Annotated in this window: 53 protein-coding genes (2 of these 53 only partly in view); 35 read left to right on the top strand and 18 right to left on the bottom strand. The window is 73.3% G+C overall.

The annotated features are described in order from the left end of the window. From ACZ466_RS54850 to ACZ466_RS54805, 10 genes are all read left to right on the top strand, one after another. A protein-coding gene (locus ACZ466_RS54850; protein ID WP_378281922.1) for a VOC family protein crosses the window boundary here: on the top strand, nt 1-86 show its final stretch. The gene continues 730 nt to the left of window position 1, outside the view; only the last 86 of its 816 coding nucleotides appear in the window; the start codon falls outside the window, past its left edge; its stop codon occupies nt 84-86. A gap of 162 nt (nt 87-248) precedes the next feature. Continuing rightward, a complete protein-coding gene (locus ACZ466_RS54845) occupies nt 249-1,250 on the top strand; it encodes an acyl-CoA dehydrogenase family protein (RefSeq protein WP_378281923.1) in 1,002 nt (333 codons plus the stop codon). Continuing rightward, nucleotides 1,247-2,062: an enoyl-CoA hydratase/isomerase family protein gene (locus ACZ466_RS54840; protein WP_378281924.1), complete on the top strand. Its 816-nt coding sequence runs from the start codon at nt 1,247-1,249 to the stop codon at nt 2,060-2,062. Before ACZ466_RS54845 ends, ACZ466_RS54840 begins: the two co-directional genes overlap by 4 nt. Next, complete coding sequence (locus tag ACZ466_RS54835; protein ID WP_378281925.1) at nt 2,059-2,919, top strand: enoyl-CoA hydratase/isomerase family protein; 861 nt, start codon at nt 2,059-2,061, stop codon at nt 2,917-2,919. The genes ACZ466_RS54840 and ACZ466_RS54835 overlap by 4 nt, the downstream gene beginning before the upstream one ends. Next, a complete protein-coding gene (locus ACZ466_RS54830) occupies nt 2,916-3,707 on the top strand; it encodes an enoyl-CoA hydratase/isomerase family protein (protein WP_378281926.1) in 792 nt (263 codons plus the stop codon). Before ACZ466_RS54835 ends, ACZ466_RS54830 begins: the two co-directional genes overlap by 4 nt. Continuing rightward, nucleotides 3,704-5,200, top strand: a complete 1,497-nt coding sequence (locus ACZ466_RS54825) for a class I adenylate-forming enzyme family protein (protein WP_378281927.1) — start codon at nt 3,704-3,706, stop codon at nt 5,198-5,200. Before ACZ466_RS54830 ends, ACZ466_RS54825 begins: the two co-directional genes overlap by 4 nt. Next, entirely contained in the window at nt 5,197-6,384 is a 1,188-nt protein-coding gene (locus ACZ466_RS54820; protein WP_378281928.1) for an acyl-CoA dehydrogenase family protein, read from the top strand. The genes ACZ466_RS54825 and ACZ466_RS54820 overlap by 4 nt, the downstream gene beginning before the upstream one ends. Beyond that, nucleotides 6,384-7,016 (top strand): hypothetical protein, encoded by a 633-nt coding sequence (locus ACZ466_RS54815; RefSeq protein ID WP_378281929.1) that lies wholly within the window; start codon nt 6,384-6,386, stop codon nt 7,014-7,016. The genes ACZ466_RS54820 and ACZ466_RS54815 overlap by 1 nt, the downstream gene beginning before the upstream one ends. A 4-nt stretch (nt 7,017-7,020) precedes the next feature. Next, complete coding sequence (locus ACZ466_RS54810) at nt 7,021-8,652, top strand: class I adenylate-forming enzyme family protein (protein ID WP_378281930.1); 1,632 nt, start codon at nt 7,021-7,023, stop codon at nt 8,650-8,652. Continuing rightward, nucleotides 8,642-10,207: a class I adenylate-forming enzyme family protein gene (locus ACZ466_RS54805; protein ID WP_378281931.1), complete on the top strand. Its 1,566-nt coding sequence runs from the start codon at nt 8,642-8,644 to the stop codon at nt 10,205-10,207. Before ACZ466_RS54810 ends, ACZ466_RS54805 begins: the two co-directional genes overlap by 11 nt. 117 nt (nt 10,208-10,324) lie before the next feature. Here ACZ466_RS54805 and ACZ466_RS54800 read toward each other — a convergent pair whose 3' ends face one another. From ACZ466_RS54800 to ACZ466_RS54760, 9 genes are all read right to left on the bottom strand, one after another. Continuing rightward, nucleotides 10,325-11,137 carry a FadR/GntR family transcriptional regulator gene (locus ACZ466_RS54800; RefSeq protein WP_464042505.1) on the bottom strand — a complete coding sequence of 271 codons (813 nt, stop codon included), beginning with the start codon at nt 11,135-11,137 and terminating at the stop codon, nt 10,325-10,327. Nucleotides 11,138-11,237: 100 nt separating this feature from the next. Continuing rightward, nucleotides 11,238-12,065 (bottom strand): amidohydrolase family protein, encoded by an 828-nt coding sequence (locus ACZ466_RS54795; protein WP_378281933.1) that lies wholly within the window; start codon nt 12,063-12,065, stop codon nt 11,238-11,240. Beyond that, complete coding sequence (locus ACZ466_RS54790) at nt 12,062-13,753, bottom strand: class I adenylate-forming enzyme family protein (protein ID WP_378281934.1); 1,692 nt, start codon at nt 13,751-13,753, stop codon at nt 12,062-12,064. Before ACZ466_RS54790 ends, ACZ466_RS54795 begins: the two co-directional genes overlap by 4 nt. Continuing rightward, entirely contained in the window at nt 13,750-14,511 is a 762-nt protein-coding gene (locus ACZ466_RS54785) for an enoyl-CoA hydratase/isomerase family protein (RefSeq protein WP_378281935.1), read from the bottom strand. Before ACZ466_RS54785 ends, ACZ466_RS54790 begins: the two co-directional genes overlap by 4 nt. 5 nt (nt 14,512-14,516) lie before the next feature. After that, on the bottom strand, nt 14,517-15,716 hold the full coding sequence (locus tag ACZ466_RS54780; RefSeq protein ID WP_378281936.1) for an amidohydrolase family protein: 1,200 nt from the start codon (nt 15,714-15,716) through the stop codon (nt 14,517-14,519). 41 nt (nt 15,717-15,757) lie between these two features. After that, on the bottom strand, nt 15,758-16,939 hold the full coding sequence (locus ACZ466_RS54775; protein WP_378281937.1) for an acyl-CoA dehydrogenase family protein: 1,182 nt from the start codon (nt 16,937-16,939) through the stop codon (nt 15,758-15,760). Beyond that, the gene (locus ACZ466_RS54770; protein WP_378281938.1) at nt 16,936-17,976 is read right to left on the bottom strand and encodes an acyl-CoA dehydrogenase family protein; all 1,041 of its coding nucleotides are present in this window, start codon (nt 17,974-17,976) and stop codon (nt 16,936-16,938) included. Before ACZ466_RS54770 ends, ACZ466_RS54775 begins: the two co-directional genes overlap by 4 nt. Beyond that, entirely contained in the window at nt 17,976-19,532 is a 1,557-nt protein-coding gene (locus tag ACZ466_RS54765; RefSeq protein WP_378281939.1) for an acyl-CoA synthetase, read from the bottom strand. The genes ACZ466_RS54770 and ACZ466_RS54765 overlap by 1 nt, the downstream gene beginning before the upstream one ends. A gap of 133 nt (nt 19,533-19,665) precedes the next feature. Beyond that, entirely contained in the window at nt 19,666-20,961 is a 1,296-nt protein-coding gene (locus ACZ466_RS54760; protein ID WP_378281940.1) for a cytochrome P450, read from the bottom strand. 325 nt (nt 20,962-21,286) lie between these two features. On the opposite strand from ACZ466_RS54760, the gene ACZ466_RS54755 reads away from it, so the two are divergent. Together ACZ466_RS54755 and ACZ466_RS54750 are read left to right on the top strand one after the other, a co-directional pair. Further along, complete coding sequence (locus ACZ466_RS54755; protein ID WP_378281941.1) at nt 21,287-22,048, top strand: FadR/GntR family transcriptional regulator; 762 nt, start codon at nt 21,287-21,289, stop codon at nt 22,046-22,048. A 48-nt stretch (nt 22,049-22,096) separates the two neighbouring features. Further along, nucleotides 22,097-22,858, top strand: coding sequence for a FadR/GntR family transcriptional regulator (locus ACZ466_RS54750; RefSeq protein WP_378281942.1), 762 nt, complete (start codon nt 22,097-22,099; stop codon nt 22,856-22,858). Between the two features lie 13 nt (nt 22,859-22,871). Here the strand turns inward: ACZ466_RS54750 and ACZ466_RS54745 are convergent, their stop codons facing one another. Further along, on the bottom strand, nt 22,872-23,768 hold the full coding sequence (locus ACZ466_RS54745) for an enoyl-CoA hydratase/isomerase family protein (protein ID WP_378281943.1): 897 nt from the start codon (nt 23,766-23,768) through the stop codon (nt 22,872-22,874). Between the two features lie 118 nt (nt 23,769-23,886). Between ACZ466_RS54745 and ACZ466_RS54740 the strand changes: the two genes are divergently transcribed. Then, complete coding sequence (locus ACZ466_RS54740; protein WP_378281944.1) at nt 23,887-24,807, top strand: SDR family oxidoreductase; 921 nt, start codon at nt 23,887-23,889, stop codon at nt 24,805-24,807. Nucleotides 24,808-24,894: 87 nt separating this feature from the next. Here ACZ466_RS54740 and ACZ466_RS54735 read toward each other — a convergent pair whose 3' ends face one another. From ACZ466_RS54735 to ACZ466_RS54725, 3 genes are all read right to left on the bottom strand, one after another. Further along, nucleotides 24,895-26,100, bottom strand: a complete 1,206-nt coding sequence (locus tag ACZ466_RS54735; RefSeq protein WP_378281945.1) for a thiolase family protein — start codon at nt 26,098-26,100, stop codon at nt 24,895-24,897. Then, nucleotides 26,090-26,503: a Zn-ribbon domain-containing OB-fold protein gene (locus ACZ466_RS54730; RefSeq protein WP_378281946.1), complete on the bottom strand. Its 414-nt coding sequence runs from the start codon at nt 26,501-26,503 to the stop codon at nt 26,090-26,092. The genes ACZ466_RS54735 and ACZ466_RS54730 overlap by 11 nt, the downstream gene beginning before the upstream one ends. Nucleotides 26,504-26,794: 291 nt before the next feature. Then, a complete protein-coding gene (locus ACZ466_RS54725; RefSeq protein ID WP_378281947.1) occupies nt 26,795-28,003 on the bottom strand; it encodes a CaiB/BaiF CoA transferase family protein in 1,209 nt (402 codons plus the stop codon). Nucleotides 28,004-28,224: 221 nt separating this feature from the next. Between ACZ466_RS54725 and ACZ466_RS54720 the strand changes: the two genes are divergently transcribed. The 4 genes from ACZ466_RS54720 to ACZ466_RS54705 all read left to right on the top strand — a co-directional run bounded on the left by ACZ466_RS54720 (nt 28,225) and on the right by ACZ466_RS54705 (nt 32,924). Then, nucleotides 28,225-29,238, top strand: a complete 1,014-nt coding sequence (locus ACZ466_RS54720) for a DUF2889 domain-containing protein (protein WP_378281948.1) — start codon at nt 28,225-28,227, stop codon at nt 29,236-29,238. A gap of 4 nt (nt 29,239-29,242) precedes the next feature. After that, complete coding sequence (locus ACZ466_RS54715; protein WP_378281949.1) at nt 29,243-30,031, top strand: hotdog domain-containing protein; 789 nt, start codon at nt 29,243-29,245, stop codon at nt 30,029-30,031. A 46-nt stretch (nt 30,032-30,077) separates the two neighbouring features. After that, nucleotides 30,078-31,622 (top strand): class I adenylate-forming enzyme family protein, encoded by a 1,545-nt coding sequence (locus tag ACZ466_RS54710; RefSeq protein ID WP_378281950.1) that lies wholly within the window; start codon nt 30,078-30,080, stop codon nt 31,620-31,622. Nucleotides 31,623-31,712: 90 nt separating this feature from the next. Continuing rightward, nucleotides 31,713-32,924: a cytochrome P450 gene (locus ACZ466_RS54705; RefSeq protein WP_378281951.1), complete on the top strand. Its 1,212-nt coding sequence runs from the start codon at nt 31,713-31,715 to the stop codon at nt 32,922-32,924. Between the two features lie 27 nt (nt 32,925-32,951). Here the strand turns inward: ACZ466_RS54705 and ACZ466_RS54700 are convergent, their stop codons facing one another. Both ACZ466_RS54700 and ACZ466_RS54695 read right to left on the bottom strand, forming a co-directional pair. Then, nucleotides 32,952-33,719: an alpha/beta hydrolase gene (locus ACZ466_RS54700; RefSeq protein WP_378281952.1), complete on the bottom strand. Its 768-nt coding sequence runs from the start codon at nt 33,717-33,719 to the stop codon at nt 32,952-32,954. A gap of 52 nt (nt 33,720-33,771) precedes the next feature. Next, nucleotides 33,772-34,797 carry a dihydrodipicolinate synthase family protein gene (locus tag ACZ466_RS54695; RefSeq protein WP_378281953.1) on the bottom strand — a complete coding sequence of 342 codons (1,026 nt, stop codon included), beginning with the start codon at nt 34,795-34,797 and terminating at the stop codon, nt 33,772-33,774. 359 nt (nt 34,798-35,156) lie between these two features. Here ACZ466_RS54695 and ACZ466_RS54690 point away from each other — a divergent pair, with 359 nt between their 5' ends. Next, entirely contained in the window at nt 35,157-35,912 is a 756-nt protein-coding gene (locus ACZ466_RS54690) for a TetR/AcrR family transcriptional regulator (protein WP_378281954.1), read from the top strand. Between the two features lie 159 nt (nt 35,913-36,071). On the opposite strand, the gene ACZ466_RS54685 is transcribed toward ACZ466_RS54690, so the two are convergent. Beyond that, nucleotides 36,072-36,944: a hypothetical protein gene (locus ACZ466_RS54685; RefSeq protein WP_378281955.1), complete on the bottom strand. Its 873-nt coding sequence runs from the start codon at nt 36,942-36,944 to the stop codon at nt 36,072-36,074. A gap of 493 nt (nt 36,945-37,437) precedes the next feature. Here ACZ466_RS54685 and ACZ466_RS54680 point away from each other — a divergent pair, with 493 nt between their 5' ends. The 4 genes from ACZ466_RS54680 (at nt 37,438) to ACZ466_RS54665 (ending at nt 41,256) form a co-directional block, all read left to right on the top strand. Beyond that, nucleotides 37,438-38,634: an amidohydrolase family protein gene (locus ACZ466_RS54680; RefSeq protein WP_378281956.1), complete on the top strand. Its 1,197-nt coding sequence runs from the start codon at nt 37,438-37,440 to the stop codon at nt 38,632-38,634. A 214-nt stretch (nt 38,635-38,848) separates the two neighbouring features. Continuing rightward, entirely contained in the window at nt 38,849-39,760 is a 912-nt protein-coding gene (locus ACZ466_RS54675) for an enoyl-CoA hydratase (protein WP_378281957.1), read from the top strand. A 9-nt stretch (nt 39,761-39,769) separates the two neighbouring features. Further along, nucleotides 39,770-40,561: an SDR family NAD(P)-dependent oxidoreductase gene (locus tag ACZ466_RS54670; protein ID WP_378281958.1), complete on the top strand. Its 792-nt coding sequence runs from the start codon at nt 39,770-39,772 to the stop codon at nt 40,559-40,561. A gap of 119 nt (nt 40,562-40,680) precedes the next feature. Further along, nucleotides 40,681-41,256 carry a TetR/AcrR family transcriptional regulator gene (locus ACZ466_RS54665; RefSeq protein WP_378281959.1) on the top strand — a complete coding sequence of 192 codons (576 nt, stop codon included), beginning with the start codon at nt 40,681-40,683 and terminating at the stop codon, nt 41,254-41,256. A 54-nt stretch (nt 41,257-41,310) separates the two neighbouring features. Here the strand turns inward: ACZ466_RS54665 and ACZ466_RS54660 are convergent, their stop codons facing one another. Further along, nucleotides 41,311-42,078, bottom strand: coding sequence for an SDR family NAD(P)-dependent oxidoreductase (locus ACZ466_RS54660; RefSeq protein WP_378281960.1), 768 nt, complete (start codon nt 42,076-42,078; stop codon nt 41,311-41,313). Between the two features lie 41 nt (nt 42,079-42,119). Between ACZ466_RS54660 and ACZ466_RS54655 the strand changes: the two genes are divergently transcribed. After that, a complete protein-coding gene (locus tag ACZ466_RS54655; RefSeq protein WP_378281961.1) occupies nt 42,120-43,181 on the top strand; it encodes a LacI family DNA-binding transcriptional regulator in 1,062 nt (353 codons plus the stop codon). 140 nt (nt 43,182-43,321) lie between these two features. Then, entirely contained in the window at nt 43,322-44,038 is a 717-nt protein-coding gene (locus tag ACZ466_RS54650) for an FAD-binding protein (protein ID WP_378281962.1), read from the top strand. 86 nt (nt 44,039-44,124) lie between these two features. On the opposite strand, the gene ACZ466_RS54645 is transcribed toward ACZ466_RS54650, so the two are convergent. Further along, nucleotides 44,125-44,505, bottom strand: coding sequence for an ArsR/SmtB family transcription factor (locus tag ACZ466_RS54645; RefSeq protein WP_378281963.1), 381 nt, complete (start codon nt 44,503-44,505; stop codon nt 44,125-44,127). A 202-nt stretch (nt 44,506-44,707) separates the two neighbouring features. Here ACZ466_RS54645 and ACZ466_RS54640 point away from each other — a divergent pair, with 202 nt between their 5' ends. From ACZ466_RS54640 to ACZ466_RS54590, 11 genes are all read left to right on the top strand, one after another. Then, nucleotides 44,708-45,862, top strand: coding sequence for an acyl-CoA dehydrogenase family protein (locus tag ACZ466_RS54640; protein ID WP_464042495.1), 1,155 nt, complete (start codon nt 44,708-44,710; stop codon nt 45,860-45,862). Next, the gene (locus ACZ466_RS54635) at nt 45,859-47,097 is read left to right on the top strand and encodes an acyl-CoA dehydrogenase family protein (protein WP_378281965.1); all 1,239 of its coding nucleotides are present in this window, start codon (nt 45,859-45,861) and stop codon (nt 47,095-47,097) included. The genes ACZ466_RS54640 and ACZ466_RS54635 overlap by 4 nt, the downstream gene beginning before the upstream one ends. A 37-nt stretch (nt 47,098-47,134) precedes the next feature. Then, nucleotides 47,135-48,634, top strand: a complete 1,500-nt coding sequence (locus tag ACZ466_RS54630; RefSeq protein ID WP_378281966.1) for a class I adenylate-forming enzyme family protein — start codon at nt 47,135-47,137, stop codon at nt 48,632-48,634. Nucleotides 48,635-48,688: 54 nt separating this feature from the next. Beyond that, nucleotides 48,689-49,906 carry a CaiB/BaiF CoA transferase family protein gene (locus ACZ466_RS54625; RefSeq protein ID WP_378281967.1) on the top strand — a complete coding sequence of 406 codons (1,218 nt, stop codon included), beginning with the start codon at nt 48,689-48,691 and terminating at the stop codon, nt 49,904-49,906. Then, nucleotides 49,903-50,742 carry an NAD(P)-dependent oxidoreductase gene (locus tag ACZ466_RS54620; protein WP_378281968.1) on the top strand — a complete coding sequence of 280 codons (840 nt, stop codon included), beginning with the start codon at nt 49,903-49,905 and terminating at the stop codon, nt 50,740-50,742. Before ACZ466_RS54625 ends, ACZ466_RS54620 begins: the two co-directional genes overlap by 4 nt. 69 nt (nt 50,743-50,811) lie before the next feature. Next, entirely contained in the window at nt 50,812-52,278 is a 1,467-nt protein-coding gene (locus ACZ466_RS54615; protein ID WP_464042492.1) for an aldehyde dehydrogenase family protein, read from the top strand. A 74-nt stretch (nt 52,279-52,352) separates the two neighbouring features. Further along, nucleotides 52,353-52,544 carry a ferredoxin gene (locus tag ACZ466_RS54610; RefSeq protein ID WP_378281970.1) on the top strand — a complete coding sequence of 64 codons (192 nt, stop codon included), beginning with the start codon at nt 52,353-52,355 and terminating at the stop codon, nt 52,542-52,544. Between the two features lie 35 nt (nt 52,545-52,579). Next, nucleotides 52,580-53,956: a cytochrome P450 gene (locus tag ACZ466_RS54605; RefSeq protein WP_378281971.1), complete on the top strand. Its 1,377-nt coding sequence runs from the start codon at nt 52,580-52,582 to the stop codon at nt 53,954-53,956. A 64-nt stretch (nt 53,957-54,020) separates the two neighbouring features. Then, nucleotides 54,021-55,691, top strand: a complete 1,671-nt coding sequence (locus ACZ466_RS54600) for a thiolase C-terminal domain-containing protein (RefSeq protein ID WP_378281972.1) — start codon at nt 54,021-54,023, stop codon at nt 55,689-55,691. Between the two features lie 35 nt (nt 55,692-55,726). Next, nucleotides 55,727-56,029 carry a hypothetical protein gene (locus ACZ466_RS54595; RefSeq protein ID WP_378281973.1) on the top strand — a complete coding sequence of 101 codons (303 nt, stop codon included), beginning with the start codon at nt 55,727-55,729 and terminating at the stop codon, nt 56,027-56,029. Nucleotides 56,030-56,042: 13 nt separating this feature from the next. After that, nucleotides 56,043-56,366 carry the beginning of an NAD(P)/FAD-dependent oxidoreductase gene (locus ACZ466_RS54590; RefSeq protein ID WP_378281974.1) on the top strand. The gene runs 897 nt beyond the window's last position, so the window shows 324 of its 1,221 coding nt (coding positions 1-324); its start codon is at nt 56,043-56,045; its stop codon lies beyond the right edge, outside the window.

Below are 56,366 nucleotides of genomic sequence, written 5' to 3'. Positions count from 1 at the left end.
TCCAGGACCCCACCGCCGCGCCCCTGGTCATCATCCAGCGCCACCCCGATCAGCACTCGGTCATCGGCTGGACGGCGGAGTCCTAGCCGGGACCGGGCGCGTCGACCACGCCCCAGTGCCCTCCGGGGAGATCACGGCCAGGCTGGGGCCCGTCCTCGCGCTCGCCGACGCGGTGCGGGCGCATCCCCTTTACCCCTTCGCGCACCGCTGGTTATATTACTAATCTTAGCTAAGAAAGGCGGTCGCCCATGTCCCTGTCGGTCAGTGGGCCGCGCAGCGCCGACGGGCGGCGCGACCAGCTGCGGGTCTCGCTGCGCGAGCTCCTCTCGCCGGACGGCGGCCCGTCGGCCGGGGCGGTCGCGCCTCCCGAGGAGCCGTCCCGGTGGTGGAAGGGACTCGCCGAGTTCGGCGTGTTCGCCCTCGCCGTCCCTGAGGAGCGCGGCGGCCTCGGCCTCGGTCTCGCCGAGTCCGCGCTGGCCTCGGAGGAACTGGGGCGCGCGCTCGGATGGGGTCCCCTGGTGTGGGCGCAGCTCGCGGCGCTGGCCGTGCCCGAACTGGCGTCGGGGGAGCTGGTCGTGACCGGCGTGGACCGGGACGCGGGGCCGGAGGGCGACCCGCTGCTGGTCGAGCACCTCGCGGCCGCCGACCGGCTGCTGGTCCTGTCCGGCGACGGCGTCCACCTGCACGCGAGGGACGGCGTCGACTTCGCCGAGGTCGCCCGGCCGCTGGATCCCCTGACCCCGATCGCCCGGATCGACCGGCTGCCGGAGGGGGAGCGCGTGGCCGGCGCCGAGACGGCGGCCCGCCTGCGCCGCGCCGGCACCCTGCTGTCCGCCGCGTTCCTGCTGGGCATCAGCGACGCGGCCCTGCACGTGGCGATCGGGTACGCCAAGGAGCGGCGGCAGTTCGGCCGCCCGATCGGCTCCTTCCAGGCGATCAAGCACCTGCTCGCCGACTGCTACGTGCGGACGAGCCTGGCGCGCGCGGCGCTCTACGCCGCCTCCGAACTCGAAGCCGTGGACGGGACGGGCGCCGACCTCCCGGCCGCCAAGCTGCTGTGCGGCCGGGCGGCGAACGACAACGCGCGCGCGGCCGTCCAGGTGTTCGGCGGCATGGGCTTCAGCTGGGAGAGCTCCCCGCACCTGCTGCTGAAACGGGCATGGGTGCTCGACAGCGCCTTCGGCTCGGGGGAACGGCACGCGCTGCTCGTCGCCGACGACCTGGCGCGGGACCCGGAGGCCGCCGCGTGAGCGAGGACACGACCGGCGCCGAGCCGAGCATCCGCCACGACGTCCGGGACGGCGTCCTGACGCTGCGGATCGAGCGCGAGCACAAGCGCAACGCCCTCGACCAGGCGTCCACGTCCCGGCTCGTCGAGCTCCTCGAAGCGGCGGCGGTCGACGGGAACCTGCGGGCCGTCCACCTCACCGCGGCGGGACGCGACTTCTGCTCGGGGTCGGACTGGGTGTCCTCGAACACCGGCGCCAAGGAACGGCCCCGGCCCGCGAACCTGGTCAGGCGCCTGCCGCTGCAGAGCCACCGCCTGATCGAGCTGCTGCTCACCGTCCAGCTCCCAGTGGTCGCGACCGTCCGCGGCAACGCGGCGGGCCTGGGCTGCCAGCTCGCGCTCGCCGCCGACTTCACCGTCGCCGACGAGGAGGCGACGTTCTGGGAGCCGTTCGTCAAGCGCGGCTTCACCCCCGACAGCGGGGCGTCGTGGCTGCTGCCGCGGCTGGTGGGCCTCGCCCGGGCGCGGCGCATGCTGCTGCTGGGCGAGAAGGTGAGCGGCGCCAGGGCCGCCGAGTGGGGCCTGATCCACGAGGCGGTCCCCGCGGCCGACCTGGACGCCCGCGCCCTGGAGCTGGTCGCCGCGCTGGCGAAGGGACCGACCGTCGCCCTGGGCCTGACGAAGCAGTCGCTGCAGCGCTCGTCGGAGGTCCCGCTCGCCCGCGCCCTGGTCGACGAGTCGTTCGGGCTCGAACTGGCCTCCCGGACGGCCGACTTCCGCGAAGGGCTGGCCGCCTTCACCGCACGCCGCGACCCGGACTACACCGGACGATGACCGACGCACACGAGGGGATCCCGCACATGGGCCGAACCGACCCGCCGCCGCCCGAGGCGTACGAGACGATCCTGTACGAGGTCTCGGACCGCGTCGCGACCGTCACCCTGAACCGGCCGAAGGTGCTGAACGCGATCAGCCCCCTCATGGCCCGCGAGCTGAAGCACGCCTACACCGCCGCCGAGGCCGACCCCGACGTGTGGGTCGTCGTCGTGACCGGCACCGGGCGCGCGTTCACCTCGGGCGCCGACGTCGGCGAGATCCCCGGGACCGGGAAGGTGGTCTACGAGGAGCCGTACCTGTCGACGCACGAGCAGTGGGACGCCCCGCAGGAGGCGACCCCGCCGTTCCGGACGATGACCAAGCCGGTCATCGCGGCGATCAACGGGCTGTGCTGCGGCGCCGGGATGGACCTGGTCACCACGGCCGACATCGTCATCGCCGCCGACACGGCCGAGTTCATGGACCCGCACGTGTCGATCGGCGTCGTGTCGGCGCGGGAGTCCGTGCGGCTGGCGCGGGTCGTCCCGCTCAACATCGCGCTGCGGATGGCGCTGCTGGGCAAGCACGAGCGGCTGGGCGCGCAGCGCGCCTACGATCTGGGCCTGGTCAGCGAGCTCGTCCCGGCCGACGGGCTGCGGGAGCGGGCCCGCGAGATCGCCGAACTGGTGAACCGCAACGCCCCGCTGGCGGTCCGGGGCACCCGGATGGCGGTCCGCAAGGGGCTGGGCCTGCCCCTGTACGAGGCGGAGCTGCTGGCCGAGGCGTACCGCGAGCGGGTGACCCGCACCGAGGACGCGCTCGAAGGCCCCGCGGCCTTCCTGGAACGACGCTCTCCCGAGTGGCGGTGCCAATGACCGAGGACCCCGGCTACGAGACGATCCGGTACGAGGCCGACCACGGCACGCGGGTCGCCACCGTCACCCTCGACCGGCCCAAGCGCCTCAACGCCTTCAACAAGCGGATGTGCCACGAGGTCGCCGACGCGTGGCACCGGATCAAGCACGACGCGGAGATCAACGCCGTGGTGCTCCGGGCGGCGGGCGACCGCGCGTTCAGCGCCGGCCTGGACGTCCAGGAGCGCTACGAGCAGCCGGACGACGTCTGGAACCACGAGGACCCCGGCGAGCTGCTCAGCCCCAAGTGGCAGAAGCTGTGGAAGCCCGTGGTCTGCGCGGTCCAGGGCATCTGCACGGGCGGGGCGTTCTACTTCGTCAACGAGGCCGACATCGTCATCTGCTCGCAGGACGCGACGTTCTTCGACTCCCATGTCACCTACGGCATGGTGTCGGCGATCGAGCCGATCGGGCTGATGCGGCGGATCGGGCTGGGCGACACCCTGCGGATGGCGCTGCGGGGGAACGACGAGCGCGTCGGCGCGGAGACCGCGCTGCGGATCGGGCTCGTCACCGAGATCGTGCCGGCCGGGGACCTGTGGGCGCGCGCCGACGAGATCGCGCGGAGCATCGCGGAGAAGCCGGCGGCCGCCACGCAGGGCACCGTCCGGGCGATCTGGGAGTCGCTGGACAAGCCGTACCGGGCCGCCGTGGAGCAGGGGCTCACCTACACCAGGCTCGGCAACCCGATCGGCATGAGCCAGGTCGACCGCGACCAGGTCGCCAAGCCGGACGTGGTGATCCGATGACCGCGGGCACGCGGAGCGGGAGCCCGCTGGCGCGCGGGCTGGACCGGATGCTGACGCTCGACCGGGACGCGCGCGCCATCGAGTTCGAGGACGCCTGGTGGAGCTGGGGCCGGCTGGCCGGCATCGCGGACGCCGTCGCCGAGGCCGTGCCGGAGCCCGGCGCGCCCGTCGGGGTGATCCTGCGGAACACGCCCTGGCATGTCGGGGTCCTGCTCGGCGTCCTGCTCGCCGACGGATGCGTGGTGACGATCAACCCGGGCCTCGGGGTCGAACGGGTCCGCTCCGAGATCGCCGGGCTGGAGCTGGCGGGGCTCGCCGGCACCGCCGACGACATGGCGACGTTCGGCCCGGACACCGGCCCCGGACTGCGCGTCGTGCCGGACGGCACGGGCGAGGGCGCGCAGGTCACCCGCGCCGAGTCCGCCCCCCGGGTCCCGGCGGCGCCGGGCGTGGCGGTGCGGATGCTGACCAGCGGCACGACCGGGCCGCCCAAGCGCGTGGACCTCGGCGCGGACATGCTCGCGCGGACCATGGAGGGCGCCAAGCACTACGAGTCGAACCGGAGCCGGGAACCCGTCCTGCGGCGCGGCGTGGCCATCGTGAACGCCCCGCTCGTGCATCTCGGCGGCCTGTTCCGCGTCGTGCAGTGCGTGCTTGACGGGCGCTCCTTCGTCCTCCTGCCCAGGTTCGAGGTCGAGCGGTGGGCGGCGGCGGTGCGCCGGCACCACCCCAAGACGGCCAGCCTGGTCCCGGCGGCGCTGCGCATGGTCCTGGACTCCGACCTGACCCGCGACGACCTCTCCAGCCTGCTGTCGGTGGTGTCCGGGACGGCGCCGCTGGACCCCGCGGACGCGGAGGCGTTCACCGAGCGCTTCGGCGTGCCGGTGCTGACGTCGTACGCGGCCACCGAGTTCGGCGGCGGCGTCGCGGGCTGGAACCTCGCCGACCACCGCGAGTTCGCGGAGAGCAAGCGCGGCAGCGTGGGCCGCGCCCACGCCGGCTGCGGGCTGCGCGTGGTCGCCCCGGAGGGCCGGGAACTGCCCGCGGGCGAGGCCGGTCTGCTGGAGGTGCGCCCGGCGCAGTTCGGCGAGGACGCGCCGTGGATCCGCACCACCGACCTGGCCCGCATCGACGCCGACGGGTTCCTCTGGATCGTGGGACGCGCGGACCAGACGATCATCCGGGGCGGCTTCAAGGTGCAGCCCGACCAGGTCAGGTCGGCCCTGGAACGGCATCCGGCGGTGCGCGCCGCCGTGGTCGTCGGCGTTCCCGACGCGCGGCTGGGCGCCGTGCCGGTCGCGGTGGTCGAGACGCGTCCGGGGCGCACCCTGGGGCGCGAGGAACTGCTCGCCCACGCCCGAGAGCACCTGGCCCGCTACGAGGTGCCGGTCGATGTGCGGTTCGCCGGCGAGCTTCCGCGGACGGCCTCGGGCAAGGTCGACCTCACCGCCGCGCGGGAACTGCTCGGCCCGCTGGGAGAGGAGTCCGGATGACCTTCCTGACGTCCCCGGAGGACGAGGCGTTCCGGGCGGAGGTGCGCGCCTGGCTGGCGGACGCGGTCGCCGACCAGGGGCCGCCGCCCCCGGCCGGAGACTGGGCCGCGCGCCGCGCCTACGACGTGCGGTGGCAGCGGCGCCTGTCCGACGCCGGCTACGCGGGCATGGGCTGGTCCCGGGAGTTCGGCGGGCGCGGCGCGTCGCTCGGCGAGCAGCTGGTCTTCCTGGAGGAGAACGCCCGCGCGGGCGCACCCCCACCGGGCACGATGTTCGTCGGGACCAGGCACGCCGGGCCGACGCTGATCGCCGAGGGCACGGACGCGCAGCGCGCCCACCACCTGCCGCGGATCCTGCGCGGCGAGGACGTCTGGTGCCAGGGCTTCTCCGAGCCCGAGGCCGGCTCCGACCTCGCCTCGCTGCGCACCCGCGCGGTGCGCGACGGCGACCACTACGTCGTCACCGGCCACAAGATCTGGAGCACCCGCGCGCAGGTCGCCGACTACTGCGAGCTGCTGGTGCGCACCGATCCGGACGCCCCCAGGCACCAGGGGATCAGCTGGCTGATCCTGGACATGCGGACGCCCGGGATCGAGGTGCGGCCGCTGCGGACGATCGACGACGACGACCACTTCTGCGAGATCTTCCTCGACGGGGCGCGGGTGCCCGTCGCCAACCTCGTCGGGGCGGAGAACGACGGCTGGCGGGTCGCGAACGTCACCCTGCGGTTCGAGCGCGGCACGGCGTTCGCGTCCCACATCGTCGAGCTGGGCCGGACGCTGCGCGCGCTGGTCCGGCTGGCCCGGACCCGGCGCGACGGGTCCGGCGTGGCCTGGGACGACGCGGGGCTGCGCCGCGACGTCGGGATCATGGCGGCGGAGGTGACCGCGCTGTGGCGGATGACGCAGATGTCGATCGCCGAGAGCGCGCGCACCGGCCTCCCCGCGGCCTACGGCTCGGCGGTGAAGCTGCGCTACAGCGAGCTGGCGCAGTCGATCAGCGAGCTGTTCGTGCGCGTCGCGGGCCGCCCCGCGATCGCCGGCGAGACCGTGGACGGGTTCGACACCGGGACGATCACGCACGACTACCTGTGGTCGCTGCACACCACGATCGCGGCCGGCACGTCCCAGATCCAGCGCAACGTCATCGCCGAGCGCGTCCTCGGCCTGCCGAAGGGGGCCTGATGGAGCCGTGGGTCTTCGGTGAGCGGGCGCTCCCCGAGCAGGAGCGCTTCGCCGAGGAGGTCCGGGCCCTGTGCTCGGTGGTGCTGAGCCTGGAAGAGGCGGACCCGCTCCTGGACGAGGCCACCCGCGCGCTGGGCGAGGCCCGGCGGCGGCTGGAACGGCGCGTCCCGCCCGGACCGGGGCCGCGGGTCGGCGCCCTGGCCGGCGGCGACGGCCGCGTCTACCTCGACCACGGAACCGACGTCGGTGAGTTCAACCCGATGTTCCCGACGTACCGGATCACCGTCGAGGGCCCGGAGCGCGCCACCGGTACCGTGCGGTTCCCGATCTGCTACGAGGGCCCGCCGGGCTGCGTCCACGGCGGGTTCCTCGCGGTCTTCGCCGACTGCGTCGTCCAGCACCACAACTGCGCCGTGGGCGAGACGGGCAAGACCCGCGGGATCGAGCTGCGCTACCGGCGTCCCGTCCCGGTGTCGGCGGAGCTGGAGTTCACGATCGACAGGACGGTCGCGGACGGCTCGGTGGACTCGGAGATGCGCCTGATGTCGGCCGGTGAGACGCTCTGCTCCGCCCGCACCAGCGCGGTCCGCGGCGACCGCGCGAAGCTGCCCGCCGTCTCCGCACGGAGGTGACGCCATGACCGCGCATGTGAACGAGGACGCCCGCACCGTGGGGGAGGTGCTGCGGCTGAGGGCGTCCGACGTCCCCGGCCGCACCTTCCTGGTCTGCGATGACGAGCGGCTGACCTACCGCGAGACCTTCGAGGCGTCGGGCCGGCTCGCCAAGGAGCTGATCGCTGCGGGCGCCGGCCGCGGCACCCACGTCGGCCTGCTGATGCCCAACGGGGCCGGTTTCGTGCTCGGCGCCCTGGCGGCGGCCCGGATCGGAGCCGTGGCCGTCCCGATGAGCACGATGTCCACCGCCGCGGAACTGCACACCCTGGTCGACGGCTCGGACACCGCCCTCCTCCTGGCCGCGCCCTCCTACCGTTCCAAGGACTTCCGCGCCCTGCTCGCGGAGGCCATCGGCCTCGACACGGACCGGCCGCCGCCGCTGCCGTCGACCGCCGCGCCCAACCTGCGCCGGGTCTTCTTCCTCGGCGAGACCGCCGGGGCCGGCGAGGACGGTGCCGGCCTGCCGCGCGCGGGCGAGGCGGTCGGCGACGACCTCCTCGCCGCCGTCGAGGCCGACGTGGCGCCGTCGGACGACCTGGTGATCGTGCACACCTCGGGCTCGACGAGCGCCCCGAAGGGCGTCGTGCACACCCACGGCGCGCTGCTCGACCACCTGCGCGTGCTGAACGCGATGCGCGACTACGGCCCGGACGAGGTGCTGTTCTCCAACTCGCCGTTCTTCTGGATCGGCGGCTTCTCCTACACCCTCCTCGGGACGCTGCTCGCCGGGGCGACGCTCGTCTGCTCGCGCGCCGCCGAGCCGTCCAAGGTGCTGGACGTCATCGAGCGCGAGCGGCCCACGATGGTGAACGGCTACGCCTCGTCGGTCGCGGCCCTGGCCGCCGACCCGAGCTACCCGCGCCGCGACCTGTCGTCCATCCGCCGCGGCAACCTCTACCCGATCATGCCCGAGAGCGCCCGGCCCGCCGATCCCGGGCTGCGGCCGAACATGCTCGGGATCACCGAGGGCGGCAGCGTCGTGCTCGCCGACGACCACGACGAGGACCTGCCGGAGGGCCGGCGCGGCTCGTTCGGGCGGCCGGTCCCCGGATACCAGGCCCGGATCGTCGACCCGGAGAGCGGCGCCGACCTCCCGCCGGGGGAGAAGGGCGAGCTGTGGCTGCGCGGTCCCGCGCTCATGCGGGGCTACCTCGGCGTCGAGCGCTTCGACGCCTTCGACGAGGACGGCTGGTTCCACACCGGCGACGCGGCCCGCACCGACGAGGACGGGCACTGGTACTTCCTCGGCCGCGGCGACGACCTGATCAAGACGTCGGGCGCGAGCGTGTCGCCGGCCGAGGTGCAGGACGCGATCCTCACCGCCACCGGCCTCTCGTCGTACGTGCTCGGCCTGCCCGACGCCGACCGCGGCCAGATCGTCGCGGCCGTCCTGGTCGTCGGCGGCGCGGACGGCGAGGAGAGCGCGGAGGGGCCGCCGCCGGACGCGGCGGGGTTGCGCGCCGCCCTGGCCCCGGTCCTCTCGCCGTACAAGATCCCCCGCGCGGTCCGTGCCGTGCCGGTCGACGAGGTGCCGCTGCGCTCCAGCGGCAAGGTCGACATGAGCGCCCTCGAGGAGTTGTTCGGTGACCGCTGACACCCCGCAGACGATGCCCGCCGCGCTCGCCCGGCTCGCCGCGGACGCCCCCGGCCTGGACGCCCTGGTGACCGTCACCGACCGGATCACCTGGGCCGGGCTGGACCGGGCGTCCCGGGACCTGGCGGCCGTGCTCGCCGCACACGGCGTCGGCCGCCGCACCCGGGTCGGGCTGCTGATGGAGAACGGCATCGACTGGGCCGTCTGCGCCTTCGCGGCCATGCGCATCGGCGCCGTCCTCGTCCCGCTCAGCACGCTGTCGCGCCCGCCCGAGCTCGAACAGCAGCTGCGCGTCGCCGCGGTGGAGCGGCTGGTGCTGGTCGACGGGTTCCGCGGCCGCGACTACCTGGAGGAGTTCGCGGAGCTGCTGCCCCTCGGCGCGGAGGACGGGCGCACGCCCAGGCTCCCCGCGCTGAGGTCGGCCTGGCGCTGGGACGAGCTGCGGGCCCGGCCCGCGCCGGCCGCCCCGTACCGGGACCTCGCGGCCGCCCTGGAGAGCCGGGCCAGGCCCGCCGACGATCTCGCGATCATGTTCACCTCCGGGAGCCGCGGACTGCCGAAGGGCGTCATCCACACCCACGGCAACGCCCTGCGCGCGGTGGCCTCCGGGTTGGCGGCCCGGAGCGTGCGGCCGGAGGAGCGGCTGTACATCCCGATGCCGTTCTTCTGGATGGGCGGATTCGGCGGCGGCCTGCTCACCGCGCTCGTCGCGGGCGCGACGCTGCTCACCGAGGCCGTCCCCGAACCCGAGCAGACGCTCGAACTGCTGACCCGCGAGCGCGCGACGCTGTTCCGCGGCTGGCCCGACCAGGCCGCCCGGCTCGCGGCCCATCCGCGCGCCGCCGAAGCCGATCTATCGTCCCTGCGGCCGGGCAGCCTCGCCGGCGTCCTGCCGCCGGAGCTGCGGGGCCGGCCGGGGTCGCGGGCGAACCTGTTCGGGATGACGGAGACCTTCGGGCCCTATTGCGGCGACCCCGTCGACCGCGACATGCCGCCCGACGCGTGGGGCAGCTGCGGGACGCCGTTCGAGGGGGTGCGGGTACGGATCGCCGACCCCGGCACCGGGGAACCGGCGAAGCCGGGCGACCACGGCGAGATCTGGGTGCGCGGCCCCAACCTCATGCGCGGCATGTGCGGCCGGTCCCGCGAGGAGGTCTTCACCCGGGACGGCTGGTACCGGACGGGAGACCTCGGGCACCTCGGCGACGATGGGCGCCTGTGGTACCACGGCCGCCTCGACGACATGCTCAAGATCCGCGGTGTCACCGTGTACCCGTCGGAGGTGGAGGCCGCACTGCTGGGCGTCCCCGGCGTCCGGCACGCGTTCGTCACCGACCTCGCGGGCCCGGACGGCGCGGCGCTGCTCGCGGCGGCCGTCGTCCCGGACCGCGACGCGCCGCTGGACGAGGCCGGCGTGCGCGCGGCGCTGCGGGAGCGGCTGAGCGCGGTCAAGGTGCCCGGCGTCCTGCGGGTGCTGGCGGCCGGCGCCGACGTGCCCCGCGTCGCCAGCGGCAAGGTCGACAAGGCCGCCCTCCAGCGCCTGCTCGCCCGCTGAGCGGGAGCGCTCCGGGTGCCGGTGGTGACATTCTGAGGGGGCGACCCCTCAGACTCCCCGGCAAGAGCAGACTGACCGCCACCCTCCACTCCGCCGGCGCTCCGCTCCGGGTGCCGGTCAGTCGAGCGCCGGGGTGATCGTCGCGGCGCGTATGGTCGTGCTCTCCGCCCACGCCAGCGTGTTGTCACGGGCGAGCGACAGGTGCGCCGCCGCCAGCGTCTGCGCGCGGTCCCCGTCCCCGGCCTCGATCGCCGCCAGCAGGTTCTCGTGCGCGCGGATCGCGTCGCGGCGGACCGCGCGCGACATCGGCGCGTCCGGGGACTCGGCGTCGGCGGCCTCGGCCGCCGCCGACCGGGCCGGGCCGTGCCCCGTGGCCACCGTGCTCCAGACCGCGGACTCGTGCGCCGACCAGATCGCCTCGAGCGCGCCGACCACCACGATCATGGTGTCGCTGCCGCACAGCTCCACCATCGCCTCGTGGAACCGCCGGGCGTTGGGCACGTAGGCGTCCAGGTCGTCGATCTCCGCCAGCTGGCGGTCCAGGATCGCGCGCAGCGCCGGGACGACGGTCTCCGCGCGGTCGGGACGGGCCGCGCACATGCCCGCGCAGATCGGCTCGATCCGGGTGAGCGTGGTGCTGACGTCGGCGGCCGTGGTGAGCCGCGCCTGCAGCAGCATGCCGATCATCTGGGCGGCGCGCCCGACCTTGGGGGCGCGGACGACGGAGCCGCCCACGTTCCCGCGGCGGACCAGGAGCAGCCCGTCGTTCTCCAGGATCCGCAGCGCCTCGCGGAGGACGCCGAAGCTCACCTGGAGCTCGGCCATGAGCTGCTCCTGCGGCGGCAGGACGTCGCCCTCGCGCAGCTCGCCGTTGAGGATCCTCTCCCTCAGCCGCGCGGCCACGAGTTCCGCAAGCAAAGGTGGCCGCACGAACCGCTCCCCGTCGAAAACCCGGCGCCATGAACCAGCCCCATGGCGTGCTGCCGAGCATAGTCGGCCGGGCCGTGCGGCGCCGGTCGGCGCCCGCCGGTCACGCTCCGGGACCGAAGAACCCGGCGGCGTTGCCGCCGAGGAAGGCGGCGAGCACGTCCTCCGGAAGGTCCAGGGCGCGCGCCTCGGTGACGCAGCGCGTGATCGGCAGCACCGGGGAGTCGGACGCGAAGATCACGCGGTCGCGGCCCCGGCCGCGCATGTAGCGCAGCAGCGGCTCGGGCAGGCGGCGCGGGGACCAGGCGGAGGTCATCAGCCGGAGGTTGCGGTACTTCATCATCAGCCGGATGGCCACGTCCCACCACGGGTCCGCGCCGTGGTGCATGCACAGCCTCAGCTCGGGAAAGCGCTGGCAGACGCGGTCCAGATGCATGGGGTGCTGCGCCTCACCGGCGATCGGCGGACCCGGCAGCCCGGTGGCCAGGCAGAGCGGGAGGTCCCACTCGCAGCACTTGGTGTACAGCGGGTAGTACACCGCGTCGCTCGGCGGATACCGGCCGTCGCCCCAGAAGCTCGGCCCCACCTGCGCGTAGGCGACGGGATGGGAGCGGCGGAACGCGTCGAGCGCCCGCAGCGTCGGCATGGGCTTGAGCAGGTCGAGCCGTCCGATGCCCAGCGCGAACCGGTCCGGGCGCGCCTCCACGTAGGACAGCGCGCGCTTCGAGGGCTCGGCGAGACCGGTCAGGAGGATCGCCCGGGTGACGCCGTTGGCGTCCATCTCCTCGATGAGGGCCTCCCGGGACGTGCTCTCCAGCATCTCGTCCCCGGCCCTGAAGTAGTCCTCCTTGACGCGGACCATCCAGTCCGGCTGCGCGCGGTCGCCGAAGTCCACGTTGACCAGGCAGTCGATCACTCCGGGCCCGGTCACGGCGCCGTCCTCCCGGGGCCGGGCTCGGCGGCGAGCAGCGCGGTGCGCAGCACCTTCCCCGCCGCGTTCCGGGGCAGCGGTTCGGTCCGCAGCCGCCAGGCCGTCGGCACCTTGTACGGCGGCAGCGCCGACCGGCACCAGTCGGCCAGCTCCCGCTCGCCGGCGGCGGCCTTCTCCCGCAGGACCACGAACGCCATCACCGCCTGCCCGGTCACGGGGTCGTCGATCCCGGCGACGGCGCTCTCCTCGACGTCGGGATGGGCCTCCAGCCGGTACTCCACCTCCGACGGGTGGACGTTCTCCGCCGAGACGAAGATCAGATCGCCCGCCCGGGAGTTGACGTAGAGCAGCCCGTCCTCGATCCGCCCGATGTCCCCCATCGCCAGCCACCGGCCGGGGCCGAACACCTCCGCCGTGGCCTCCGGATCGTCCCAGTAGCCCAGCATCGTGTACGGGCTCCGGACGTGGACGAAGCCCTCCGACCCGAGGGGGAGGGCGGTGCCGTCCCCGTCGCGGACGGAGACCTGGACGCCGTCCTGCAGCGGCCCGGTCGACTCGGGGTGGGCGATGAAGTCGGCGCCGCCGATGCTGGCGACGATGCTGCCGCCCTCGCTGCTGGTGTACCCCATCCGGAAGCCCGCCGCCGCGGACGGGAACGCCTCGCTGAGCTGCCGCTTGACCGCCGGGCTCATCGGCGCGCCCCCGACCACCACGCTCGCCAGGCTGGACAGGTCGTACCGGTCGCGCTCCGGATGCGCGGCGACCCGGGGCGCGGCGCTCCCGACCGACAGCCACACCGTCACCCGCTCGGACTCGATCGCGCGCAGCGTGCGCTCCTCACCGAACCGTCCCGGGCGCATGATCAGCAGCCCGCCCGAGACGGTGAACATCAGGACGGCCCCGTACAGGGCGGACAGGTGGAACAGGGGAGGGGTGACCAGGACGCGCGCCGGCGGGGGCGGCGCCGCGGGCATCGCCCCGGCCCGCACCAGCGTGTTGAACCGGTTGCAGGCGACGAACCCGACCACCGAGCGGTGGCTGTGCGCGACGGCCTTCGGGCGGCCCGTCGTCCCGCTGGTGAAGATCAGCACCGCCGGGTCGTCCTCCTCCGCCGCCGGCACCGCCGGCGGCGCGGCGCCCGCGCCGGTGATCCGGTCGTAGAGCTCGGGGGTGAACCGCAGCCGGGGCAGGCCGGGCGCGGCGCGCGCCACGGCCTCCAGCCGCCGGTCGTCGCCGAGCACGAGGCGCGGCGCCACCAGCGCCGCGGCGGCCTCGATCTCCGGGTCGCTCCAGAAGCCGTTCATCGCCACGACCACGCCGCCGGCGGCCAGCACGGCCCAGAAGCCGATGACCCACTCGATGCAGTTGGCGGCGATCAGCCCCACCCGGTCGCCGGGCTCCACCCCGTGCTCCTCGCGCAGGATCCGCGCCAGCTCGGCGACCGCGGACAGGTGCTCGCGGTAGGTGAGGCGGCGGTCCTCGTCGGCGAGGTACTCGCGGTCGGGGTAGGCCGCCGTGGCGGTGGTCAGCAGCTCCAGGATCGAGGCGGCCCGGTCGGCGAACACGGCCATCCGCTCGCCCAGGACGTCCTCCTCGACGACCGCGAACCGCCCGCCCGGGGCGATGAGCGAGCGTCCGAACCCGGTGCGCGAGGCGTTGGGGAAGGTTTCCTTGATGAGGTCGCTCATCGCTCCGCGCTCCTGCCCGCCCGCACCGCCGCGACCGCGCGCCGCTGCGCCGCCGCCTCGTTCTCCAGGGCCTCGGTGAACGTGCTGTTCCAGGCGCCGTCGATGAGGCCGAGGGTGTCCGCGGCGGCGCCGGGCGCGCACTGGGCGAGCCGTTCCGACCAGTCGTCGGCCACGGCGTCGAGTTCGTCCGCGGGGACCACGAGGTTGGCCAGGCCCAGCTCGCGGGCCTCGGCGGCGTCGACCAGCCGTCCGAACAGGGTGAGCTCCTTGGCCTTGTGGGCGCCGACGACGCGGGGCAGCAGCCAGCTCAGCCCGCCGTCCGGGGTCAGGCCGCGCCGGGAGAACACCGCCCCGAAGCGCGCGCGGTCCGAGGCGAGGACGATGTCGCAGCCCAGCGCGATGCTCATGCCCACGCCGACGGCCACCCCGTCCACCTTCGCCAGCGTCGGCTTCGGCATGGCGTGCAGCCGGACGATGATCGGCGAGATCTCCCGCATCTTCGCCGAGACCTTCTCCGACGAGGCGTTGATGTTGCCGGACAGATCGGCCCCGGAGCAGAACTCCCCGTCCGCGCCGGACAGGACGAGCACGCGGGCGTCCGGATCGTGCTCGAACCGTTCGAGCGCCTCCGCCAGCAGCCGCCACGACTCGGCGTCGAGCGCGTTCTTGACGCGCGGCCGGTTGAACACCAGGTGCGCGATCGTGCCGGGCAGGTACCGGACCGGGGGTTCGTCGGTGCCGGGTTCGGTGTGGGCCATGGCGCTCAGCCGCCGACGGGCATGCCGAGGCACTCGGCCAGGTTGTCCCGCATGATCCGGCGGACCGCGGCGTCGTCGAACCCGCCGAGCTGCTTGGTGAAGTCGGTCGGCTCGGCGAGCCCCTCGCCGTGCGGCCAGTCGGACCCGAAGAGCACCCGCTCGACGCCGATCGCCCCGGCGAGCTCGGCGACGTCGTCCTCGAAGTACGGCGCCACCCAGACGTGCTCGCGCAGCGTGTCGCCCGGATCGGCGGCGAAGCGGCGCGGCTGCTGGTTGGCCAGCTTCCGCAGCCGCTTGACCAGCAGCGGGACCCAGGGTGCCCCGTTCTCGATGCTCATGACCTTGAGGGCGGGATGCCGGTCGAAGACGCCGTGGATGATCAGCGACCCGATCGTGTCGTGGATCGCGCGGTCGCTGATCACGAGCTTGGTCAGCGGATCGATGTGGAACGGGTCGTAGTCGGCGGGTCCGCCCCACGCGGCCGAGATGTGCGTGTAGCCGCTGTCGGAGAGGTGGAAGGCGACCGGCACGCCGGCCTCGGCCAGCCGCGCCCAGACGGGGTCGTGCGCGGGGTCGCCGAGGGAGCGGGGCCGGCCGTCCGCACCCGGGACGGGCGCGGGCCGCACGCACACCACGCGGGCGCCGCGGTCCAGCACCCGGTCCAGTTCCACCGGCGCGGCGGCCGGGTCGGCCAGCGAGATCATCGGCGCGGCGTACAGCCGGTCCCGGTAGGCGAACCCCCAGTCGTCCTCGAGCCACCGGTTGAACGCCGTCAGCGTCGCCATCGTGGCGGGGACGTCGTGCCGCAGCGCCTGCTCCACCCCGCATCCCAGGGTGGGGAAGAGCAGCACGAGATCGAGCCCCTGCGCCTCGACCTGCTCGACCCGCGCGTCCCGGTCGCGGTACTCGGGGTGGATCGGCTCGACCACCCGGAGGCTGTCGGGGTCCACCCCCTCCGGGATCTCCCCGCGGAAGTAGGGGTCGAGCGCGCCCGGGACGAGCACCGGATCGAAGGTCGGGTCGGGGATGAACCGGTTGACCTTCTCCCCGATCAGGATCATCGTCCGGTCGCCGGTCTGCACGACCTGGACGCCGCGGCGGCGGAACCTCCGATCGAGGTGCCTGGTGAAGGCGTCCACGGACTCGTAGTAGTGGTTGTCGGCGTCGAACGGCCGGAACGGCCGGCCGCCAAGTGTCATGGGCATGGACGTTTCTCCTCTCGTGGCGTCCTCACTGCCTCACCGCCTCACTGCGAGCGCGGCAGGCCCAGGCCGCGCTCGGCGATGATGCGGCGCTGGACCTCGCTCGACCCGCCCCAGATCGGCATGATCACCGCGTGCCGGAACTCCTCGGCGAACGCGCCGCCGGCCACGGCCAGCGGATCGCCGACCTCGCGGAGGCCGCGCGGGCCCAGCAGGTCCAGCAGCACGGACGAGAACCGCAGCCGGGACTCGGCGTGGAAGAGCTTGTGCATCGACGCCTCGACGGTCGGGATCCCGCCGGTCGCCTCGATCCAGCAGCTGCGCCGTCCCAGCAGCTTGGCGACCTCGACGTCGATCGCGAGCCGGGCCAGCCGCTCGCGCACGGTCGGGTCGTCGATGGACGCCGAGTGCGCCGCGCCGCGCTCGCCCTCCGTCTCGCGAGCCGCGTCCCGCGCCGCCTCGACGATCGTGTTCAGCAGCCGCGAATCGTCGCCGACGCCGCTGCGCTCGTAGGTCAGCGCCGTCATCAGCACGTCCCAGCCGCCGTCGACGGCCCCGACGCGGGCGCTGTCGGGCACCCGGACGCCGGTGTAGTGGACGGTGTTGGTGCGCTCCCCGCCCAGCGTCCGGATCGGGTGGACCTCGATGCCCGGCGTGTCCATCGGCACCAGGAACATGGTGAGCCCCCGGTGCTTGGGCCCCTCGGTGCTGGTGCGGGTGAGGAGGAAGACGTAGTGCGCCTCCTCGGCCAGGGTCGTGAACACCTTCTGGCCGTCGATCACCCAGCCGTCGCCGTCCCGCTCGGCCCTGGTGCGGGCGGACGCCACGTCCGAGCCGCCCTGCGGCTCGGTGTAGCCGAGGCAGATCAGGATCTCGCCGTTGATCGCGCGGGGGATGATCTCGGCGCGCATCCGCTCCGACCCGGCGTCCAGGAGGGTGCGCGCCACGAGCACGGTCATCCCCATGCCCTCGGTCGGCGCGTGCCGCTTCTTCAGCTCCTCCCGCATGGCCATGAGCTCCAGCGGGCTGCGGCCCTGGCCGCCGTACTCCTTCGGCCAGCCCGCGGCCAGCCAGCCGCGCCCGGCGAGGGCGCGGTGCAGCTCCCAGTCGTGCATGGAGCCGCTCGCCCGCACGCGGTCGCGCACGTCCGGGGTGAGGTGCTCGTCGAGGAACGCGGCGACCTCCCGGCGGAAGGCCTCGCTGTCGGCGCCGAGTTCGAAGTTCATGGGCGTCCGCCTCGCCGGTCTCCGGCCTCGCCGAACAGGTGGTCGGCGACGCGCTGGTACTCCCGCTGCACCGACCCCCACACGAGCGGGTAGGCCTGGGCGCGCCGGTAGTAGAGCTGGATGTCGTACTCGGTGGTGAATCCGTAGCCGCCGTGGAAGTGCAGCGCGTCCGCGGTGACGGCGACGGCCTGCTCGGCCGCGTAGCAGAAGGCCATGGCCGACAGCGCGCGGGCGCGCGGGTCGTCCGCGTCGGCGGCCCAGGCGGCCTCCCGGACGAGCAGGCGCGCCCCGTCGACCGCCGTCGCGTGGTCGGCGAGCTTGTGGGAGACGGTCTGGAACGACCCGACCGGCCGGCCGAACACCCGCCGCTCCCGGACGTAGGCGACCGCGATCTCCAGCGCCCGCGCCGCCAGGCCGACGAGCTGCGCGGCCGTCAGCAGCTGCCACTCGGACCGCGCGGCCTCGAAGGCCAGGCGGGCCGGTTCGGCGCGCGCGACCGTCTCGACCTCGGCCCCGCCCGATTCCCCGGACAGGTCGCGGTCGGCGAGGGGCATGCCGCCGAGGTTGGCGGCGGCGGCCATCGGCGGTTCGGCGAGGACGGCGGTGAGGGCGCCGCCGTCGTAGGCGAGCACGATCTCGGCCACCGCGCCGGCGGGCACGAGCTCGGCCGCCCGCCCGCGCGTGGGGTGCGGGACCAGGGTCGCGATCCGCCCGTCCGCGCACCGCGCCGCGAGCGCGTCCGCCGCAGGGCCGCCGCACCGCCGGAGCAGCCGCGCGGTCACCAGGCTCTCGACGACCGGCGCGCTGGCGAGATGGCGGCCGGCCGTCTCGGCGATCAGGACGAGCCGCAGCGCCGTGCAGTCGTCCTGGTCGAGGGCGAGGGCGGGCACGCCGATCCCGTTCAGCGTCGTCCAGAGCGCCGGGTCGAACCCGAGGCCCTCGGCCGCCCTGACGCGGTCGGCCGAGGACTCCTTCGCCAGGGCGGCGTCCAGGACGGAGACCAGTTCCTCGTCCTCCGGGAGCAGCGCCAGATCCATCAGGTCCCCGCCGTCTCCGCCAGCAGCTGCTCGCGCAGCCGCCGCTTGAACAGCTTGCCGGTGTCCGAGCGCGGGAGCGCGTCGGCGAACTGGACGCGGCGCGGGCACTTGTACCGCGCCAGAGCGGACGTGCACCAGTCCGTCAGCTCGGCGGCCAGTTCGGGCCCGGCGCCCGCCGGGTCGACCGGCTGGACGACCGCGACCGCGATCTCGCCGAGATCGGGGTCGGGCAGGCCGAGCACGGCGGCGTCGTACACCTTCGGGTGTTCGAGGAGGCGGTTCTCGGCCTCCTGCGGGTACACGTTCACCCCGCCCGTGATGATCATGAAGGAGGCGCGGTCGGTCAAGTACAGGTAGCCGTCCTCGTCCAGCCGCCCGACGTCGCCCACGCTGCGCCAGCCCTGCGCGCTGGTCGTCTCGGCGTCCTTCCCGGGGTCGTTGAGGTAGGTGAAGCCCGCGGCGACCTCGGCCCAGATGACGCCGGTCTCGCCGGCGGGCAGCTCCCGGCCCTCGTCGTCGCAGATGTGCAGGGCGCCCATCAGGGAGCGGCCGACCGAGCCCGGCCGCGCCAGCCACTCGTCCGGGGTGATGAAGGTGAAGCCGGCGCCCTCCGAGGACGACCAGTACTCGTGGACGATCGGCCCCCACCAGTCGAGCATCGCCCGCTTCAGCTCGACCGGGCAGGGCGCGGCGGCGTGCACGACGCCCCGCAGGCTCGACACGTCGTGGCGGAGCCGCTCCGCCTCCGGGAGCTTCAGCATGCGGGTGAACATCGTGGGCACGAACTGCCCGTGGGTGACCCGGTGCTCCTCGATCAGCCGCAGCGCCTTGCCGGGCTCGAACCTGGACATCAGCACCACGGTCGCGCCGACCCTGAGCGCGGTCATCGTCCAGATGATGGGCGCGGAGTGGTACAGGGGGGCGGGGCACAGGTAGGTGGAGTCCCCGTCGACGCCGATGAGCCCGACCAGGAGGGTGAACATGTCCTCGGCCGGGGACGCGGGGGCGGGGCGCAGCGGGCGCTTGATGCCCTTGGGCCGTCCGGTCGTCCCCGAGGAGTACTGGAGCAGGTCGCCCTCGAACTCGGTGTCGCGCTCGTAGTGCGGGGCGCTCGCGAGGACGCTCTCGTAGTCCTCCCAGCCGGGGGACGCGCCGCCCCGCAGGAGCCGGTGCCCGACGCCGGGCGCGAGGTCGGGGCCGAGTTCCGCGTGGACGGGGAGGTTCGCCGAGGCCAGCAGCGCGCGGGCCCCGGAGTCGCCGATGATGTGGGCGATCTCGGCGGCGCCGAGATGGCTGTTGAGGGTGACGAAGTAGAGCCCGGAGATCCGGCAGGCCCAGGTCATCTCCAGGTACGCGGGGGTGTTCTCGGACAGGATCGCGACGACGTCGCCCGCCCGCATGCCGCGTTCCCTCAGCGCGCCGGCCAGCCGCGAGGCGCGGTCGGCGAGCTCGCCGTGGGTGAGCGTCTCGCCGGAGTCGCAGATGACGGCGGGCCGGCCGGGGTCGGTTCCCGCCGTGGGCAGCGCCTGGAGTGCGGCCGTCGCGTGAGTGGTCATGGCGCCTCCGTGGCCTGTGCGGGCGGTGTGCGTGCGGGACGGGTCGGTGCGGGGCGGGTCTGCGGGGGCCGGACCGGAGCGGGCCGGGTGCGCGCCGACCGGATCTGTGCGGGCCTGGTGTGCGTGGGCGGGGTCATCCGAGGGAGACCGGGAGGTGGTCGATGCCGGCGATGAAGCTCGAGGTGATGCGGCGGGCGTCGCCGTCCAGGCTCAGGCGCGGGTATCGGGAGAGCAGCTCGGTGAGCATGATGGAGATCTCGAGCTTGGCCAGGCGGGAGCCGAGGCAGAAGTGCGGGCCGGTGCCGAAGGCCAGGTGCGGGTTGGGGTCGCGGGTCAGGTCCAGGGTGTGCGGGTCGGCGAAGACGTTCGGGTCGCGGTTGGCGGCGGTGTACCACAGGACGACCTTGTCGCCGGCCCTGATGTGCTGCCCGGCGAGCTCGACGTCCTCGGCCGCGGTCCGCCGGAACTGCATCACGGGGGAGACGTGGCGCACCAGCTCGTCGGTGCCGGTGGCGAGCAGTCCCGGCGTGCGGACGAGCTCGTCCCACAGGCCCTGCTGCTGGAGCGCGAGGACCGAGCCCGACAGCGAGTTGCGGGTGGTCTCGTTGCCGGCGATGACCAGCAGGATCCAGAACATGCAGAACTCGTCGTCGCTGAGGCGCTGGCCGTCGACCTCGGCGTTGGCGATGGCGGACATGATGTCGTCGGTGGGCCGGGCTCGGCGGTCGGCGGCGACCTGCTTGCCGTAGTTGATCGCCTCGCCGAAGGTCTCCGCCGCGGCGGCCGGGTCGCCGGCGAGCTCGGCGTCCTCGAAGCCGATCATCGCGTCCGACCACTGGACGATGAGGTGGCGGTCCTCCTCGGGCATCCCGAGCAGGTCCGCCAGCACCCGGGTCGGGAGCTCCTTGGAGACGGTGGTGACCAGGTCCACCGTGCCGGCCCCGGCGATGTCGTCGGCGATCTCCCGGGCGTGCCGCTGGACGGTGGTGCCCAGCGACTGGATGGCCTTCGGCGCGAAGGCCGGCGAGATGATCTTGCGGAGCCGGGAGTGCTCCGGCGGGTCCATGAAGAGCATCATCAGCCGCAGCCCGGCCAGGGTGAGCTCGTCGGCGGTGAACAGCTGGACCCCGCCGAGGTAGTTGGAGTACAGCGCCGGCTGCCGGGACAGATCGTGCACGAGCCGGTGGCCGGTCACCGCCCAGAAGCCGGGGGAGGGCGGGGCGGCGAGCCCGCTGGAGACCTCGCTCGCCCGCTGCGCGACCTGGCGCTCGTCCTGCCAGGCGACGGGCGCCCGCTCGCGCAGGACGTCGAAGGCCGCGTGCGGCGGGCCCGCGGTGTAGGTGCGGGGATCGGAGAGGTCCACCTCGCACAGGTCGGCCACTCGGGCGGCTCCCTGCGGGGCGGTCTGCGGCTGCTTTACCTCGTGCATGCGTCACGTCCGTCGGTGGGTGCGTTCGCGCGGGAACCCGGACGCGCGGGGCGCCCGCCTGCGAGGGGACGGAGACGGGTCCGCGCGCCAGGGGCGGGACGGTGGAGCCGGACGGCGCCCGCCGGCTCACGGGGTGGAAGGGGACGGGGTGGGGTCGTCGACATCGCGACCATACACATTTGCACTTGTGTCCTGTCAAGGGTGCGCGGCGCCCTGACCGCGTGCGGACCGGCGCCGACGCGGAGCCGGGCCTCTTCCAGGGCGCCGGGGCCGTCCGCCGCTCGCTAAAATCGGGACCGTCACGGGGTGCGGCGATGGAGGACGAGTGGCCGACGGCAAGGGGAACGGAGGTCCGCCTCGCGAGAAGCCCCACCGGATCGCGGACGAACTGCGGTCCCTGATCGCGGCGGGCGAGCTCGGCGAGGGCGACTCGCTGGGCCGCGAGCCCGAGCTGGTGGAGCGCTTCGGGGTGTCGCGGCCGTCGCTGCGCGAGGCGCTGCGCATCCTCGAGGCCGAGGGGCTGATCACCATCGTGCGCGGCGTGCGCGGCGGGGTCGTCGTCCACGAGCCGCACGAGCGGATCGCGGCCCGCAGCGCCGCCCTGGTGCTCCAGGCCAACGAGGTGCCGCTCGCCGACGTGTTCGAGGCCGGCGCCATGCTGGAGCCGCTGGCCGCCAAGGCGATCGCCGGGATGAGCGACCGCCGGGCCGCCGTCGACGCACTGCGCCCGATCATCGCGCGGCAGTGGGAGGCCATCGGCGACCCCGAGCGGTTCCGGCTGGCCAACGCCGCCTTCCACGAGACGCTGGTGTCGCTGGTCGGCAACCAGACCCTGGGCGTGGTCGCGGAGATGCTCACCGAGATCGTGGTCCGCGCCGTCACCGCGGTCCGCCAGGACGGGTACGCGGTCGGCTCGCTGTCGACGCGGCGGCGCAGCGTCCGCTCCCAGGAGCGCCTCCTGGTGCTGCTGGAGGAGGGCGACGGGGAGGCCGCCGAGAAGCACTGGCGGTCCCACATGCAGGCGGTGAAACGGGTGCTGCTCGGCCAGCAGGCCCCGGCGGTCGTGGATCTGGCGAACCACTACTGAACCGGCGGCAGGATATGCTCTCGACCCAGCCGACGTGGGACGGTTCAGGTGGTTGCCGACAAGCACGACAGAGGCCGTTCGCGGGGGAAGCCCCAGCAGATCGCCGACGAGATCCGCTCCATGATCGTCAGTGGCGAGCTCGGCGAGGGCGACTCGCTGGGCCGCGAGCCCGAGCTGGTGGAGCGCTTCGGGGTGTCGCGGCCGTCGCTGCGCGAGGCGCTGCGGCTGCTGGAGGCGGACGGGCTGATCACCGTCGTGCGCGGCGTCCACGGCGGGGTGATCGTGCACCGGCCCGACCAGCGGATGACGGCGCGCACGGGGTCGCTGCTGCTGCGTTCGCGCAACGTGTCGCTGGCGGACGTGTTCGAGGCCCGGACCCTGCTGGAGCCCCTGGCCGCGCGGACGATCGCGGCCCGGCGGCACCGCCGCACGGCCATCGCCGAGCTGCGCGCCCTGGTGGTCCGGGAGGAAGAGGTGATCGATGACCCGGAGCGGTTCGCGGTCGCCAACGCGCGCTTTCACGAGCGGCTGGTGTCGCTGGGCGGGAACCGGACGCTGGCGATCGTGATCGAGATGCTGAACGAGATCGTGGTGCGTTCCGTCATGGCGGTGAGCGATGCCGATGATGTCGTGGGGTCGCTGGCGACGCGGCGGCGCGGCCTGCGCTCCCAGCGGAGGCTGCTGGAACTGCTGGAGGCCGGGGACCCGGCGGCCGAGGACCACTGGCGGACCCACATGGCCGTCGTCGGGCGGGTCATGCTGGGGCAGGAGGCGGCGCGGGTCGTCGATCTGCTCGTCCGCGACGCCTGACCACCGCACGGGCTCAGGGCTCGGGGATCTCGAAGTGCTCGTCGCGGAGCTGGAAGGCCCGTTTGGTGCCGTGCTGGGCGCGCGCCTTCACGAAGTTGAACTCGTCCTCCTCGAACTGCAGGTTGGTGCCGAAGGCGTGGAAGAGGTAGCTGGCCACCTCCTCGCCCTGGTAGGCCTGCATCTGCTCCACCAGCCGGAACGCCTCCTTGGCCATGACGATGCCGTCGGCGGGCATCTTGGCCACCTTGCGCGCCCACCAGTCCGCGCGGGCCTCGACGCGGTCGTCGTCCAGCACCTCGGTGAACACGCCCAGGTGCTCGACGGCCGACGCGGGGATGACGTCGCCGGTGAGGAGGAGCCGGCGCGCGAGCACCGGCCCCAGGCGGTGGAAGAACAGGTGCAGCGACCCCAGGGCGGGCCCGAGGAAGCGGGTCGCGGGCATGCCGATCCGCGCGTCCCGCGCGACCACGGCGATGTCGGCCATGAGCGCGAGCTCGAAGCCGCCGCCGAGGGCGTAGCCGCGCACCTCCGCGACCGTGGCCTTCGGGTACCCCATGAAGTCGTGGTAGAAGCCGAAGGTCTTGCGGTCGACGGTCAGGCGCCGCCGCTGGCTGGGCCGCCGCCGCTTCTTCGCGCCGTCCTCGCCCTGGCCGTCCTTGCCCGCGCGGGCGCCGTCCCCGTACCAGGCGTAGGCGTTGCCCATGTCGGCGCCGGTGCTGAAGACCCCTTCCGCGCCGCGCAGGTGCACGACCTTGACGGCGTCGTCCAGCGCGGCCTCGTCGAGGCAGGCCGCCAGCCGCCGGCGCATCGCGGGGTCGTAGGAGTTGCGCCGCCCGGGGTTGTTCAGCGTGATCCGGGCGACTCCCGTCTCCTCGTCCCGCTCCATCAGAACCCGGTCGTCGTCGGTCACGCCGCTCGCACCTCCCGTGTCGCGCACTGTTGCGCCGGCCCCGACCCTAACCAATAATATCTAGATGTTTCTAGACTAAATATATAGCTGTATTTCTCCGTACGACGAATGGAGCGACATGAACGCCCTGACAGACCGCGTCTGCGTCATCACCGGAGCCGGTCGCGGCATCGGCCGCGAGCACGCGCTGCTGTTCGCCGCCGAGGGGGCGAAGGTGGTCGTCAACGACCTCGGCGGCGGCCCCGACGGGTCGGGCGCCGACGCCTCGCCGGCCCAGCAGGTCGTGGACGAGATCAAGGCCGCGGGCGGCGAGGCGGTCGCCAACGGCGACGACGTCTCGACCTGGGACGGCGCCGAGCGGCTCATCGCGCAGGCCGTCGACACCTACGGCGACCTGCACGTCCTGGTCAACAACGCCGGCATCCTGCGCGACCGGATGCTGGTCAACATGAGCGAGCCCGAGTGGGACGCGATCATGAAGGTGCACCTCAAGGGCCACTTCTGCCCGACCAGGATCGCCGCCGGCTACTGGCGGGAGCAGTCGAAGGCCGGCCGGACCGGGGCGCGGTCGGTCATCAACACCTCGTCCACCTCGGGGCTGTTCGGCAGCGCCGGGCAGACCAACTACGGGGCGGCCAAGAGCGGCATCGCCACGTTCTCGATCATCGCCAACGCCGAGCTCGGCCGGTACGGGGTGCGCGTCAACGCCATCGCCCCGGCGGCCGCCACCCGGCTCACGGCGACGGTCGGGGCGGGCGAGGCCGCCGCCGAGCCGGGCGAGTGGTCGATGCTCGACCCCGGCAACGTGTCGCCGTTCGTCGCCTACCTGGCCACCGAGAACTGCCCGATCAACGGCCGGGCGTTCTTCGTCATGGGCGGCGAGATCCACCTCTTCCACCCCTGGGCGATCGTCGACACCCTCAAGAAGGACGGCAAGTGGACGATCGAGGAGCTGCAGAAGGAGGCGGGCCGGCTCCACGAGTACGCGTTCGACTACGGGCACCCGCTCGGGTCGATGCTCTTCGGCGGCGGCTCCTGACGCCGCGGTGAGAAGGTAGGGCGGTCACGCCCCCGCCCGTGCCGGGCGGGGGCGTTCGCGTTCCCGGGCGTCCCGCGGACGGTCGGGTCAGCTCGCGGCGCGCTCGAGGATGTGCACGCCGCAGGCCGAACCGAGGCCGATCACGTGGGCGAGGCCGACCTTGGCGCCCTCGATCTGGCGGCCGCCCGCCTCGCCGCGCAGGTGGTGGCAGACCTCCCAGATGTTGGCGATCCCGGTCGCCGCGATCGGGTGGCCCTTCGACTGGAGCCCGCCGGAGACGTTCACCGGCGTGGACCCGTCGCGCCACGTCGCGCCGGAGTTGAAGAAGTCCGCCGCGCCGCCCTCCGGGCAGAGCATCAGGTTGTCGTAGTGGACGAGCTCCGCGGTGGCGAAGCAGTCGTGCAGCTCCACCAGGTTCAGGTCCTCCGGGCTCACCCCGGCCTGCTCGTAGGCCTGGCGGGCGGCGTTGCGCGTCAGCGTGTTCACGTCCGGGAGGACCTGGCACGCCTCCTGCCACGGGTCGGAGGTGAGGACCGAGGCCGACACCTTGACGGCCCGGCGCTGCTGCTCCTTGGACAGCGTCTTCAGCGTCGCGCCGTTCACCACGACGGCCGCGGCGGCGCCGTCGCAGTTCGCCGAGCACATGGGCCGGGTGTTGGGGTAGGAGATCATGACGTCGTTCATGATCTGCTCGAGCGTGAACCGCTTCTGGTAGGCGGCCAGCGGGTTGAGCGTGGAGTGGGCGTGGTTCTTCTCGCTGATGCGGGCGAACAGCTCGAAGCTCGTCCCCCCGTACTTGTGCCCGTACTCCTGGCCGATCTGGGCGAACACGCCGGGCATGGTGCCGGTGCCGACGCGCCCTTCGAGGGAGGCCACCGCGCCCGACCGGCCCGACGGCGTCCAGTTCCCGTCGTCCTTGGCCTTGGACGGCTGGCCCAGCAGCCCGGCGCCGGACAGCTTCTCCACGCCCACCGCGAGCCCGTAGTCCGCCTCGCCGGCCTTGATCGCCATGATGGCGGTGCGCAGCGCGGTGGCCCCGGTCGCGCAGGCGTTGGCGACGTTGAACACCGGGATGCCGGTCTGCCCGATCTGCTTCTGCAGCTGCTGGCCGATGCCGGCGCCCGCGGCCATCAGGTTGCCGGCGGCCAGCACGCCCATCTGCCGGATCGTCACGCCGGCGTCGGCCAGCGCGCCCAGGGCCGCCTCGGCCGCGAGGTCGACGGTGTCCTTGTCGGGGTGCTTGCCGAACTTGGTCATGTGGATCCCGAGGATCCAGATGTCGTCACTGGCCATCGATCGCCGTCTCCAGAGGTTCGAAACCGAAGCCGATCGCCTCGGTGCCTGCGCTGTCGGTGCCGAGGGAATGGGTCGCCAGCCGCACCTTCATTCCCAGCTTCACGTGCTCGGGGTCGGGGGTCACCTTCACCAGGTTCGCCTTCACGCTCGTGCCCTCGCAGTCGATCGTGGCGGCGACGAACGGGACCGGGACGCCCGGGGCCGCCACCGTCACGATCGTGAAGGCGCGCACCTCCCCGGCGGTGGCGACCTGCGCCTTCCGGAACCCGGTCGCGCCGCACGCGGCGCACGCGTTGCGGCGGTCGAAGAAGCGCGCGCCGCAGGCGGCGCACTCGTTCGCGACCAGGTGGGGGTTCTCGCCGAGCACCAGGTAGTCGACGAAGGGTATCTGTTGGGACATGTGGCTCCTCTCCTCAGGCATGAGCGAGGACGGGCGGGGGTGCGGGGCTGGAACGGAGCACGCGCTCGGCACCCCTCGTGAGGTCGGCCGTGAACGGCGACTCCGGTGAGACGGGGGGAATCTGCGACGACGAGCCGACGTGCATGCACACCACCATCTCAAGGTCGTTCGCGGCGGCGAGCACCGGGTCCCGGTAGCGGTCCTCGCGAACAAGCTACCGCCAAACATCTAGATGTTGAAGGTCGCCCCGGGGATTGAAGATATCTAGATGTATCTCCTGTGGTGAGGGCGTCAGGCACCGGGTCGCGCGGCGTGCGGGCCGATGACGCCGTCGCGCTCCAGCAGGTCCAGCTCCTGCTCTCCGAGGCCCAGCTCGCGCAGGACGGGGCGGGTGTGCTCGCCGAGACCGGGCACGGGATCGAGCCGCCAGTCCCAGCCCGCGGACTCGGGCGGCGGCAGCAGGGCCTGCACAGACCCCACGGGCGAGCCGACCTGCTGCCACCTGCCGCGCTCGGTCAGCTGCGGATGGTCCAGCACGTCGGTCGGGGAGTTGAGCCGGGCATGGCCGAGGCCCGCCGCCTCCGCCGCGGCCCGGCAGTGCGCCAGGGGATGCCCGGCCGCCCACTTCGCGATCAGGTCGTCCAGTTCCGCGCGGCGCCCGACCCGGTCGCTGTTGCGCGCGTACCGGGGATCCTCCGCCAGGTCGGGCCGGCCGAGCACGTCCTTCGCCAGCCGCCGCCATTCACCGTCGTTGGTGGTGCCGAGCACGAGGACCTGGCCGTCCGCCGTCCCGTAGGCGCCGTACGGCGCGACCATCGGCGAGCTGAGGCCGTTCGGCCGGAGGTCCTCGCCTCCGTAGCGGGCCTGGTTGAGCGCGAACCCCATCCATTCGGCCACGGCGTCGAAGAGCCCGACGGATATCGAGGCCCCCTCTCCGGTCCGCTCGCGTACGAACAGGGCGGCCAGGATGGACGACAGGGCGTACATCCCGGCCCCGATGTCGGCGATGGGGATGCCCGGCTTGGCCGGTGCCTCCGGGGTGCCAGTGATGGAGCAGGACCCGGCCTCGGCCTGGACCAGCAGGTCGTACGCGCGGGCCTGCGCGTAGGGTCCGCCGCGTCCGTATCCGGAGATGTCCACGACGATCAGGCGCGGGTGGCGGGCGCGCAGTTCGTCGGCGCCGAGCCCGAGGCGGGCGGAGGCCCCGGGCGCCAGGTTCTGGACGACGACGTCGGCCCCCTCCACCAGGCGGTCCAGGATGTCCCGCCCCCGGGGCTCCTTCAGGTCGAGGGCGACCGACTCCTTGTTGCGGTTCGCCCAGACGAAGTGGGCGGCCATACCGCCGACCACGGTGTCGTAGTCGCGGGCGAAGTCGCCGCGGCGGCGGTCCTCCACCTTGATGACCCGGGCGCCCAGATCCCCGAGATGGCGGGTGCAGATGGGTGCCGCGACGGCCTGTTCCACCGCCAGGACCACGATTCCCTCAAGGGGCCGAACCATCGTTGCCACACCTGCTTCCATGCGTTTCCGGTGTTGTGCGAGCAATGGTCGCGCAACCGGGTGGCCGGGCCGGCGCGGGGGATGGCCGAGCCGGGTTCGCGCTCGGTCCCTCCGGGGGCTGAGGGGAGGCCCCGCCGTCCGGCCGTCCGCTGGATGCCTATAATATCTATATATTTTGGTAATAAATGGATAGCTTTTCGCTGGGGGAGTTGATCGCACCCATGCCACCCGACACCGATCCGGCACCGCCGGCGGCGCGCTTCCCCGCCGTGTTCGACCCGCCGCGCAGGCCGGGTTCGGTGCGCCGCACGACGACGCACGACCTGCTCAGGCCGGAGGGCGTGCCCGGCCCGGTCGCCGTCGACGCGCGCGGTCGCGACCTGCGCACCGGCGCGGACGGGGAGGGCACGGTGCTCGACGCCGCCCGGATCGGCGTCCTCGTCGAGATGCCGGGCCGGGAGATCCGCGAGATCCACGCCGACCCGCCCCACCCGGGACTCCAGGGCCTCGCCGGGACGCGGATCGCCGCCGGGTACCGCCGGGCCGTGGCCGCGGCGGTGCCGGACGCCGTGGGCTCCGGCCGGGTGCGCCACCAGTTGCTCGACGACCTGGCCGGCGCGATGGTCATCAGCGGTTACGCGAACAAGGGCGCCGGCATCGCTCCGCCGCGGCTGTCCGCCCCCGCGGAGCGGGCGGACCTGTGCGCGGGCTGGGCCACCGGCGGCACGCTGCTGACCTCCCTGACGAGCGGGCGGCCGCGGCCCGTGCGGTTCGGGCCGCCCGTCCCGGCGGACGGCACGGGCGACCGGCTGGGCTGGCACGAGTTCGATGCCCTCCCGGTCCACGGGATGCGCCGGCGGCGGCGCGTCGACGTGTGGACGGAGAACGGCGTCGGCGTGGTGGACTGCGCCTTCCGCGACAGCTACGTCGGCGTCGGCGGCGCCGAGACCGTCGTGCACGAGTACGCGGTCCGGGCGAGGGTGGACCCGGCGACGCTCGAGGTCCTGTCCAGCGAGGCCGAGCCCGGCACGCTGCCCGCCTCCGAGTGCCCGGCCGCGGCGGCCAGCGCCGCCCGGCTGGCCGGTACGCCGCTCACCGGCGTCCGCCGCCACGTGTCCCGGGAGTTCACCGGGACGAGCACCTGCACGCATCTGAACGACATCCTGCGCTCGCTCGAGGACGTGGGGGCCCTGCTCGCCGCGGCGGACCCCGACCCGGCACGGAGGACGACCTGACGCCATGACCGACCTCGGCACGCGCGGCCCGGCCGCCGACGGCACCCGCTCCGACTCCTTCCTCACCGTGCTCGACATGCGGATGCTGCCCCCGGACGGCGAGACCGCCCGCGCCACCGCGCACCTCGGCCCGGCCACCTGGGCCAAGGGCACCGAGCGGCCGCGCCTCGGCGCGCTCGTCGCCATGGCCGACATCGTCGCCGGGCTGCGCCCGACCGGCCCGGTGGTCCCGACCGTCGACCTGAACCTCCAGCTCCTGCGGCCGGCTCCCGCGCGCGGCCGGGTCGACCTGGAGTGCCGCCCGCTGAAGGCCGGGCGCCGGCTGTTCGTCGGCGAGGTCCTGATGCGGCACGAGGGGACGCTGCTCGCACGGTCGGTCGCCACGTTCATCAACCGGTCGTACGGGGGCACCGGATCGCCGCCGCGCGGACCGGCCCGGCGGGAGGCGTCGTTCGACGACTGGTTCCTGCCGTCCTACCCCGACGAGCGGACCGTGCTGGTCGAGCGGACCGAGGAGATCTCCAACGGCCCGGGCGCGACCGTCCAGGGCGGCGCGCAGGCGACCGTCGCGGAACTGGCGGCCGAGTGGGTGCTCTCGCCGCTGGGCCCGCACGCCGCCGTCGATCTCGACATCCGCTACCTCGGCCGGGTGGCGGCCGGGCCGCTGGCGGCGACCGCCGACGTGCTCGCCGTGCGCGGCGACCGGGCGTTCGTGAGCGTCATGCTCACCGACGCCGGCGCCGGGGACGCCGTGGTCGCCCACGCGAGCGTCGTGTGCCGCCCGGAAGCCTGACCGGAAACCTCTAGATATTTTCGGTGACTCGTCTACACTCCGACGGGTGACCGAGTTCAGCGGCGGTCCCGGCTCGGTGAGCCTGTGGGGCCTGGTGGAGGCGGCGGCGCGCGCCCGCCCGGACGACATCGTGCTGGCCGACGACCACGGGCGGTCGCTCACGACGGCCGCGTTCCGGGACGCGGCCGAGCGCGCCGCCGCCGGGCTGCTGGACCTGGGCGTCCGGCCGGGCGACGCCCTCTCGTGGCAGCTGCCCACGATCCTCGAGGCCCCCGTCCTGATGGCCGCCTGCGCCCGGCTGGGCGTCACGCAGAACCCGCTCATCCCGGTGCTGCGCGAGCGGGAGGTCGGGTTCATCGTCGACCAGGTCGGCCCGAGGCTCCTGGTGGTGCCGGAGACCTGGCGGGGCTTCGCGCACGGCGAGATGGCCCGTGCGCTCGGTCCTCAGGCCCTCGTCCTGGACCTGGAGGGGACGCCGGGGCCGGGCATCCGGCTGCCCGCCGGGGACCCCGGCGCCCTGCCGCCCGCGACGGCGGCCGGCGAGCCGCGGTGCCGCTGGATCTACTACACCTCCGGGACGACCGCCGACGCCAAGGGCGCCCGGCACACCGACGCGTCGGTGCTCCAGGCGGCGCGCAACGTGATCGAGCGGCACCACAAGGGTCCCGCCGACGTCAGCCCGGCCGCGTGGCCGTTCGCGCACATCGGCGGCGTCTCCACGCTTGGCTCGGTGCTGATCGCGGGCGGGCGGATGGTGATGTTCGAGTCCTTCGACCCGGCGACCACGCCCGAGCGGATGGCCGCCCACCGGCCCACCATCCTGGGATCGGCGACGCCGTTCTTCCATGCCTACATCGCCGCGCAGCGCCGCCACGGCGGTCCTGGGCCGCTCTTTCCCGACGTGCGCGTCTGCATCTCCGGCGGCGCCGCGGTCCCCGAGCCGGTCAACCGGGAGGTCGCCGAGGTGCTCGGCGTGCCCGGGGTCATCGGCGCCTGGGGGCTCACCGAGTTCCCCGTCGCCTCCAGCGAGACGCCCGACGACCCCCGCCTCGGGTCGACCGTCGGCCGCCCCACCGAGGGCGTGCGCGTCCGGATCGTCGACGGGGAACTGCGGCTCAAGGGCCCGCAGTGCTTCCTCGGTTACGTCGACGCCTCGCTCGACGCCGAGGCGTTCGACGAGGACGGCTGGTTCCGGACCGGCGACCTGGGCGAGGTGCACGGCGACGGCCGGATCAGCATCACCGGCCGGCTCAAGGACGTCATCATCCGCAACGCCGAGAACATCTCCGCGCTCGACGTGGAGAACGCGCTGCTGACCCACCCGGACGTCGCCGACGCCGCGGTGGTCGGCGTGCCGGACGCCCGGACGGGCGAGCGGGTCTGCGCCGTGGTGGTGGCCCGGCCGGGCGGGCCCGAGGTGACCCTCGCCGGCCTGTCCCGGCACTGCCTCGCCGAGGGCCTCGCGCGCTTCAAGACCCCCGAGCGGCTCGTCGTCGTCGACCGGCTCCCCCGCAACCCCATGGGCAAGATCCTCAAGAACGAGCTGCGCGCCGCCGCTCTGGAAAGCGCGGCAAAGCCGGAAAAACCTTGAAATACTAAGGTTTGCCCGTCGTTGAATATATCTAGATGTATCCAGTAGCTTTGGCGGGTGCACCCGAACGATCTGGAAGACGGACGGGCGATGTCCGCCCAGGAAGCGGCGATGGCGCTGGTCGACCCCTCCGCCTACGCCGACGGCCGCTTCGAGCGCGCCTGTGCGGTGCTGCGCCGCCACACCCCGGTACGCAGGATGGAGCCGCCGGGGTTCGAGCCGTTCTACGCGCTCACCAAACACGAGGACGTCCACGCCGTCGAGCGGCAGAGCGAGCTGTTCGCCGCCGCCCCCCGGCACAGGCTCGTGCGGGCCGACGCCGACCCCGAGCCGGTGCGCACGCTCGTGAGCATGGACCCGCCCGACCACACGGCGTTCCGCGCGCTGGTGGCGGACTGGTTCCGCCCCCGCCGGCTGCGGGCCTTCGAGGAGCAGGTGCGCGGCCTGGCGAAGGCGGCGGTCGACGCGATGGCCGAGCGCTCCGGGCCGTACGACTTCGTCCCCGAGATCTCGATGCAGTACCCGCTGACGGTCATCTGCTCGATGCTCGGCGTCCCCGAGTCCGATCGCGGGATGATCCTGCAGCTGACGCAGCGCAGCTTCGGCTCCGAGGACCCCGAGTACCAGGCGCTCACCGCGGTCGACGACCCGAACGAAGCGCTCATGGAGTTCGTCAACTACTTCTCCAAGCTCGTCGAGGACCGCCTGGCGCATCCCACCGACGACATCGCCTCGCTGCTCGCGCACGGCGAGGTGAACGGCGAGCGCCTCGAGCTCTTCGACCTCCTGGGCTACTTCGGCATCCTGGCGACGGCGGGGCACGACACGACCTCCTCCACCATCGCCGGCGGCCTGCACGCGCTGATCGAGCACCCCGGCCAGCTCGACCGGCTGCGCGCCGACCCCTCGCTGGTGCCGCTCGCGGTCGAGGAGATGATCCGGTGGACGACCCCGGTGAAGTCCTTCATGCGCACCGCCACCGCCGACACCGAGATCCGCGGCGAGCCGATACCCGAGGGCGAGGCGGTGCTGCTCCTGTACCCGAGCGCCAACCGCGACGAGGACGTCTTCAACGAGCCCGACCGCTTCGACATCGGCCGCGACCACAACCCGCACCTGGCCTTCGGGCAGGGCGCGCACTACTGCCTGGGAGCCCACCTGGCCAGGATGGAGGCGCGGGCGTTCTTCGAGGAACTGCTGCCCCGGCTGCGCCACATCGAGCCGGCCGGCGACGCGGAGCTGATCAAGACGCTGTTCGTCGGCGGGCTCAAGCACCTCCCGATTCGCGCCGAGGTGGCCTGAGACGCGGAGCCGGGCCTTCCGGGGCGCTCAGCCGAAGTAGGCCCTGACCGCGTGCCGGAACCACTCCAGCCGGAGGCCGGCCGCCCGCCCTTCCAGGTCCGGATCGGCGTCCCGGCCGCCGTCCGGCAGGACCTCGAACCGCACCGGCACGCCGGCCGATCTCAGCTCTCCGGCGTAGCGGCGCGTCTCGTCCAGGCCGGGATCGAGGCGACCGGAATAGGTGAGCGTCGGCGGGAGACCGCGGAAGCCGCCGCTCCCGGCCGCCGGGGGCAGGAGCGCGGCGTCCTCGGCCGGGGGAGGGACCAGGCGCAGCCGCGGCGCCCTCCGCCCGTCGTCCGCTCGCGATGTCCGAACCGCCGGGGCGGGCTCCGGGCGCAGCGGCATCTGGAAGGCGACGCCGACCTCGCCCCTCTCACGCGCGTGGACGGTCAGCGCCGCGGTGAGGGCCCCGGCGCGGCCGGTCCCGCCGACCGCGATCTGATCCGTCCTGGCCCCGAACCAGCGCGCGTTGTCCCTGAGCCACAGCAGGGCGCGATGGCCGTCGCGGAGGGCCGTCGCGCACGTCCCGGAGCCGCCGGCGCGGCAGTCGGGCACCACGACCACGCAGTCGCCGGCACCGATCAGCTGCCGGACGATCGCGCCGTCCCGCTCCGGGAGCCGCGCGGCGGAGCGGACGCCGGGCAGCCACAGGACGCCGGGCACGTCGTCCCTGGGGCGCTCCGGAAGGTGGATGAGCAGCCGCTGGTACGAGCCGTCCCCGCGGGGCAGCAGTTCTTCCAAGACCTGCACGTCCATGGGTTCTCCGGTGCGACCACGTGCCGATGCGAGAGGTGCCGCCGGGCCGCGCTCACGCCGTCGCGGGCTCCACGGCGGCGAGCCCTGCCCGCTCGTAGGCCTGCCTGATCTGTGCCTTGGCCTCCTCGGGAAGGATCGCCTGGGGCGGGCGGGAGTGGGGATGGTCGCCCATGGGGAGGCCCATCACCGACGCGGCGTACCGGAAGGCCTCTCCCCAGTGGGTGAAGTAGTCGGGGCGGCCCGGGTAGGAGACGAACCACGATCCCAGCTCGTCCGAAAGCTGGTCGAGCAGGGATTCCCGCGCGTGCCGGATGGCGTCGGCGAGTTTCCCTTCCCAGATGAGCGTCCAGAACTCGGTGTACCGCCGGTCGTCCGGCGTTTCGAAGAGGTAGCCGGTGGTGCCCAGTTGCGCGGGGCCCACGATGCCCGCCTGCAGCCAGCCGGCGCGGTAGACGATCAGGTCGCATTCCCAGACCACCAGCTCCGGCGCCAGCGTGTGGATCGCCTTGCTGCGCCAGGGCTCGCACACGCCTTCCTTGATGGCGCAGACCGCGGGTATTTCCTCGGCGACGCGCGCGATCTCCTCCGGAGTGAGCGCGTATCCGGATGACGGGGAGTTGAACATCCCCAAGGCGATGTCGGTCCTGTCGGCGATGTACTGGAAGAACCGCAGGGTGCCTTCGCCGCCGTGCAGTTCCATGGGCGGCGTCTGCAGATAGCAGATGTCGGCTCCGGCCCGCTGCGCGTGGAGGGTGAGTTCGAGGGCGTCCTTGGGCGAGGTCGCCTGCGTGCAGACCTGGACCACCGTGTCCGTGCCGAGCTCGCGCACCTCGGCGATCGCCGTCTCGACGAGCTTCTTCCGTTCGTCCATCGTGAGCGACCACCATTCGCCCACACCGCTGCCGAGCCACAGCATCGCGTGCCGCAGGTCCGCCGCGCAGTGGCGGACGAGGCGGCGGTAGGCGTCGTAGTCGATGTCGTCGCCGTCGGGCCCGCTGAACGGCGTGTACAGCGAGTCGCCGATTCCGTGCAGCCCTCCGCCCCGTGCCCAGTCCCGTGCTTCACGAGCAGCCGGCATGCGCTACCTCCGGAGCGTCGTCGAACGCCGGGCGTCCGATGTCGTGGTGAAATGGCATGCGCCGCCATCGAACGCGGAGTTGTCGCCCGGTCGCGGCCGGTGGAACGGCCCCGGGGATCGCCAGGTTTCAGAGCGTTTCGAGTTCAATGGCCGTCCGCCGATGGTAACAACGTTTTACGTCTATCGGAAGGGCCTTCTCAGGCAGAGCCGGAGCCTTTCTGGTAACGCCGTGTTCCCGATCGGATCGAGGGGGCGGGTCAGCGCGGCCCGCCTTGTCGCGGGCCCCGCGCGGGCCTGGGCGGAGAGCCGTCCGGTATGATCTGCGCAAGCCTTTGAGACGTTGCCTGGAGGACGTGCCAGTGTCCGAGCCGGCCGCGTCGAAGCCCGCCCGCCGGCGGCGCCGGCGGGGCTCGATCAACGCGGACGACATCGTCGCCGGAGCCTTCGAGGTCGCCCGCCGCGTGTCGCTGGACCGGCTGAGCATGCCCACCCTCGCCGCGCACCTCGATGTCGGGGTCACCAGCATCTACTGGTACTTCCGCAAGAAGGACGACCTGCTCGACACGATGGCCGACGCCGCCGTCGCGGCCTACGCGGACGGGATGCCCGCCGTGAACGCCGGCGGCACCTGGCAGGAGACCCTCTCCGGCCACTTCCACGCGCAGCGCGGGCTGCACAGGGAGGACCGGGTCCTGTCCGACCTGCTGCTGATGCGCGCCTCGGCCTACAGCCCCGAGTCGCTGCGCCGCGTCGCGGAGATCGAGGAGGCCGTGGTCGGCAGGCTGGTCGACGCCGGCTTCACCGCGGAGGACGCGCGGCGGGCCTACCGGGCCGCGTCCGTGTACACGCGCGGCATGATCATTCATGACCGCATGGCCGGGCCGGACGGTCCCGCGCCGCCCGGTTCCCCCGGCGGCCCCGTCGCCGCCCACCCGCTCGCCGGGATGACCGACGAGGACTTCGATTTCGGGATGCGGCGCCTGATCGGCGGCCTGGAGGCGCTGCCGCGCGAGGGCAGCCCGGAGGACGCGCCCGCGCGGCGAGGGCGGGCGGCGCCGCGGCCCGGTGCGGCGCGAGCGGAGCACGCCGATCGCTCGCGCAGGGCGACGGGGTAGCCCGGAGGTGGCCCGGAGGTGGCCCGGAGGTGGCCCGGAGGTGGCCCGGAGGTGGCCCGGAGGTGGCCCGGCCGGAGGCGCGCCGTGCCTCCGGCCGGGGCCGTCCCACCGGGAGGGGCGGGACGTCGGAAGGGGCCGAGGAGCCCGATCAGGCCGTGATCAAGCCGGGTCGCCCGCCGGGGTGACGGTCTGGAACACCGCGGAGGCCGAGGTCACCGTGCGGTCGTCCCGGCCCTCGTCGTGGAGGGTCAGCCGGACGCCGACCTTTCCGGCGGTACCGTGCGCGGCCTCCCCGTCGACGCGGAAGGGGCCGGTCTTGCCGCGGGCCAGGAACATGACGTGCCAGGTCTGCATCTGGAGCAGGTCGGTGCCGGCCAGTCCGGCGGCCAGGTCGATCGCCGCGGTCTCGAGCAGGACGTGCTGGGGCCCGATGTGCAGGGCGGCGTCGGGCGAGGCGAGTTCCACGGCGAGCTCGGGCAGCACCCAGTGGCCGTCGTCGCGGCGGGAGGCGCCGAACGCCTCCCACAGGGGCGGCAGGTCGGGGGAGTCGACGATCTCCAGCCGGTCCTCCTCCATCTTCTGGAGCCCCTCGGGCACGGTGCCGATCCGCACGCCCTGGCCCTCGACGAAGGCGATCACCCGCCCGTGGTCGTCGGCATCCACGATCTTGGACCGGCTGTAGCCCATCCGCGTGCCCGAGTGGAGCACCTCCGACTCCACCACCTCGATGCGCCGCACGTCGCGCGCGCCGTCGAGGATCTGGCAGGAGTGGACGACCGGGTTCGGGACGGTCTCCAGGTCCGAGCCCACGCCGCCCTCGGGGGCGCTGATCGACAGCGGCGCGACCAGGAGCCCGCCCGCGGCGTTGCGCATGTCGCGGCGGAGCGTCACGGTGTTGTCGACGGGCCCGGTGTTCATCGAGCCGTGGTTGCGGCCGATGTAGCGGTAGCTCAGCAGCCCGGTCCAGCGGCGCCGCAACTCGTTCGCGTACGCCGCGGGGTCGTCCTTCAACTCTCGGATGTCGCGCAGCATCGAACCACACCTCCACGGGCCGCCTGCCGCGGCCCCGCGTTCCGTATCTCGGCCGGATCCGCGCCCCCGCCGCTTCGGGCGGGGACGGCGCCGGCGAGGCGGCGACGTGCCGGCGGCGGCCGTACGGGCATTGTCGGGTTGCTTACCGAAGGGCTTACGGTAATGCCGTCCAAAGTAACCGGTCAAGATCGCCGCCACCGCGCGGCGCTCCGCGGCCGCATTTGGGGATGCCGCCGAATGGTCGCCCCGGTACCGCCTCCAGGACAGCGAGAAGCCCCTTCCCCAAACTGGAAAACCCTGTTACCATCACTCCTTGCAAGCCCGTACCGCAGGCTGTCCCGGTCGGCGTATATCCGGTCGGTGACGACGTTACCCCGATCGGCGACACGCCGTACCGAGGTGCGGGGCGGCGCTGAACAACGTGGTTACCACACGCCTGGAGGTCGCGGTGTCCCGACGACTTGAATTTCCCGTGTTCGACGCGGACAACCACATGTACGAGACCACGGACGCGTTCACGAAGTACCTGCCGGAGGAATACTCGGGGCTCGTGAAGTACGTCCAGGTCAACGGTCGTACGAAGATCGCGCTCAAGAACACGATCAGCGAGTACATCCCGAACCCCACCTTCAACAAGGTCGCGCCCCCCGGAGCGCAGGAGCTGGAGTTCAGGCTCAAGAACCCCTCCTCGAAGACGCAGGTCAGGCCCGGGGACAAGGAGATGGCCCCGCCGCCGAAGTACATCGAGTCGCCCCCGGCGTTCTTCAACCCCGCCGACCGGCTCGAGCTCATGAACGAGCTGAGCATCGACCGCGCGATGATGTGGCCGACGCTCGCCAGCCTGCTGGAGGAGCGGCTCGCCGACGACCCGCGCGCCACGCACGCCATCGTGACCGCGCTGAACCGGTGGATGCACGAGCACTGGACCTTCAACTACGAGGACCGGATCTTCCCCACCCCGGTGATCACGCTGCCGATCGTCGACGAGGCGATCCGCGAGCTGGAGTGGGTGCTCGAGCGCGGCGCCCGCGCCATCCTGATCCGCCCGGCCCCGGTGCCCGACTACCGGGGGCAGCGGCGCTCGTTCGCCCTCCCCGAGTACGACCGGTTCTGGAAGGTCGTGCAGGACTCGGGCGTCGTGGTCGGGCTGCACGCCTCCGACGACGGCTTCGTGCGCTACCTCAACGAGTGGGAGGGCCGGTCCGGCGAGTACACGCCGTTCAAGGCGGCGCCCTCGCCCTTCTCCGCGCTGGTGAGCGCCGAGTACCGGTCCATCAAGGACGTCGTCTACTCGATCATCGGCCACGGGCTCGCCACCCGCTTCCCCGACATCCGGTTCGTGCCGGTGGAGAACGGCAGCGCCTGGGCCAGGCCGCTGGTCCAGAACCTCAAGAAGGTCTACGCCCGGTCGCCGGAGATCTTCCCCGAGGACCCGCTGGTGGCCCTGCGGCGCTCGATCTACATCCACCCGTTCCACGAGGAGGACGTGCTCGGCCTCGTCGAGGTGATCGGCGCGGACCGGGTCATCTTCGGCTCGGACTACCCGCACCCGGAGGGGCTGTTCGACCCGGTCACCTTCGTCGACGAGCTGAAGTCCCTGTCGAAGGAGGACCAGGCCAAGATCATGGGCGGCAACCTGGCCTCGATCATGGGGGTCGACCCCGCCAAGGGCGCGCTGGCCCCCGCCTGATCCGGGCGCCCGCGTCCCGCGCGGGCCGCGCCCGCCGTGCCGGTCCCTCCGGTGTGGCGGGCCCGGCCCGCTTTCCCCGCGGGGCGGGGCCGCCGCAGCACCTGGTTCATGACCGTGCCCTCGGCGCCTCCACTGCCGCCGGCACGGCGTCCACCCCTACCGGGCCCGGGCGGCGCGTCCGCGCGACCGGGCCGGTGAAACGCATGGAGTCCGGATGGCAGAGTACGAGTTCATCAGCACCGAGGCGCTGGACGACGGTGCGATCGTCCGCATCATGCTGGACCGGCCGAAGCAGCGGAACGCGCAGAACCGCGGCCTGCTCGTCGAGTTGAACGACGCGTTCCTGGCCGCCGAGGCCGACGACAAGGTCCGCGTGGTGATCCTGGGCGGGATGGGGCCCATGTTCTCCTCCGGCCACGACGTCGGCTCCAAGCAGGCCATCGCCGAGCAGGTGCCGGGCCCGGAGCAGCACGTCACCTGGAGGACCAACGGCGGCACGCGGGAGGGCGTCGAGCGGCTGTACCTGCAGGAGTGGCACTACTTCTTCCAGAACACCCGGCGCTGGCGCGACCTGCGCAAGATCACGATCGCGCAGGTGCACGGCAACGTGTTCTCCGCCGGCCTGATGCTGATGTGGGCGTGCGACCTCATCGTGGCCGCCGACGACACCGTGTTCGCCGACGTGGTCGGCCAGCGCCTGGGCATGTGCGGCATGGAGTACTTCGCGCACCCCTGGGAGTTCGGGCCGCGCAAGACCAAGGAGCTGATGCTCACCGGCGACTCCATCGACGCCGACGAGGCGCACCGCCTCGGCATGGTCAGCAAGATCTTCCCGCCGGACGAGCTGGGCGACCGGACGCTGGAGTTCGCCCGCCGCATCGCCTCGCTGCCGACGATGACGGCCCTGATGATCAAGGAGTCGGTCAACCAGACCGTCGACAACATGGGCTTCGCCAACGCGCTGAACTCCACCTTCACGCTCCACGAGCTCAACCACGCGCACTGGTCGGTGGCGCACGAGGACCGCTTCCCCGTCGCCCGTCCCGAGGACGGCGTCCCGGACTGGCGCGCCGCGCCCTCCGTCATGCCGGCGCGCCGCGACTCGCCCGGCGGAGCCCCGTCGTAGGGGGCCGTCATGGATCTGTTGCTGGAGGGCAGGGCGTTCGTCGTGGTCGGCGGCAGCGCGGGCATCGGCCTCGCGGCCGCCCGGCAGCTCGCGGAGGAGGGCGCCCGCGTCGCGATCGTCGCCCGCGGCCGGGAGCGGGCGGAGGCCGCGGTGGCGGAGCTGGAGCACGCCGGTGCGGCCCAGGCCGTCGCCGTCACCGCCGACGTCGGCCGGGAGGGCGAGGCGGAACGCGCCGTCGCGGCAGCGGCGGAGGGGTTCGGCGGGCTGGACGGCATCGCCGTGACCACGGGACTGCTGGGGCACGAGCCGATCGAGGTCGCCGACGCACGGTGGGAGGAGGTCTTCCGCGACGTGCTTTTGGGCACCGTGCGCAGCGTCCAGAGCGCCCTGCCGTTCCTCCGGCGCGGCGGGGGCACCGTCGTCACGACCGCGGCCTACAGCATCCGCGCGCCCGAGATCGCCCGGCTGCCCTACGCCTCGCTCAAGAGCGGCGTCGCCACGTTCACCAAGGGCATCGCCAAGGCGTACGGCGCCGACGGGGTCCGCGCGAACTGCGTGTGCCCCGGGGCGATCGAGACGGCGGCGCTGCAGGGGCTGCGCGCCAGGATCGCCGCCGAGCGCGGGGTCCCGCCGGAGGGCGTGCTCGAACGGGTGATGGCCGAGGAGTGGCATCTGGACGTCGCGCTGGGACGCCCCGGCCGGCCGTCGGAGGTCGGCGAGCTGATCGCGTTCCTGCTCTCGCCCCGCGCGGGCTACCTCACCGGGGCGCTGGTCAACATCGACGGCGGGACCGACTTCTGACCGGCCCGGACCCGGCGGGCGCGCCGCTACAGTACTGGGGCTGGGACGGAGGCAGGGCGACGCGGTTTTCCCGGGCATTGGCGTAGGCGGCACCCGGTGGAGGTGGGAGTGCAGTGGGTTTGACGGCCCAGACTCGGAGCGAGCAGGCGGTGCTCCAGGTGGTGACCGAGCTTCTCGAGGAGGAGGGTTACGAGTCCGTCCGGATCCGCGAGGTCGCGGCGCGCGCGCACGTGTCGACCCGGACCATCTACGAGAGCTTCGGCAACCGCGACGAGATGATCGTGACGGCGCTGCAGCAGTGGATGCAGGAGAACGTCAAGGCCCCGGTGGAGGCGATCGAGCCGATTCCCGGCGAGCCGATCGACGAGGGGCTCATGCGGATGTTCCGGCAGATCTTCGCGCCCTGGGAACGCCACCCCCGGCTGCTCATGGCCGTCGACATCGCGCGGCGGGGCCCGGGCGGCGACCGGCTCGTCACCTTCGGGAAGCACGCCTTCCAGCCGGCCATCCACCAGCTGCTGAAGGACACCGACCCCGTGTACGCCAGGGACGTCAGCGAGATCCTCTACCACGTCGTCTCCGGGCTGCTCAGCCAGTTCCGCGACCGCGAGATGCCGATCACCGCCCTGCTGCCCATCATCGAGCGCACCGTCCACCGGCTCACGGAATCGCGCGTCCCGCCGCCGGCGGCGTAGCCCGGCCGCCCGCGGGCCGCCGCCTCCGGGCTCCGGGCTCCGGGCGGACCGTGGTCAGGACGAGAAGGAGTAGCCCCCGTTGACGGGGTAGGTCTGCCCGGTCACCCAGCCCGCGTCCGGGCCGGAGAGGAAGGCCACCATCGCGGCCGCGTCGTCGGGCCGTCCGAACCGCTTGATGACGTACCGGCCGAGGTTGCGGGCGAGGCGGGGATCGTCCTCGGCGCCCTCGGGCATGATCGTCCCGAGGGACACGCAGTTGACGGTGACGCCGTGCCGGCCGACCTCCCGGGCGACCGCCCGGCTGAACCCGGCCGCGCCCGCCTTGGCCGCCGAGTAGGCCGCCATCGTCGGCTCGCCCACCCGGCCCGCGTCGGAGATGACGGTGATCACCCGTCCCCAGGATCGGTCGATCATGGCGGGGAGGAAGGCCCGCACGGCGTGCATGACGCCGTAGAGGTTGACGCCGAGGAAGGGCGCCCAGTCGGCGGGGGAGGTCTCGGCGAACGGCGCGAAGTCCTCCCGGCCCAGCGCGGCCACCCGGCCGGCGTTGCCGGCGTTGTTGACCAGGATGTCGACCGGGCCCGCCGTCTTCGCGGCCTGCTCGACCGCGCTCCAGTCGGTGACGTCGAACGGGGCCGGCGCCGCGTCCCCGCCGGCCGCGGTGATCTCGTCCGCCACCGCGGCGGCGCGCTCGGGGGCGAGGTCGTTGACGACGACTCCGGCGCCGCGGCGCGCGAGCTCCAGCGCGATGCCGCGCCCGATGCCCTGACCGGCGCCGGTCACCAGCGCGCGCCGCCCGGCGTGCGTACGCTCCTCCGTCATCGCCGCTCCTGATGTGAAAGTTTTATATACGTCTATATATCATGTATCGTCCTCATGCCGCCGTCCGCGACCTCTCGGGAGACGACGTGTCCGGGCAGCCGGAGAACGGGAAGCCGCCGTCCCGGCGCCCCGCGACCAGCGTCGACGTGGCCCGTCTCGCGGGGGTCTCCCGGGCCACCGTGAGCCATGTGCTCAACGGCCAGGTCGAGCGGTTCAGCGCCGAGACGGTCGAGCGGGTGCGCGGCGCCGCCGCGGCCCTCGGCTACGTCCGCTCCACGGCGGGCCGGGCACTGGTCAGGGGACGCGGCGACTTCATCGTCCTGGCCGTGCCGCACGCGACCGTCACCCGCGTCCAGGAGGTCATCGAGGCGCTGTCGGCCGACATCGAGGAGCTCGGCTTCACCGTGGTCGTGCACTTCGCGGGGGTCAGGGCGGGACGGAAGGCGCCGGACCGGCTGCACCACATGATCGAGACGCTGCGCCCCGCCGGGGTGGTCAACCTGGGCGGGCTGTCCGAGGACGACATGGAGGCGCTGCGCGCGGCCGGCTGCCTGGTCCTGCCGCGGTACCGGTCCGGCGACCCCAACCTGTTCATCGGGCGCCTGCAGGCCGGGCACCTGCACGCGCGGGGCCGCACCGAGATCGCCTACGCGTTCACCGGCGACCGGCGCGACGACCCGTACGGGCCCGGGCGCGCGGAGGCCGTCGCCGCGTTCTGCGCGGAGGCGGGCCTGGCGCCGCCGGCGCACCTCCACGTGCCCATCGAGGCCGCGGCCGCCCGGAAGGCGCTGGAGCGCCTGGTCTCGCTCCGCGGGCGTCCGGTGGGGATCGCCTGCTACAACGACGAGGTCGCCCTGGCCCTGGTCTTCGCCGCCAAGGGGCTCGGCCTGGAGGTGCCCGGCGACGTCGCCGTCATCGGCGTCGAGCGCACCGAGGTCGGGCAGGTGGTCTCGCCCCGGCTGACGACGGTCGCGGGCGACCTCCCGGCCATCGTGGGCTTCTTCCGGTACGACCTGGCCCGGGCGTACGGCGGGGCGGCGTCCCGGCCGGAACCGCCCGGCCTGACCGACGGCTACCGGATCTACCAGGGCGAGACGACGTAGGACGACCGCGCCGCAGCGCGGCGGAGCCTGCCTGAACTCGTCGTTGACACGTGTCACCACCCGCTCGTAGTGTGAGCCGTGCCGACGGAGGACCGCCCCGCGGACACCTGTTCCGGGGCCGCGCTGGCGAGGAGGCCCCGATGCCGCTCCCGAGGAACGCGGACGTGGTGGTCGTCGGATTCGGCGTGGCCGGCGCCGCGGCGGCCCTGGCGGCGGCACGGGCCGGAGCCCGCGTCACCGTCCTTGACCGGGGCGTGCCGACGGCGCGGCCACTCGCCCTCTCACGTTCCGCCCGGTCCCGCCGGGCACTGCGGTCCGGCCTCCAGCGTGCCGCGCTCGCGGCCGGGGTCGCCGTCCACCCGCGCTGCCACGTGCACGAGCTGATGATGGACGCCGGGCGGGTGTGCGGTGTCGGGTACGCGGCGCCGCCGTCCGACGGCGGCGCCGCCACGGCTCGGCTCGCGGAGACGATCGTCGGCGAGGTCGGCTGCTCCTCGGTCGTGCTCGCCCTGGACCCGCGCCACTGGGAGTTCGTCGGGCCCGCCGTGTGGAGCGCGGCGCGCGCGAGCGGTGACGCGGACGGACCGCCGCCGACGGCCCGGCCCAGTCCGGAACTGGCCGTCCGCACCTGGTGCGCGGCGCGGGAGGCGGGCGCCGCGGCGGCCTCACGCCAGGCCGAGCTGGGTTTCGACGCCGCGACCGGAGCCGTCCTGATGGGAGCCGGCCTCCCCGTGCCCGGCCTCTACTCGGCCGTGGGCGGGCGCGCCGCCGATCCGGCCGCCGGACACCGGGCCGGACGCGGCGCCGCCCTCGAGACGGCGCGGCGCTCCGGGGCCGAGCTGCGATCGGTGATCTGACGCCCCCATGGCCAGGTCCAGTCCTCCGACAGGCAGGTGAGCCCATGCCGGACGCGGCGCGAGATCGGGAAGATCGAGGAGGGGAGCTACCAGGTCACGAGGGCGGTGCCGGGAGCGGAGTCGCCCGGCGCGGTCGCGGGCGGGGGCCGGTCCTCGCCGTCGCGGCGGCCGCCCTCGGCGAGTCCGGGCGCGGGCGCCAGGGCCCACAGCTCGCCGAGCACCTCGCGCAGGACGTCCTGGCGCAGCGAGTAGAAGTAGTTGCGGCCCCGCTTGTGCACCTCGATCAGCCCGGCCTGGGTCAGGATCTTGGTGTGGTAGGAGATGGTCGGCTTGGAGATGGGCAGCGTGTCCTCCAGGACGCTGCAGGGGAACTCGTCCTGCTGAGCCACCTGCTGGACGATGTTCCACCGGATCGGGTCGCCCAGCGCCTTGAAGACCTCTGTCGCGGTAACGGGTTCGCGGGACATGACGCCCTCTCCTCTGCACTCCACCACGGTTCCAGTGTTCGCCGACCATGAATTTAGCTCACCGGGAAAACATTTAGATATATTGACATGTATCTGAATATCCGCTTCAGTGAGATGCGTCTCGAACGGCGCCGGGTCGCCGCAGCGCCCCGTGGTCGGCGCCCGGCCGCCGATCCCGCCCGGATGTGAGGGGAAGTCCCCGATGGAGCTGGCTCTTTCGCCGGATCAGAAGCTCTTGCAGAAGTCCGCGCGAGGGCTCCGCGAGAAGGAGTGCTCGCTCGACCGCATCCGCGGCCTGGAGGACGGCGAGCTCCGCTGGAGCCGTGACTGGTGGCGCAAGGGCGCCGAGCTGGGCTGGGCGGCGACCGTCGTGCCGGAGGAACTGGGCGGCGGCAGCGTCTCCGGAGAAGGCGTGCGCGACCTGGCCCTCATCGCCGAGGAACTTGGCGCGGGAGTCGCCCCCGGGCCCCTGCTGCCGGTCAACGCCGTGCTTGCCGGCCTCGTCCACGCGCACGGCACCGGCCCCGACCACTCCGCCGAGATCGAGTCGCTCGTCGCCGGTGAGACCGTCGCGAGCTGGGCGGTCTACGAGCCCGGCGGGGAATGGACGGCCGAGCCCCCGGGCCTCACCGCGACGCCCGCCGGCGGCGGCTTCGTCCTCGACGGCGTCAAGGACCGCGTCGAGGACGCCGCGCAGTCCGACCTGTTCCTGGTCACCGCCGCCACCGCGCAGGGCACCGCCCAGTTCCTGGTCCCCGCCTCCGCGCCCGGCGTGACCGTCACCCCGCAGTGGTCCCTGGACCTGTCCCGCGCCTTCGGCGAGGTCCGCTTCGAGGGCGTCCAGGTCGGCGAGGACGCGCTGGTGGGCGTGCCGGGAGACCTGCGGACCGTGGAGCGCCAGCTCCAGATCGCCATCGTCGTGCAGTGCGCGGAACTCTGCGGCGGCCTGGACCGGATCTTCGACCTCACCACGCGGTGGGCCTTCGATCGGTACTCCTTCGGCCGGCCGCTGGCGTCCTACCAGGCCCTCAAGCACCGCTTCGCCGACATGCGCACCTGGATCGAGGCCTGCCACGCGACGACGCAGGCGGCGGCCGGAGCCGTGCAGGCGGCGGCGCCGGACGCCCCCCGGCTGGTCAGCGTGGCCAAGGCGTACGTGGGGGATCGGGCCCCGGTCATCCTGCAGGACTGCGTGCAGCTGCACGGCGGCATCGGGGTGACCTGGGAGCACGATCTCCACCTGTACCTGCGGCGCGCCGTCCTGGACCAGTCCCTCTACGGGACCCCGCGCGACCACCGCCTCCGCCTGGCCGACCTCGCCTCCGCCCGACCGGCCGAAGGGAACGACCCGCGATGACCGAGAACACCACCGAGAGCGTCGAGTCCTTCCGCGCCCGGGCCCGGACGTGGCTGGCGGAGAACATGCCGCGCTGGGACGGCCACGTGTCCCCGCCGGCCGATGACGACATCAAGGAGTGGCACCGCGCCCGCGAACTCCAGAAGAAGCTGTACGCCGGGGGCTTCGCCGGCATCTGCTTCCCGAAGGAGTACGGGGGCCTCGGCCTGTCGCCCGCGCACCAGCAGGCGTTCACCGAGGAGTGCAGGGGCTACGAGATGCCGCTGCTGCTCAACACGCCCACGTTCAGCATCTGCGCCGCGACGCTGCTCGACGTGGGCACCGAGGAGCAGAAGCGCGAGCGGATCAGCGCGGCGATCCGCGGGGACGAGGCGCTCTGCCAGTTCCTGTCCGAGCCCCGCGGCGGCTCCGACCTCGCCGGGGTGATCACCCGGGCCGAGCGCGACGGCGACCGCTGGATCCTCAACGGGGCGAAGACCTGGAGCACCTCCGCGTACGCGGCCGACTGGGGGCTGTGCCTGGCCCGCACCGACTGGGAGGTGTCCAAGCACCGCGGGCTGACGATGTTCCTCGTGCCGACGAAGGCGCCGGGCGTGACGGTGAACCGGATCCGGATGGTGAACGGCTCCCGGGAGTTCTGCGAGGAGTACTTCGACGACGTCGTGCTGCCGGCCTCGGCCGTCGTCGGCGAGGTCGGCGGCGGCTGGGAGGTCGCGTCCCGGCAGATGTTCCACGAGCGCAACGCGGTGGGCGGCGGCTCGCCCTACGTCAGCGGCCGGGGGCTCCCCCCGACCATGCCCCGCGTGCCGCCGATCGACGTGGCGCGGGCGCTGGGCAGGTCGGACGACCCGGCGGTGCGCGAGCTGGTCGGCGAGGCGCTGGTCATGACGGCCGTGCACGAGCAGATGGTGGAGCGCGTGTCGCGGGCGCTGGGCAGCGGGGCGCTCCCGCCGGCCGGCTCGTCCATGCTGCGCCTCCTGCACGCCGAGACCTCCCAGCTCAGGGAGGACATCGCGCTCAAGATCGCGGGGGCGAACGCGGCCACCGGCACGGGCGCCGACCTGGGGATCGGCGGCCGGGTGTCCATCGGCTACCTCATGCGGCAGAGCGCGAGCCTGGGCGGCGGCACCACCGAGATCTCCCGCAACATCATCAGCGAGCGGCTGCTGGGCATGCCCCGCGAGCCGGCCCTCGACCGGGACGTCCCCTTCAAAGAGGTCAAGCGCGGACGCTGACGGACGCCGGCGGACCGCGACGACGGTTGGAGAGCTGATGAACCTCGCGATGATCCTCGACATGGTCGCCGACGGCATGGCCGGCCGCGTCCTCGTCGGGGACCGCGCCACCGGCCTCACCGGCGCGGACCTGCGCGCCCGGGCGCTGGCGGGGGCCGGGCACGTCACCGCGGCCGGTGCGCGCAGGCTGGTGTACCTGGGGCCCAACGGACCGGAGTTCCCCGTCGCGCTGTTCGCCGCCGCCTTCGCGGGCGTGCCGTTCCTGCCCCTCAACTACCGGCTGGGGGAGCGGCAGCTCGGCGAGGTGATGGCCCGCCAGGAGTCCCCGCTCGTCGTGACCGACACGCCGGAGCGCGTGCCGGGCGCGGCGACCGTCGGCACCGCGGAGTTCCTGGCGCTGCCCGCGGCCGGGACGGACTCGTCCGCGGCGGTCACGACCCCGCCCGGCTCCGTCGCGGCGCTGCTCATGACGAGCGGCACCGTCTCCACGCCGAAGAGCGCCGTGCTGCGCCACGAGCACCTGACGGCGTACCTGTTCGGGTCGGTCGAGTTCGCCTCGGTGCCGGACACCGACGCCACCCTCGTCAGCGTCCCGCCGTACCACATCGCGGCGGTGGCCAACGCCCTGTCGAACCTCTACAGCGGACGGCGGATCGTCTACATGCCGCGGTTCGACGCGGGGGAGTGGCTGGACACCGTGGAGCGCCAGGGGGTCACCCACGCGATGGTGGTCCCGACGATGCTCGCCCGCATCGTGGCCGAGCTCCAGGCCCGGGGGACGCGCGGGCCCGCCTGCCTGAAGTCCCTGTCCTACGGGGGTGCGAAGGTCGCCCCCGAGGTGATCGAGGAGGCGCTCCGGCGGTTCCCCCACACCGGCTTCGTCAACGCCTACGGGCTGACCGAGACCGCCTCGTCCATCGCCGTGCTGGGGCCCGAGGACCACCGGGAGGCCGCCGCGAGCTCCGACCCGGCGGTGCGCACCCGGCTCGGCTCCGTGGGCCGCGCCCTGCCGTCGGTCGAGATCGAGGTGCACGACGGGGACGGCCGCCCGTGCCCGGCCTACCTGGTCGGCGACATCGTGGTGCGCGGCCCCCAGGTCGCCGGGGAGTACCTGGAGGCCGGGAGCATGCTGCGCCCCGACGGCTGGTTCCCCACCCGGGACCTCGGCTACCTCGACGAGCACGGCTACCTGTTCGTCCGCGGCCGGGCCGACGACACCATCATCAGGGGCGGCGAGAACATCGCGCCCGCCGAGATCGAGGACGTGCTCAACGGCCACCCGGCGGTCCTGGACTCCGTGGTCGCGGGCGTGCCGGACGCCGAATGGGGGCAGCGGATCGCGGCGTTCGTCGTCGTCCGCCCCGGAGCGGCGGTCGAGCCCGGCGACCTGCGGACCTGGGTGCGGGAGCGGCTGCGCGGCTCCAAGACCCCCGACTCGGTGACCTTCGTCGACCAGTTCCCCACCACGGCCACCGGCAAGGTGCTGCGACGCGATCTCGTCGCGGGCCTCCGGCAGGACGACTCCGTCTCCGCATGAAAGATCACTGCCACCCCGTCAGGAAGCCGAGGTCACGCAACTGTGTTCAAGCCGATGGAAGGTGTCCGGGTCCTCGAGGTCGCCCAGTTCACCTACGTGCCGTCCGCCGGTGCCGTCCTGGCGGACTGGGGCGCCGATGTCATCAAGGTCGAGCATGCGGAGAAGGGGGACGCGCAGCGCGGCATCGTCAAGGTGTTCAGCCAGAACGTCGGGTCGGAGGGGTCGACGTTCTCGCCGATGATGGACGGTCCCAACCGCGGTAAGCGCAGTATCGGGCTGGCCCTGGAGAAGCCGGAGGCCAAGCGGGTCCTGCACGAGCTGATCCGTACCAGCGACGTGTTCCTGACCAACTTCCTGCCCAGCGCCCGGGCCAAGCTGGGCATCGAGGTCGACGACGTCCGCGCGGTCAACCCCGACATCATCTACGCGGCCGGGACGGGCTTCGGGCACAGCGGCCCGGAGGCCGACAAGGGCGGGTACGACAGCACGGCCTTCTGGGCGCGCGGCGGCAGCGCCGACTCGGCCACGCCGCCCGAGGCGGAGTTCCTGACCCAGCAGCCGGTGGGCGCCTACGGCGACAACATCGGCGGGATGACGATCGCGGCCGGGATCTCGGCGGCCCTGTTCGCCCGGGCGCAGGGGCACGGCGCGGCCACGGTGGACATCTCCCTGGTGGGCGTCGGGGCCTGGGCGACCCAGATGAACGTGAACCTGGCCCTGATGGCCGGCGGTCCGCTGCCGAAGATGAACCGGCTGGCCACGCGGGCCAGCAACCCGCTCACGGGCGTGTACGAGACCTCCGACGGCCGGTGGCTGTCCCTGTCGATGCTGCAGCCGGGGCGGTACTGGCCGGAGTTCTGCGAGAAGGCGGGCCGCCCCGAACTCGCCACCGACGAGCGGTTCGACTCCGCGCAGAAGCTGATGGCCAACGCCGCCGCGGTCAGCGACATCGTCGCGGAGATCATCGCGAGCCGCACCAAGGACGAGTGGGTCGCCGCCTTCGAGGACATGGAGGGGCAGTGGTCGGTCGTCCAGAACACCTACGAGCTGGGCCACGACCGGTCGCTGCGGGCGATCGGCCAGATCGCGGAGGTGGTGGACGCCGAGGGCGTGACCCGCGAGCTGGTGGGCACCCCGGTGCAGTTCAACCGTGAGGCGCCCGAGCTGACCCGCGGCCCGCTGTTCGCCGAGCACACCGACGAGATCCTGCGGGAACTGGGCATCGGCGACGAGGAGCTGATCAACCTCAAGATCGCGGGGGCGGTCACGTGAGCGCGCCCGCGACCCCGCGCGTCGGGTTCATCGGCCTCGGCAGCCAGGGCGGCCCCATGGCCCGCCGCATCGCGGCGGCCGGCTTCCCGACCACGCTGTGGGCGCGCCGCCCCGAGACGCTCGCGGCCTTCGCCGACACCGGCGCCGCCGTCGCGGGCTCCGCGGCGGAGCTGGCCGCGGCCAGCGACATCGCGTGCGTGTGCGTGGTCGACGACGCGGGGGTCGAGGAGGTGGTGTCCGGACCGGACGGCCTCCTGGCGGGCATCGAACCCGGCGGGCTGATCGCCGTGCACAGCACCGTCCACCCCGACACCTGCCGCAGGCTCGCCGACCTGGCCGCGGCCCGGGACGTCGCCTTCGTCGACGCGCCGGTCAGCGGCGGGGGGCACTCCGCCGAGCAGGGGAAGCTGCTCGTCATGGCCGCCGGCGACGCCGGCGCGGTCGAGCGCGCCAGGCCGGTGTTCGAGAGCTACGGCGACCCCGTCCTGCACCTGGGGGAGGTCGGCGCCGGGCAGAGCGCCAAGCTGATCAACAACCTGATGATGGCGGCGAACCTGGGCGTGGCCGAGAGCGGGTTCGCGCTGGCCGCCCGGCTCGGCGTGGACCGCGCCCAGCTCTCCCAGGTGCTGGCGCACGGATCCGGCGGGAGCTTCTCGGCGTCCGTGCTGGGACCGCCGGACTTCACCCTGACGCCCCTGGCGGAGTACGCCGGTCCGCTGCTGCGCAAGGACGTCCGGCTGGTGGTCGCGCTCGCCGACGGCGGTGGCGACGCCAAGGCCGGCACCGTGCTCGCGGCGGCGGACGCCGCGCTGGAATCCCTGGGCCACCCCCGATGAACCCGCCCGTGCCCGCCCGGCTCCGCCCCGAGGGGCCGGTACGTCCCCACCCCCAACGAACGGGAGTCGATGATGACCACGCTCGGTGACCGGATGCTCGTCGACGGCGAGCTGGTGGCGGCCGGCCGCGGCCGCACCTTCGACAACGTGAATCCGGCGACGGAAGAAGTGCTCGGCGCGGTGCCGGAGGCCGACGCCGCGGACCTGGAACGCGCGATCGGCGCCGCCCGGCGCGCCTTCGACACCACCGGCTGGTCGACCGACGTCGAGCTGCGCCGCCGCTGCCTGGTCCAGCTGCGCGACGCGCTGCGCGCCGAGGTCGAGACCCTGCGGTCGGGGTACGTGGCCGAGACCGGCTGCCCGGTGAGCCAGACGCCGGGGGTCGCGATCGAGGAGTCGATCGGCTACCTCGACCACTACATCGGGCTGCTGGACACCTACGAGTGGGAGCACACGCTGCCCACCAAGTCCGTCATGGGCAGGCCCGCCGACCGGATCATCCGGCGTGAGGCGGCCGGTGTGGTCGGGGCCATCACACCCTGGAACTACCCGCTCTACCTCGGCATCTGCAAGGTCGGCGCCGCGCTGGCCGCGGGCTGCACGGTCGTCCTGAAGCCCGCGCCCGACACCCCGTGGAGCTCGCTGGCGCTCGGCGCGCTGGCCGCCGAGCACACCGACATCCCCGCCGGCGTCCTGAACGTCGTCACCACCAGCGACAACGGTGTCGCCCAGCTGCTGGCCACGCACGCCGACATCGACGCGGTCACCCTCACCGGCTCGACGGCCACGGGGCGCAAGGTGATGGGCGCCGCCGCCGACACGATCAAGCGGGTCACGCTGGAGCTGGGCGGCAAGTCCGCCGCGGTGTTCCTGGACGACCCGCTCCTGGAGCTCGTCGTCCCGGCGCTGGCCGGCGCGGTGTGCATCCACTCCGGGCAGGGCTGCACCCAGCTGACCCGGATGCTGGTGCCGCGCGCCCGCCTGGACGACGTGGTCGACATGGCCAAGGGGGCCATGGAGCAGGTGAAGTGGGGCGACCCGACCGACCCGGAGAACGTCATGGGGCCGGTCATCAACGCCGCGCAGCGCGACAAGGTGCTGCGCTACTACGAGCTGGCCGCGCGGGACGGCCGCGTCGTCCTCGGCGGCAAGCCGACCGACCGCTTCGAGCGCGGCTACTTCGTCGAGCCCACGCTGATCACCGACGTGGACCCCAAGGCCCCCGTCGCCCAGGACGAGATCTTCGGCCCGGCGCTGGTGGTCCTGCCGTTCGACGACGAGGAGGACGCGCTGCGGATCGCCGACGGCACGATGTACGGCCTGTCGGCGGCCGTGTTCAGCGTCGACCAGGACCGGGCGATGGCCATGGCCCGCCGCTTCCGGACCGGGACCGTCAGCGTCAACGGCGCCCAGTGGTTCGACGTGGAGTCCCCGTTCGGCGGCTACAAGCAGAGCGGTCTCGGCCGCGAGTGGGGCACCGAGGGCCTGGAGGACTTCCTCGAGGTCAAGACCATCGCGGTGCCCCCCGCAGGCTGAGCCGCGACCTCCTTATCCGATCCGACATCCGATCCGACTCCCCATATGAACCGACTTGCGCGAGGAGGCCCACCGTGAAGGTTCGCGTCGATCCCGGAATCTGCCAGGGGCACACGCTGTGCGCGATGAACGCGCCCGAGCTGTTCGCCCTGCGGGACGAGGACGGCCACGCGTACGCCATCGACGAGGACGTGCCGCAGGAGCAGGAGGGGGCGGCCAGGGAGGCCGTCCGCTCCTGCCCGGAACGGGCGATCGACCTGTCCTGACCCCGACCACCGATCTCGGGCTGGAGAAGCTTGCCATGACCATGGACGATGCGCCGACCGCGGACGACGCGCCCGGCGGACACACCATCAGCCTGGACCGCCACTCCACGCGGTACCGGGTGGAGTTCGAGCAGCTCACCGACGAGTTCCACGGCAGGTGCCCGGTCGCCTGGAACGACACGCACGGGGGCTACTGGTTCGCCAGCGGCAACAAGGAGCTGTTCGACCTCGCCCGGCGGGCCGACCTGCTGTCCAACGACAACGACGTGACCGGCACCGGGACCGGCTACGTCGGGATCAACATCCCGCACGTGGCCGACCGCAAGCAGCGGACCCGGGGCGGCTTCCTGGAGATGGACCCGCCGGACCAGCGCTACTACCGGCAGGCGCTCAACCCCTACCTGTCCCCGGCGGCGGTCGCGCGCTGGAAGCCGGTGATCGAGGAGCTGACCCGCGCCTGCCTCGACGAGAAGATCAAGACGGGCCGGATCGACTTCGTCGACGACCTGGCCAACATCGTGCCCGCGGTGCTCACGATGGCACTGCTCGGGGCGCCGCTGAAGGACTGGGACATCTACTGCGAGCCGATCCACGCGCTCGTCTACACGCCGCCGAGCTCGCGGAACTTCGATCGGGTGCGGCAGCTCATGCGGCGCATGGGCGAGCGGATGTTCGAGACCATGTACGAGGTGCGGGCCGAGCCGCGTCCCGGGCTGATCAACGAGCTGGTGCACCTCGAGTTGGACGGCCGCCGGCCCGACGACATGGAGCTGCTGGGCGTCCTGAACCTGCTGATCGGCGGCGGTTTCGACACCACCACGGCGCTGACCGCGCATTCCCTGGAGTGGCTGTCGCAGCATCCCGGCGAGCGGGAGCGGCTGAGCCGGGAGCGCGAGACGCTGCTGGACAGCGCGACCGAGGAGTTCCTGCGCTTCTTCACCCCCGCGCAGGGCGACGGCCGCACGATCTCCCAGGACTGCGAGGTCAACGGCACGAAGTTCAAGGAGGGCGACCGCCTCTGGCTGTCGTGGGCGATGGCCAACCGGGACGAGACGGTGTTCGAGGACCCGCACACCGTCCGGCTCGACCGCACCGGCAACCGCCACAACAGCTTCGGGCTGGGCATCCACCGGTGCATCGGCTCGAACGTGGCGCGCGTGACCTTCAAGATCATGCTCACCGCGGTGCTGGACCGGATGCCCGACTTCGTCTGCGACCCCGAGGGCGCGGTGCACTACGACTCGACCGGCATCATCAACGGGATGAAGCACCTGCCGGCCACCTTCACCCCCGGTGAGCGCCTGGGCGCCGGTCTCGAGGAGACGATCGAGAAGGTCCAGCGCATCTGCGACGAGCAGCGCCTCGCCGAGCCGATCACGGTCCGCACGACGCGGGCGAAGCTCGACGGCTGAGCGCCCATGAAAAGGAGTACGCCGTGACCCACGCGGGACCTTCCGCGGGACGGGAGCCGGGCCGGTGAGCGCGCCTGGCCGGCCCCTCCCGTTCGTCACGCCCTGGAACGAGTTCTACTGGACCGCCGGCGCCGACGGGCGGCTGCGGTTGCAGGAGTGCGGGTCGTGCTCCGCGCTCGTGCACCCGCCCAAGCCCGTCTGCCCGCACTGCCAGGGCTCCCCGCCCCGGGTGCGCGAGGTGTCGGGCCTGGCCACCCTGATCGGTTTCACCGTCAGCCACCGGTTCCGGCTGCCGGGGCTTCCCTCGCCGTACATCGTGGCGCAGGTGGCGGTCGAGGAGGACCCGCGCGTCCGCCTGACCACGCGGCTGGTGGACTGCGCCGAGGAGGACCTGCGCCTGGGCATGCGGATGGAGGTGACCTTCGAGCAGGTCGAGGACGTCTGGCTGCCGCTGTTCCGGCCCGCCGCCGACCAGCCCGAGCGGCCGGCCCCGCTCCCCGAGGACGAGGAGTCCCCCGAACGGATCCGCGCACTGGTGCGGCCCCCCGTGCGCAGTCGCAAGTTCGAGGACGACGCCGTGCTGTCGGGCGCCGGGGCGTCCCGGATCGGCCGCCGGCTGATGGCCGACCCGCTGGCGCTCACCGTCGAGGCGTGCCGGGCCGCCGTCGCCGACGCGGGCCTGGGCATGGACGACATCGACGGCCTGTCCACCTACCCGGGCGGCGGGCTGGAGCACGGCATGGGGGAGGGCGGCGTCACGGCGCTGGAGGCGGCGCTGCGGATCCGCCCGACCTGGTACAACGGCGGCGGGGAGACCTTCGGGCCCGGCGGATCGGTGATCGCCGCGATGCTGGCGGTCTCGGCCGGGCTGGCCCGGCACGTGCTGTGCTTCCGGACCGTCTGGCAGTCGACCCACGACCGCCTGCTGCGCGAAGGGCGGCTCGGCTTCGGCGGCGGCGGGCGGATGGCCGGTGACATGGGCTGGGGGATGCCGTTCGGCGCGACCTCGGCCGCGCACGTCCTGGCCCAGAGCGCGCAGCGGCACTTCCACCGCTACGGGACCACCCGGGAGACGCTCGGCTGGATCGCCCTCAACCAGAGGGCCAACGCGGCGCTCAATCCGACGGCGATCTATCGTGAGCCGATGACGATGGACGACTACCTCGGGGCACGGATGATCACCACGCCGTTCGGCCTCTACGACTGCGACGTCCCCTGCGACGCCTCGGTCGCCGTCGTCGTCTCCGCCGCCGACACCGCCGGGGACCTGCGCGTGCGCCCGATCCGCGTGGAGGCGGTCGGCACGCAGATCGTCGAGCGGCTCGAATGGGACCAGAGCACCTCCACGCATGAGCCGCAGGTGCTGGGACCGGCGGCGCACCTGTGGACCCGGACGACGCTGCGCCCCGGCGACGTGGACCTCGCCCAGCTGTACGACGGCTTCACCTTCAACTGCTTGTCCTGGATCGAGGCGCTGGGCTTCTGCGAGATCGGCGAGGCCGGGGACTTCCTGGAGGGAGGCAAGAACATCGCCCGGGACGGCGTGCTCCCCCTCAACACCCACGGCGGGCAGCTCTCGCACGGCCGCACCCACGGCATGGGCCTGCTCCACGAGGCGATCGTGCAACTGCGCGGGGACGCCGGAGACCGCCAGGTCGACGGCGCCCGCGTGGCCGTGGTGAGCAGCGGCGGCCTCACCCCCAGCGGGGTCATGCTGCTGCGCACCGACACCTGACCGAGCCACACCGAACGAATGAGGAACGATTGCCGATGAAGCTGACCCTGGGACAGACGCTGGAGAGCGTCGTGGACTCGACGGCCCTGGTCGTCGTCCGGGCCCCCGCCGAGGACCTCGAGGTGACCTGCGGGGGCCGCGGGATGGTGCCGAAGGGCGAGGCGGGCGAGCCCGTCGAGGCCGCGGCCACCGGCGCCGGCCTCCTGCTGGGGAAGCGGTACACCGCCGACGGCCTCGACATCGAGCTGCTGTGCGTCAAGGGCGGCGAGCACCCGGTCGCCGTCAACGGGGCCGAAGTGGCGCAGAAGTCGGCCAAGCCGCTCCCCGCGTCCGACTGACGGCGGTTCTCCTTTGTCTTCCAACACTCCCCGGCACGTCGTGGTCGTGGGCGCCGGGCTCGGCGGCCTGCGCACGATCGAGCGGCTGCGCTCGGGCGGTTACGCGGGCCGGATCACGCTGGTCGGCGCCGAAGAGCACGCCCCCTACGACCGTCCACCGCTGTCCAAGCAGATCCTCTCCGGGCAGTGGGAGCCCGAGCGGGTGTGCCTCCGCGACCGGGCGGGCCTGGCCGAGCTGGAGGTGTCGGCGCGTCTGGGCACCGGGGCGGTCGCCCTGGACGGCACGACCGTCACCCTGGACGACGGCGGCACCGTCACCGGCGACGCCGTCGTCATC

The sequence above is a fragment of the Actinomadura rugatobispora genome (assembly GCF_055379765.1).
The sequence above is the reverse complement of the archived record's forward strand: the minus strand, read 5'-3'. Positions and strand labels throughout refer to the sequence as shown.

Bases quoted from the DNA above. Each gene is read 5' to 3' on its own strand.
- ACZ466_RS54845 (WP_378281923.1), top strand. From the start codon at position 249: ATGTCCCTGTCGGTCAGTGGGCCGCGCAGCGCCGACGGGCGGCGCGAC.
- ACZ466_RS54835 (WP_378281925.1), top strand. From the start codon at position 2,059: ATGACCGACGCACACGAGGGGATCCCGCACATGGGCCGAACCGACCCG.
- ACZ466_RS54830 (WP_378281926.1), top strand. From the start codon at position 2,916: ATGACCGAGGACCCCGGCTACGAGACGATCCGGTACGAGGCCGACCAC.
- ACZ466_RS54825 (WP_378281927.1), top strand. From the start codon at position 3,704: ATGACCGCGGGCACGCGGAGCGGGAGCCCGCTGGCGCGCGGGCTGGAC.
- ACZ466_RS54820 (WP_378281928.1), top strand. From the start codon at position 5,197: ATGACCTTCCTGACGTCCCCGGAGGACGAGGCGTTCCGGGCGGAGGTG.
- ACZ466_RS54815 (WP_378281929.1), top strand. From the start codon at position 6,384: ATGGAGCCGTGGGTCTTCGGTGAGCGGGCGCTCCCCGAGCAGGAGCGC.
- ACZ466_RS54810 (WP_378281930.1), top strand. From the start codon at position 7,021: ATGACCGCGCATGTGAACGAGGACGCCCGCACCGTGGGGGAGGTGCTG.
- ACZ466_RS54790 (WP_378281934.1), bottom strand. From the start codon at position 13,753: ATGAGCGACCTCATCAAGGAAACCTTCCCCAACGCCTCGCGCACCGGG.
- ACZ466_RS54785 (WP_378281935.1), bottom strand. From the start codon at position 14,511: ATGGCCCACACCGAACCCGGCACCGACGAACCCCCGGTCCGGTACCTG.
- ACZ466_RS54780 (WP_378281936.1), bottom strand. From the start codon at position 15,716: ATGCCCATGACACTTGGCGGCCGGCCGTTCCGGCCGTTCGACGCCGAC.
- ACZ466_RS54775 (WP_378281937.1), bottom strand. From the start codon at position 16,939: ATGAACTTCGAACTCGGCGCCGACAGCGAGGCCTTCCGCCGGGAGGTC.
- ACZ466_RS54770 (WP_378281938.1), bottom strand. From the start codon at position 17,976: ATGGATCTGGCGCTGCTCCCGGAGGACGAGGAACTGGTCTCCGTCCTG.
- ACZ466_RS54765 (WP_378281939.1), bottom strand. From the start codon at position 19,532: ATGACCACTCACGCGACGGCCGCACTCCAGGCGCTGCCCACGGCGGGA.
- ACZ466_RS54760 (WP_378281940.1), bottom strand. From the start codon at position 20,961: ATGCACGAGGTAAAGCAGCCGCAGACCGCCCCGCAGGGAGCCGCCCGA.
- ACZ466_RS54740 (WP_378281944.1), top strand. From the start codon at position 23,887: ATGAACGCCCTGACAGACCGCGTCTGCGTCATCACCGGAGCCGGTCGC.
- ACZ466_RS54735 (WP_378281945.1), bottom strand. From the start codon at position 26,100: ATGGCCAGTGACGACATCTGGATCCTCGGGATCCACATGACCAAGTTC.
- ACZ466_RS54730 (WP_378281946.1), bottom strand. From the start codon at position 26,503: ATGTCCCAACAGATACCCTTCGTCGACTACCTGGTGCTCGGCGAGAAC.
- ACZ466_RS54725 (WP_378281947.1), bottom strand. From the start codon at position 28,003: ATGGTTCGGCCCCTTGAGGGAATCGTGGTCCTGGCGGTGGAACAGGCC.
- ACZ466_RS54720 (WP_378281948.1), top strand. From the start codon at position 28,225: ATGCCACCCGACACCGATCCGGCACCGCCGGCGGCGCGCTTCCCCGCC.
- ACZ466_RS54715 (WP_378281949.1), top strand. From the start codon at position 29,243: ATGACCGACCTCGGCACGCGCGGCCCGGCCGCCGACGGCACCCGCTCC.
- ACZ466_RS54705 (WP_378281951.1), top strand. From the start codon at position 31,713: ATGTCCGCCCAGGAAGCGGCGATGGCGCTGGTCGACCCCTCCGCCTAC.
- ACZ466_RS54700 (WP_378281952.1), bottom strand. From the start codon at position 33,719: ATGGACGTGCAGGTCTTGGAAGAACTGCTGCCCCGCGGGGACGGCTCG.
- ACZ466_RS54695 (WP_378281953.1), bottom strand. From the start codon at position 34,797: ATGCCGGCTGCTCGTGAAGCACGGGACTGGGCACGGGGCGGAGGGCTG.
- ACZ466_RS54685 (WP_378281955.1), bottom strand. From the start codon at position 36,944: ATGCTGCGCGACATCCGAGAGTTGAAGGACGACCCCGCGGCGTACGCG.
- ACZ466_RS54680 (WP_378281956.1), top strand. From the start codon at position 37,438: ATGTACGAGACCACGGACGCGTTCACGAAGTACCTGCCGGAGGAATAC.
- ACZ466_RS54675 (WP_378281957.1), top strand. From the start codon at position 38,849: ATGGCAGAGTACGAGTTCATCAGCACCGAGGCGCTGGACGACGGTGCG.
- ACZ466_RS54670 (WP_378281958.1), top strand. From the start codon at position 39,770: ATGGATCTGTTGCTGGAGGGCAGGGCGTTCGTCGTGGTCGGCGGCAGC.
- ACZ466_RS54660 (WP_378281960.1), bottom strand. From the start codon at position 42,078: ATGACGGAGGAGCGTACGCACGCCGGGCGGCGCGCGCTGGTGACCGGC.
- ACZ466_RS54655 (WP_378281961.1), top strand. From the start codon at position 42,120: ATGTATCGTCCTCATGCCGCCGTCCGCGACCTCTCGGGAGACGACGTG.
- ACZ466_RS54650 (WP_378281962.1), top strand. From the start codon at position 43,322: ATGCCGCTCCCGAGGAACGCGGACGTGGTGGTCGTCGGATTCGGCGTG.
- ACZ466_RS54645 (WP_378281963.1), bottom strand. From the start codon at position 44,505: ATGTCCCGCGAACCCGTTACCGCGACAGAGGTCTTCAAGGCGCTGGGC.
- ACZ466_RS54640 (WP_464042495.1), top strand. From the start codon at position 44,708: ATGGAGCTGGCTCTTTCGCCGGATCAGAAGCTCTTGCAGAAGTCCGCG.
- ACZ466_RS54635 (WP_378281965.1), top strand. From the start codon at position 45,859: ATGACCGAGAACACCACCGAGAGCGTCGAGTCCTTCCGCGCCCGGGCC.
- ACZ466_RS54630 (WP_378281966.1), top strand. From the start codon at position 47,135: ATGAACCTCGCGATGATCCTCGACATGGTCGCCGACGGCATGGCCGGC.
- ACZ466_RS54625 (WP_378281967.1), top strand. From the start codon at position 48,689: ATGGAAGGTGTCCGGGTCCTCGAGGTCGCCCAGTTCACCTACGTGCCG.
- ACZ466_RS54615 (WP_464042492.1), top strand. From the start codon at position 50,812: ATGATGACCACGCTCGGTGACCGGATGCTCGTCGACGGCGAGCTGGTG.
- ACZ466_RS54605 (WP_378281971.1), top strand. From the start codon at position 52,580: ATGACCATGGACGATGCGCCGACCGCGGACGACGCGCCCGGCGGACAC.
- ACZ466_RS54595 (WP_378281973.1), top strand. From the start codon at position 55,727: ATGAAGCTGACCCTGGGACAGACGCTGGAGAGCGTCGTGGACTCGACG.